The sequence below is a fragment of the Pseudoflavonifractor phocaeensis genome (genome assembly GCF_016901735.1).
Lineage (GTDB): Bacteria > Bacillota > Clostridia > Oscillospirales > Oscillospiraceae > Pseudoflavonifractor_A.
In genome coordinates, this window is record NZ_JACLZC010000014.1 from 1 (window position 1) to 53871 (window position 53871).

A 53871-nucleotide genomic window follows, 5' to 3' on the forward strand; every position below is an offset into this window, starting at 1 on the left:
GGGGAAGTGCAGAAGGGGGGTATCCCCCCTTCTGCCCCTTTTGGTCCAGGCCCTTTTCGGGAAAAGGGCCTGGCGCCGCCCGCGTAGGGCCGTTCCTATATGGAAAATCAAAAAACGATCCTGCGGCAATCTGCATTCTTCCCGCAGGATACTTTCATTTTGATAGGAGTCAACAGGCTTTTTCGACAAGCCGAGGAGCGTGGAAGGTTTTTCCTTCCACGCTCCTTTCTGTTTATCGCGGTTCCAGACGCCCTTCCGCACCGTCCGTTTTTCGGCGGACGAAACGGAGTTACAGCTCCAGGCCGTCGATCACGCTCTTGAGCGTGTGGGCCGACTGGGTCAGCGCCTGCCGCTCCTCCTCCGAGAGAGGCAGCTCCAGCGCCGTCTCGATCCCCTCCCGGCCCACCACCGCCGGAACGCTCATGCAAAGCCCCGAAAGGCCGTACTGGCCGTGCAGCAGATTGGACACCGGCAAAACCGCGTGCTCGTTCCGGACAATGGCCAGGGCAATGCTCCCCACCGCCATGGCTACGCCGTAATAGGTGGCGCCTTTGCGCTTAATGATCTCATAGGCGCTGTCCCGCACCTCCCGGTGGAGCCATTCGTCCGCCGCCTTGTGGTCGTAGTGGCCCCGCAGCTCGCAGAACTGGTCCAACGGCATCCCGGACACCGTGGCCCCGCTCCACACCGCCAGCTCGCTGTCCCCGTGCTCGCCGATGATCCACGCCTGAATGGAGCGGCTGTCCACGTCCAGATGCTCGCTGAGCATATACTTGAGCCGGGCGCTGTCCAGCACCGTGCCCGACCCCAGCACCCGATGGGCCGGATAACCAGACAGCTTCCAGGCCACATAGGTCAGCACATCCACCGGGTTGGACACCACCAGCAGCACCGCCTCTTGGTTGCGCTTGGCAATCTCCGGAATGATGCTCCGAAAAATGGCCACGTTCTTGTGGACCAGGTCCAGGCGGGTCTCCCCCGGCTTCTGCCCCGCTCCGGCGGTGATGATGATGAGGGCACAGTCGGCAATGTCGTCGTAATGCCCCGCCCGGATGGTCATGGGATGGGCAAAGGGCAGACCATGGGAGAGGTCCATGGCCTCTCCCTCCGCCCGGTCGGCGTTGGCGTCGATGAGCACCAGCTCGGAAAAGGCCTCGCTCTGCATCAGGGTGAAGGCGATGCTGGAGCCTACGAAGCCGCAGCCGATGATGGCCGCTTTTTGCATGTTTTTCACCGAAAAACCTCCTGTATCTGTGCGCTTCCCTGTTAGGATGCACGTGACATTCTGCTTTTTATACGCAGTTACCTATTGCTAATTTATTATATATCTTTTTACTAGGAATTGCAAGCACAAAAAAGCCGCCGCGCTCCTCAGAAGAACGCGGCGGCGCTGCTTAGTTCAGGAAATCCTTGAGCTTCTTGGAGCGGCTGGGATGGCGCAGCTTCCGCAGGGCCTTGGCCTCAATCTGGCGGATGCGCTCACGGGTGACGTTAAACTCCTTGCCCACTTCCTCCAGAGTACGGGTACGGCCGTCCTCAATGCCGAAGCGCAGCTTTAAGACCTTCTCCTCCCGGGGCGTCAGGGTGGACAGCACCTCCACCAGCTGCTCCTTGAGCAGGGTGAAGGAGGCGGCCTCGGAGGGCTCAGAGGCGTCCTCGTCGGGGATGAAGTCCCCCAGATGGCTGTCCTCCTCCTCGCCGATGGGGGTCTCCAGGCTCACCGGCTCCTGGGCGATTTTCAAAATCTCCCGCACCTTGTCCACCGGCATCCCCATTTCCTCGGCGATTTCCTCGGGGGTGGGATCGTGGCCCAGCTCCTGAAGCAGCTGACGGGACACCCGGATGACCTTGTTGATGGTCTCCACCATATGGACGGGGATGCGGATGGTGCGGGCCTGGTCGGCGATGGCGCGGGTGATGGCCTGCCGAATCCACCAGGTGGCATAGGTGGAGAACTTATAGCCCTTGGTGTAGTCGAACTTCTCCACGGCCTTGATGAGACCCAGGTTGCCCTCCTGGATCAGGTCCAGGAAGAGCATGCCGCGGCCCACATACCGCTTGGCGATGGACACCACCAGACGGAGGTTGGCCTCCGCCAGGCGCTGCTTGGCCGCCTTGCCCCGGCGAATGGCCCGCTTGATCTCCTTCATCTCCTCGTCGCTGAGGGTGACCTCCTCGCCGTTCTGCCGGGCCCGCTCAATCTCCGCCAGCTGCTCCTGGGCGGCGTCGCCAGCCCCCATGTCCTGGGCCAGCTGGACCTCCTCGTCGGGGGTCAGCAGATTTACCTTGCCGATCTCCTTGAGGTACATCCGCACCGGGTCGTCGATGTTAAAGGAGTCCACCAGCGTGTTGGGGTCCACGATCTCCTCTTCCGGGATCTCCTCCAGCTCCTCCGCCGGGGGTACGATGTCGTCGTTCAGGTCGGGCAGATAGTCCTCCCCCGCCGTGTCGATGCCCAGATTCTCCAGGGTATCGTAGATCTTGTCCATCTGGTCGCTCTCCAGGTCCATGCCCTCCAGCACGTCCATCAGCTCGCTGGCCGAGAGCTTGCCCTTCTTTTTGCCCCGCTCGATGAGCTCACTGAGCTTCTCCGCGCCGGGAACACCCTCCACGACCTTCATGATCTCCTGTCTGCCGGCCTCGATCTGCTCCTCGCTGGGCCGGATCGGCTTGGTTCCCTTGGCTCCCGCCATTTTCTTCTCACTCATGTGCTCATCCTCCGTAGGCTTTTTTTTCTCTGAACTTTTCCCGGGCGGCCAGCAGCGGGTCCTGCTCGGACCCCGCCTTCCGCTTGACCGCCTCGGTCTCAATGACCCCTATGTAATCACGCAGGGCCTGTTGGCTGTGGGCCAGATCCTCCGGTTCCTCCAGAATCTGGACCATGTGACTCATCTCTTCCGGCGTCAGCACCCCGGCCAGCGCCGCCAGTTGGGTGCTTCCGCCGCTCCGGAACCGCTGGTACAGTAGGCCGTACACCCGCCCCAGCAGCGGCGCGGAAAATTGCTCGGCCGTCAGTCCCATTCGTTCCGCTTCCCGGAAAAGGCCGGGCTCCAGCAGCATGAGCCGCAGGACGCCCTCCTCCGCCCGGGCGGAGCGGAAATTTTCATACCGTAAGCCCCGCTCCTTGGGCTGGAGCTGGAGCGTAGGGGTCAGATCCCGCCGCTCCTGCTGCTTTTTGGCCTTTTTGAACCGCCGGCTGTACGCCTGCTGGACCTCTCTGGCCATGGTGTCCGCCGACAGCCCGGTTTGCTGAGCCACCCGCACCCCATAGACCTCCCGTTCCACCGGACTGGGTAACGTGGAGAGCATCTCGGCCGCGCTGCGGAGATATTCCACCTTTTGCTGGTCGTCGCTCAGGTCATACTGGGCGGCGATCTGCCGCAATCGGTATTCAATGTGGTTTTCACTCTGGTTCAAAAGCCGCCCAAAGGCCTCCGGCCCATAGGTTTTGATGAACTCGTCCGGGTCCTTGGCCCCCGTGACGCGGAGCACCCGCACCTGGATGCCGGTCTGCTCCAAAATGGGGATGGCCCGCTGGGCCGCCTTCACCCCCGCGCCGTCGCCGTCGTAGGCAATGATGGCCTCCTTGGTGTAGCGGGACAGCAGCTGGGCGTGCTCCTGGGTCAGCGAGGTACCCAGAGAGGCTACCGCGCAGTCAAACCCCGCCTGGTGGAGGGAAATGGTGTCCATATACCCCTCGGTGAGGATAATACGGCCCTGCTTGGATTTGCGGGCAATATTCAGGGCGAACAAGTTGCGGCTTTTGTTATATACCGGCGTATCCGGCGAGTTGAGGTACTTGGGGGTGGAATCGTCCAGCACCCGGCCCCCAAAGCCGATCACTTCTCCCCGCAGGTCGATGATGGGAAAGATCACCCGGTTGCGGAACCGGTCATAGATCCGGCCCTTCTTGCTGTCCACCGCCAGGCCCGCGTCCAGCAGCTCCCGCTTGGAAAAGCCCTTGGCGCCCATGGCCTGGATCAGGTTGTCCCATCCATCGGGGGCCATTCCCAATCCGAACCGGGTGACGGTCCCCTTGGAGAGGCCGCGCCGGCCGAACAGGTATTCCGCCCCCGCCCCGCCGGAAGGGCTTTTCAGCGTCTCGTGGAAAAAACGGGCCGCTTCCTTGTTCAGCGCCAAAAGCCGCTCCCGCCTACGGCGATACCCCTCATTCTCCCCGGTTTCGGGCACCTCCATCCCTGCCCGCTGGGCCAGAAAACGGACCGCCTCCACAAAGGGAAGATTTTCGATCTCCATGATAAAAGAAATCACGCCGCCTCCCTTGCCGCAGCCAAAGCAGTGATAGATCTGCTTTTCCCGGGAAACCGAAAAGGAAGGGGTCTTTTCGTTGTGAAAGGGGCACAGGCCCCAGTCGTTGTTCCCCTTGCGGGTCAGCCGGACGTAAGAGGAAACCACCTCGGTGATCTCGCTCCGGGCCACCAGTTCGTCAATAAATTGCTCCGGTATGGCCATATGACGCCCCCTTTCTCCCCAAACGCTGTGCTATTTCACGCTCCAGGCCCGGGGAATGGCCAGAGCGGCGAATTGCTCCACGGCATATTTGTCCGTCATGCCGGCGATATAGTCGCACACTGCCCGCTCCACCCCCTCCGAAAGACGGATCTCCTGATACTCGGCGGGGAGCCGGTCCGGGTCCTTCCGGTAGTGCTCAAACAGGCGGCGGAGCATATCCTGTGCCTTCGCCTCCTCCCCTTTGGCCGCCGGATTGTAGTAAACCGTCTCGAACAAAAAGGAGCGCAGCGCCTGCATCGCGGCCCGGCAATCCTCCGACTGCCGCAGCTCCGTCCCCTCGCTGCTCTGGGATATGATATCCCCCACCAGCGTGTCGATGCGCTCCCCATGGGTGAAGCCCAGCACCTGGCAGGGCTCCAGTGGAATGTCCATGGGATAGAGAATGCCGCCGCGGATGGCATCGTCGATATCGTGGTTGATGTACGCGATCTGGTCGGCCAGATGGATGATCTGTCCTTCCAGGGTCTCCGCCCGGTCGGGGCCGGTGTGGCACAAAATGCCGCGCCGCACCTCCCAGGTAAGGTTCAAACCCGCTCCTTCCCGCTCCAGACGGTCCACCAGACGGAGCGACTGCTCATTGTGGGCAAAGCCCCCGGGCAAAATCTCGTTGAGCACCGCCTCCCCGGCGTGGCCGAAGGGCGTATGGCCCAGATCATGGCCCAGCGCCGCCGCCTCGGTCAGGTCCTCGTTGAGCCGCAGGCCACGGGCAATGGTCCTGGCCACCCGGGAGACCTCCAGGGTGTGGGTCATGCGGGTGCGGTAGTGGTCCCCCTCCGGGGAAAGAAATACCTGGGTCTTGTGCATGAGACGCCGGAAGGCCTTACAGTGGACGATCCGGTCCACATCCCGCTGAAAGCAGGTGCGCACCGGGTCCGGCTCCAACGGCCGGGCCCTTCCACGGCTTTTGGCGGAAAGGCAGGCCCGTTTGGACAGAATGCGGCGCTCCAGCGCCTCCCGCTCTTCCCGAATGGTCATGGTCTCACCTTCCCAGCCGCTTTTTCGCCAAAGCAAACGCTCCAATACTATATACGCTTTTCCCCTCGGAAATCCTTCTTTTTTTCAGAAAATTTTTTTCGCCCTTTTATCGCACCGGCACCGGCTGAAACCGCTGGCCGGATACCCGCGCCTGGGCGCTGCCGGCGGTGGCCTCGGCGATCCGGCGGCAGTAGTCCTCCACCGACGCCTCGGGAAGCAGCGCCCGGACGGTCACCTCCGCGCCGTATTCGTTCTCCCCCAGCACGCCGCCGGCCTTCTCGGTCTCCAGCTTCACCCGCTCAAAAAGCGCGTAAGAGCAGCACACCGACACCTCCACCCAGCGGCGCACCACCGACACCCCCGCCGCGTCCAAGGCATCCTTGGCCGAACGGGTATAAGCCCGCACCAGTCCGCCGGCCCCCAGCAGAATCCCACCGAAATACCGGGTCACCACACAGCAGAGGTCGGTGACGCCTTCCTTTTGAAAAACGCCCAGCATGGGCTGTCCCGCCGTGCCCTGGGGCTCTCCGTCGTCCGAATAGCGGACGATCCCCCCCTCCCGCAGGAGATAGCACCAGCAGTTGTGCCGGGCGTCGTGGTAGCGCTTTTTCATGTCCTCAATGCAGGAGCGGGCCTCTTCCTCGGTGCGCACCGGCCAGACATGGCCGATGAACCGGGAACGCTTCTCCACAAACTCCGTCTCCGACGGGGCGGTAGGGATATAATACTCCGTCATACCTGTCCCTCCCGGCGTTTCTGCCATTCTTCCCGGGTCATGGCGTAGCAGAGCGCCAGCCGGATGGCGTCGTGATAGGTGGGCACCTTCTGCATCCGTAAAAACCGGAAGGTAAACCCACTTTTGCGGATCACCCGCTTGGACTTCTGATTGCCGTCGTAGTGGTCGCACCAGATGACAGCCAGCTTCCGGTCCTCAAAGCCGTAGCGGAGGAGCTCCGCCACCGCCTCCGGAATGAGCCCCCGGCCCCAGTAGTCCGGGTGGAGGGAATAGCCGATCTCATCGTCCGGGTCGGGCAACTCCTTCCGGTGGCGGCCGGTGAACCCCGCCGAGCCGATCACCTTCCCGCTCTCCCTGTCCACCACGGCGAACACATCCGGCTCCGAAAACACCGTGCGGATGATCTCCCGGCTCTCTTCCTCGCTCCGGTGGGGCGTCCAGCCTGCCGCCGGACCCACCCGGGGATCTTTGGCGTAGTCGTATACGTCCTGTGCGTCCCCTTCGGTAAAGGGACGGAGGATCAAACGCTGGGTCTCCAGCTGCATGGCTGTCTTTCCTCCTTTGTGTTGGTAGGTAATGTAGGGGGACCCCTGCGGTCGCCCGCGGGCGGCCATAAAGGCCGCCCCTACGGTTTGGCTTTTCCCGCCCGGCCGAGATCACAAACAGGCCGCCCTATTTCTTATCTCTCTTTACTCTTCCCAGAACTCTTTTGGCGGCGTCCAGCCGTCCACGATATAATCCTTCATCCGGCCCAGCAGGATGGGGGGCAGCACCGCCGTGACCTCGATAGTCTCGCCGTACTCCACCCGCTCCACCTTGGCGTCCCGGTAGAGCACGTCCAGCTGTCCGCCCTGGTCGTAGGGCAGGTGGAGCACCACCCGGCAGCTGCCCGTATCCAGCCGCTGGCCGATCATCTCCAGCAGATGGTCCAGGCCCTCCCCCGTCTTGGCCGAAATGGACGCGATGTCCGCCCCGTGGGGCACGATGTCGCCGGTATACCGGTCGCATTTGTTAAAAACCTCGATGCGGGGGGTCTCGGCGGCCCCCAGCTCCTGGATGAGCCGGTCCACCACCTCCGCCTGCTCCCGCCACTCGGGGTTGGACACGTCGATCACATGGAGCAGCAGGTCCGCATAGGAGAGCTCCTCCAGGGTGGCCTTGAAGGCCTCCACCAGATGGTGGGGCAGCTTGCGGATAAATCCTACCGTGTCGCTGAGGAGCACCGTACAGGTGTCGGAGATCTCCAGCGTCCGGGTGGTGGTGTCCAGCGTATCGAAGAGCCGGTTATTGGCCGGAATTTCCGCCCCGGTCAGCTTGTTGAGCAGCGTCGATTTACCCGCGTTGGTGTAGCCCACGATGGCCACCACCGGCACCTCGTTCTTGATGCGCCGCTCCCGCTGCACCCCGCGCACCCGCCGGACTTCCTCCAGCTCCTCCTTGAGCTTGGAAATTTTCCGGCGGATGTGGCGGCGGTCGGTCTCCAGCTGGGTCTCGCCGGGGCCGCGGGTGCCGATGGCGCCCTCTTGCCGCTCCAGGTGGGTCCACATGCCCAGCAGCCGGGGCAGCAGATACTGATACTGGGCCAGCTCCACCTGGAGGCGGCCCTCCTTGGTGCGGGCCCGCTGGGCGAAGATGTCCAGAATGAGGGCCGAACGGTCCAGCACCTGCACCCCCAGCTCCTCGCTGAGCACCCGCTGCTGGGAGGGGGACAGGGCATTATCAAAAATCACCATGTCCGCCCCGCCGTTGGCCACCAGCTCCTTGACTTCCGCCACCTTGCCCTCGCCGATGAAGGTGCGGGGGTCAGGGGTGTCGCGGCTCTGGAGTACCGCGCCCACACAGCGTCCCCCCGCCGTCTCCAGCAGGTCCTCCAGCTCCTCCATGGTGGACTCGTCCGCGTTTTCCCGGGCGGTGAGGCAGTGGGCGCTCAGCCCCACCAGCACCGCCCGGTTGATTGCTTGCTTGTGTTCGGTCATACTTCCTCCGTTATACCCGCCGCAGGACCTCCACGATCTCACCAATGAACATCCGGTGGTAGTCCTTGCCGGGATAGTGCTTGGCGTCAATCTCCCCGCCGTCCAGGAAATGAGACGGGTCCAGATCCTGCCAGTACAGCTTGCGGCACACCAGCACCAGCCGGGCCTCCTCAAAATAAGGGGTCCCTTCCTCGCTGGCCACCACCGTAAAGCCGCATTCCTTGATCTTGTCCACGTCGCGGCCGCTCTTGGCGCCGCAGAACGCCAGGTCCTTCCGCCGGTCCTCGTCAAAAAAGGACAGGGTGAAGGTGTCCTGCTCCTCCACAAAGGGGAAGGTGTACCGCTGGGGGCGGATGACGCACATGGCCACGTTCTTGCCCCACAGTACGCCCAGGCCGCCCCAGGACGCCGTCATGGTGTTGCATTTCTCCTGATTGCCGGCGGTGATGAGCATCCACTGATCGCCGATGAGCGAAAATACATTCTCCGTCAGAGACTTCGGGTCCACCGTTTGGAACATTTTGCTACCTCCTTATTTTCCTGTCCCATTCTATGCCGCACAGCGCGGCAGGCATACAGAAAAACCCGTACCGAAACCGGTACGGGTTTTCACATTTGGAAACTTACTTCTTATCCAGACCGAACTTCTTGTTGAAGCGGCTGACACGTCCGCCAGTATCCACCATCTTCTGCTTGCCGGTGAAGAAGGGGTGACACTTGGAGCAAACTTCAACCTTGATGTCCCTCTTGGTAGACCCGGTTTCGATCACGTTACCACAGGCGCATCTAATGGTGGTCTGTTCGTACTTGGGATGGATGCCTTCCTTCATTTATGTTCACCTCTTTCTCCCAGGGGGATAAGTCGTCATAAACGCAACTAATATATTAGCATAAGCTCTTCCAAATTGCAACTATTTTTTCTCGCTTTTTGAGAAATTTTCTCTCACAGCTCCACCGCCTTGCCGGCCCGGAAAAACCACAGCGCCCGCCGGGTCACTTTCCTGCCTGTAACCTCCTCCATGGCCCGGCTGTAAACCTCCATCTGCGTCCGGTACGTCTCCGCCCGGTCCGCCGCCTGCGCCGCCGGCACCCGGTCGGTCTTGAAATCCACCAGCGTGATCCCATCCGCCGTCTCAAACCAGCAGTCCACCACGCCCTGAAGCAGTACCCGCTCCTCCGGGCCGGTGTTGGGCACGTAGTCCGCCGCCGGCACCAGCACGGAAAACTTGAACTCCCGGTGGAGCTCCGCCGCGCCGCATACCTCCCGGCCCAGGGGGCTTTGGAAAAAGGCCGCGATGGCCCCCGGGTCGGCCGCCGCCCCCTGCTCCGGCGTCAGATAGGCCTGCCGTACCAGGCGGTCGATCTCCCCCCGAATCGCCTCCGGCGTATCCGTCTTGTCAAAGTCCAGATACTCCATCACCGCATGGAGGGCGGTGCCCTTCTGCGCCGGGGTGAGGCCCAGCGCCTCCTGGGCAAACCGGGGCCGGCGGGGCTCCCTCTTCCGGGCCGCCATCGGGACCGCGTCCTCGGCCGTCTCCCGGTCCAGCTCCCGGCCCTTGTTGAGCTGGGTGGCCGTCAGCTTGGAGGGGGCCGCCACGTCTCCCAGGTGGGGATAAGTCCAGCGCAGCCGGGCCTCCAGCGCCGGGTCCGCCGCCCCTTCCGCCTGCGCCTCCTCTTTCGCCGGCAGGACCGGGCGGGCGTCAAAGGCCCCGCCGCTGAGCCACCGGATCTCCCAGGCCGGACCGGGCACCAGCGGCGGCGGCGGCGCGCTCCCCCCCGCCGCATCCCGCAGCGGGAAGGCCTCCTTCCGGGTCAGCACCGGCAGCAGCACCCATTGCCCCGGCGACTGGCAGGCCGAAAGCGCCTGGGGGTCCGCCGGCCAGAGGGCGTCGGGCAGCAGCTTTGCAATGTCCTTCCCGCCGCCGGTGAGGGCCACCGACAAAATGAGCTTTTCCCGCGCCCGGGTTACCGCCACATAGAGGAGCCGCAGCTCCTCGGCCATCATCTCCCGGTCCAGCTGCCGCTCCACCGCCCGGCGGGCCAGGGTGGGATACTCCACCCGACGCTCCACGTCCAGCCGCTTGGGGCCCACCCCCAGACCGGGATGGAAAAGCATGGGCTTTTTCATGTCCTCCCGGTTGAACTGCCGGGCCAGGCCGCACAGCAGCACCACCGGAAACTCCAGCCCCTTGGAGCGGTGGATGGACAAGATCCGCACGCCGCCCCCCGTCCGGCCGGCGGCCGGCGCCGAGATCCGTTTGCCGTCCTGCCGCAGCCGCTCCAAATAGCTCAAAAAGCCAAAGAGCCCCTTGTGCCCCGCCCCTTCAAACTGCCGGGCCAGCTCGGTGAGCAAAATGAGATTGCCCCGCCGCTCCTCGCCGTTGCTCATGGCCCCAAAGACGCCGGGCAGATTGGCCCGGTCGTAAAGATGCCACAGCAGTTCATAACAGCTCATGTCCCCCGCGCCAAAGCGCAGCTCGGCCAGCTCCGCCAGGAAGGAGGCGCAGTCCGCCTCCCCCCGTCCGGCGGCGGCGGTCAGGGCGTCATAGAAATCGCCGCCCCCGTTGCCCGCCCGGATGAGGGCCAGCCGGTCCGCCGAAAAGCCGTACACCGGGGAGCGGAGGGCCGCGATGAGGGGCACGTCCTGCCGGGGGTTGTCGATGACCTCCAGCAGCGCCAGCGCCACCCCGATCTCCACCGCCGCGAAAAAGTCGCCGCCGCCTTCCGCCTCCCAGGGGATGCCCCGCTCCCCCAGCGCCCGGGCATAGTGGTGGAGCACCGCACCCGGCGAACGGAGCAGGATCACAATGTCCCCCGTCCGCACCGGCCGCAGCCCTCCCTCCCCGTCGGAAACGGGGAAGCCGTCCTTCAGCAGCTTTTGGATGCGCCACGCCGCAAACCGGGCCTCCGACAGATCCCGGGGCGTTTTGGCCGCCTGCTCCTCCTCCGGGCGTACCTCCTGCCCCTCGTCAGGACCGGACAGGTCCAGCGCGTCCAGCTCCACCGCGTAGCGGGGGTCCTCCGCCGCCGGATAGGACGCCCCCGGGTAGAGGGCCTGGTCGTCGGTGTAGTCCAGCTCCCCCAGCTCCTCCGACATCAGGCCGCGGAACAGGAAGTTGGCCCCCTCCAGCACCTGGGCCCGGGAGCGGAAGTTCTTCGACAGGGTCAGACGCCGGTCCTCGCCCTCCGCCGCCTCCGCCGCCGGGCGGAAGGTGCGGTACTTTTCCAGAAAAATCGTGGGGTCCGCCTGGCGGAAGCGGTAGATGGACTGCTTTACGTCGCCCACCAGAAAGAGGTTCTTCCCTTCCCGCGAAATGGCGGTGAAAATGGCGTTCTGCACCTGGTTGGTGTCCTGGTACTCGTCCACCATGATCTCGTCATAGCGTTCCCCCACCATGGCCGCCAGCTCGGTGGGGCCGTCCTGTCCCACCAGCAGCCGCACCGCCAGATGCTCCAGGTCGGAGAAGTCCAGCACTCCCCGCCGCCGCTTTTCGGCGGTATACGCCGCCTCAAAATCGGCCTCCAGGGCAAAGAGGGCCCGCACCGCCGGGCCTACCGCCCGCATATCCTCCAAAAGGTCGGCGCTGCTGTCCAAAAACCGCTCCTCCAATTTCTCCATCCGCTTTTTGCAGCGGCTGCGCAGGTCCTTCACCTGCTCCGCCTCCGGAAGGCCCGCCGGCACCCGCTTGCGCCCCGGCGTCAGGAAGGGAATGGGCAGCGCCGCCCTGGCCGCATCCCACCCCTGGGCGCAGGCCGACCGGAAGGCCCGCAGACCCTCCAGCGTGGCCGACAGGGTGGGCAGATAGTTGGCCGAAAAGGTGTCGTCACAGCCGCACAGCTCCAGCGCCTTGGCCATCTGTCCCATCCAGTAGCCCGCCTGCCGGGCCGCGTCGGCCAGCAGCAGCCGGCCCCACACCGTCTCCCCCGCCTCCTTCACGCCGGGCATGGAAAAGGCCTGGGCCTGCTGCTCCAGCCAGGCGGACGGGTCGGGGTGGCTCTGCACCCGCCGGCGGATGTCCAGCACGATCTGCACCAGGCGGCTGTCGTCCCGCCCCGCCGACATGGTATCCACCAGCTGGGTGAAGTCGTCGCCCTCCCCGATGGTCTCATACCGGCGGTCCAGCACCTCGTCCAGCACGTCCAGCATGATGAGGTCCGCCTCGTTCTCGTCCAGCAGCCGGAAATCCGGCTCAATGTCCAGCAGATGCCCCTGCTCCCGCAGCAACTGCGCGCAGAAGGCGTGGATGGTGGAGATCTGGGCCTTGTAGATCAGGGTGGCCTGCCGCCGCAGCCGCCGGTCCTCCGGATGGAGGGCCATGCGCTGCCCCAGCTCCTCCACCACCCGGGCCCGCAGCTCCGCCGCCGCCGCCTTGGTGTAGGTGATGACCAGGAACCGGTCCACGTCCAGCCCTTCCCGCTCCACCCGGTCCAAAAGCCGCTCCACCAGTACCCGGGTCTTGCCGGAGCCCGCCGCCGCCGACACCAGCAGCCCGCCGCCCCGGTTGTCCACCACCAGCTGCTGCTGGCTCGTCAATGGAAATGGCATGGTTTTTACTCCTCCTTCTTCCGGTCCAGACCCTGCCAGAACGCCTCGCCCCGCACCGTGGGCAGATAGCGGCGGCGGTCAGTCCCCCGCCCCTCCTCAAACTGACAGGCGGCGGCATAGCGGCAGTAGAGACAGGCGTTCTTCTCCGCCCCCCGCCAGTACGGGTCGGCGTTGATGTTGCCCGCCGCCAGCTCCTGGCCGATGCTGTGCAGAATGCCGGCAATGTGCTTTTCCAGCCTGCCGAACCGCTCGGCGCTCACCAGGGCGTCGCCGCTGATGGTCCCCGTTTTGGACGACACCCGCACCGGCAAAAAGCGGATGCCCTCCGGCCCCGGGTGCTCCATGGCCGTGAGGACCTCCGGCTCGTCCAGAATGAGACCGCTGCGCTTGAGGGCCTGGTCCATGGCCCGGCGGCGCTCCCGCTCCCCCATGGCGCGGCTCCCCGCCACCACCGCGTCCCGGGCCGGAAAATATAGCACACCCGCCGGTACGATGGTCTCCGCCCCAAAGCGCTCCTTTCCCGCCTCCTTGAGGGTAAAGAGGTAGAGCAGCATCTGAAGCCCCAGGCCGTTCCATACGTCGGTCAGATCAAAGGATTTGCGGCCCGTCTTATAGTCCACCACCCGGAGATAGAGCCGGCCCTTGTCCGCCCAGCCGTCCACCCGGTCCACAAAGCCGGACACGCTCACCGTGACCCCGTCCACCTCCAGCTCCACCGGAGGCAGGTCCTTCCCCCGGCCAAAGCCCAGCTCAAAGGCCACCGGCTGGAAGTCCGACCGGTTCAGCTCCTCCACCGCGTTCTCCACCACCGCGTACACCGCCCTTAAAAGCCGCCGGAACAGATACCGGAACCGGGCGCTCTCCCCCTCCAGGCCCCCCAGCTCCTCTTTGACGTAGCGCTCCACCGCCTGGCGGGTCAGCTCCCGCAGGGCGGTCAGGTCCTCCCCCTGGGCGGGCACCGGCCGGGCGCCCTTTTCGGTGAGCGCGCCCAGCACATGCTCCAGCACATAGTGGACAAAGGTGCCGTACTCGGGGGCGTGGAAGCCCGCGCTCTCCCGGGGCCTCGCCCGGAGTCCGTACTCCATGAAATAGGAAAAATGACAGGAGCGGTATTTGTCCATCCGGGAGGCCGACATGGGTACCCGGCGGCCGTACAGCGCCGCCACCGCCGCCCGGGAGAGCTTCCCCCGCTCCAGCCTGGAGGCCCGCTCCATACGCTCCACCAGCGCCGCCCAGTCCGGCAGCGCCGCCAGCGCCCTGGCCGCCGCCGGATACTGCCCCGCCTGCTCCAGCGCCGGGCGGGGGGCGCTCAGCCGGAAGGCCCCGTCCAGGCTGTCCTCCCGCACCACCGGTAAGGTGGGGAAGAGGCTCCGCAGCCGCCCCACCAGAAAGGCCGGGCGGCGCTCCCCGCCGTCGGGCCCCGCCGCCGGCCAGCTCACCGTACACCGCTCCCGGGGCAGGGACAGGGTCTCATATACGGTGGTCATCTCGCGGCCCAGCTTGTCCCCCAGACCGGGGGCCACCTCCAGGCCAAAGGAGGCCAGCAGGCTGCGGTCGTCGTCGGTGAGCAGCCCCGGAGAGGGGGACGCCTGGGGAATGTGGTCGTCGTCCGCCCCCAGCAAAAAGAGCGCCTTGCAGTGCTGATGGGCCATGCGGGGCATCTCCCCCGCGTTCACCCGGTCCAGCGACACCGGAATGGAGCCCACGTCATACTGGGAGAGGACCAGCGTAAAGAGCCGGGCAAACTCCTCCCCCTCCATGGGCGCATCCCCCAGGGTCTGGGCGCACTGCTCCAGGGCCGTACACAGGATGTCCCAAAGCTGCCGGTATTCCTCCGCCAGCCCCTCCTGGCCCCGGGCCCGCAGGGCCTCCTCCCGCTCCTCCAGACGGCGGGGCAGGCCGATTTCCTCCAAAAACCGGTAGAGCGCCATGGCCCGGCCTTTTCCTGTCTCCTCCTCCGGATGGCGCAGGCCCTCCAGCGGCGTGGTCACCTTTACCCGCAGCCCGTTGAGCCGCTCCACCAGCGCCTTGTTTTCCTCGCTCCAGGGCAGGCCGTAGCCCTCGGGGTGCATGGTCCACCCCTTCTTCCCCGTCCACTGACTCCCCCGGATCTTCCACTTGAGGACATAGTTTTCCAACAGATCCCGCTCTTCGTCGCTCAGGTCGGTGAGCCCGGTTTTCAAATAGCGAAAGACGTCCTCATACCGGTACTCTCCCGCCACCGTGTCCAGCGCCGCCGTGATGAGGGCCAGCACCGGCTTTTGCAGCACGTCGCTCATCCGCCCCAAAAACACCGGCACCCCGTAGCGGCGGAACACCGTCTCCACCAGAGGGCCGTAGGTCTCCATGGTGCGGCTGGTCACCGTGATGTCCCGGAACCGGAAGCCCTCCTCCCGGACCAGACGTAAAATCTCCGACGCCGTCCACTCCACCTCGCTGTACGGACTGGCCGCCTGGAAGAGGCACAGCCCCGCCCAGTCCTGGGACGCGCCGCCCCGGCCGCTGAACAGAGACTGCTCCACCCGGTCCAGCGCCGCCGTCCGGCCCCCGGCTCTCCCGGTCCACGGGGTGACCTTGACCGGCACCCGGCGGTCCGACGCCAGGCGCAGCAGCTGCCGGGCGGTGCGTCGCGCCGTGTCAAAATGCTCCTCCCCCCGCTCCAGGCTGTCGCAGGTCAAAGCCGCCGTCACCGAATGGGCCTGGCCCAGCAGCACCGACAGAACCTCCCGCTCCTGGGGCGTAAAGTCGGTAAAACAATCCAGATAAATGTCCTTCCCCGCCGCCCACTTGTGCTCCCGCAGCGCCTGGGCCAGACGGGTCAGCTTGTCTCTGGGGTCCGCGCCCTGCCGGGCGGTCAGCGCCTGGTAAGCGCCGTACAAAAGAGAGATGTCCCGCAGCTTGTCCCCCTCGCCGCCGCCGGTCTCCGTGCCCGCGTCCCACAGCTGCTCCGGGGTGATGCGGCAGCTCTTCAGCTCGTCCACCGTGGAGATGAGCCCCGTGAGAAAGGACGGCTTGCGGGACGGACGGCGGTAGACCGTCAGCTGGTCCGACACCCCCTTCAGCGCCCGGTACATGAGCAGCACCCGTCCGCCGGCATCCAGCGTGGCCGCCGCGCCGCCGCCGCAGGACGAAAAGACCCGGCTGGCCAGGCGGCTGAAGGACAGCACCTCCGCCCACCGGCACACCCGGTTCCCGCCCCGCTCGCACAGCTGCCGCTCCGCATTGTGAGAATGCTGCTCCGGAACAATGAGGATCTGCGGACGCTCCGGCGTGCCGGCAATCCGCCGGAACACCTCCTCCGTCTTCCCGGTCCCCGACCGGCCCAGCAACAGCTCCAGCATGACGCCTCCTCCTTTCCCTCTTATCCGATCCCCTGAAATTCAAAGGCCAGCAGGATCTGCTGATTCACCAGCTTCTTGCCCAAAAGCTCCCGGAATTGGGCGCTCTTCTGCCTGCCCTGCCCCTTCAAAGCCTCCAGACGGTCGGAAAGCTCCTTCTGCTGGTCCAAAATGGAAAAATAGGCGTTTTCAAACTGGGCCAGGCGGGCAATGGCCACCTCCTGACTGGCTCCGTCCAGCGTCCAGCCCCGCGCTGTCTCTCGGGTATATCGCTCCATCTCTTCTTCCTCCCGGATTTGATGATCGTTTTTCATTTTACCATATCAACGGTCCGAAAAAAAGCCCCGGAACGACCAGGCGTTCCGGGGCGCAGCATCCCTTCGGATGGGATTATTGGGGATTGATGGTATAGTTGGGGGCTTCCTTGGTGATATAGATATCGTGGGGATGGGACTCCTTCAGGCCGGCGGCGGTGATCTGCATGAACTGAGACTTGCTCTGGAGCTCGGCGATGGTGGCGCAGCCGCAGTAGCCCATACCGGCACGCAGGCCGCCCATGAGCTGGTAAATGGTCTCGCCGGTCAGTCCCTTGTAGGGCACGCGGCCTTCCACGCCCTCGGGCACCAGCTTCTTGTTGTTCTGCTGGAAGTAACGGTCCTTGGAGCCGCAGGCCATGGCGCCCAGAGAGCCCATGCCCCGGTAGACCTTGAACTGACGGCCCTGATAGACCTCGGTGTCGCCGGGGGACTCCTCACAGCCGGCCAGCAGGGAGCCCAGCATCACCACGTTGGCGCCGGCGGCAATGGCCTTGGCGATGTCGCCCGAATACTTCACGCCGCCGTCGGCGATGATGGGCACGCCGTACTCCGCCGCCACACAGGCCGCGTCATAGACGGCGGTAATCTGAGGCACGCCGATACCGGCCACCACGCGGGTGGTACAGATGGAGCCGGGGCCGATACCGATTTTCACGCAGTCCGCGCCCGCCTCGATGAGGGCCCGGGTGCCTTCCGCGGTGGCCACGTTGCCGGCGATGAGCTGCACGTCCGGATAGAGGGCCTTGATGCGGCGCACGCACTCCAGGATGTTGTGGGAATGGCCGTGGGCGGAGTCCAGACACAGCACGTCCACCCCGGCGTCCACCAGCGCACCCACCCGGTCCAGCACGTCGGAGGTGACGCCGATGGCGGCGCCCACCAGCAGCCGGCCCTTCTCGTCGCGGGCGGAGTTGGGATACACGGTGGCCTTTTCGATGTCCTTAATGGTGATGAGGCCCTTCAGACGGAACTCGCTGTCCACGATGGGCAGCTTTTCGATCTTGTGCCGGCGGAGGATCTCCTTGGCCTCGTCCAGGGTGACGCCCTCCAGCGCGGTGACCAGATTCTCCTTGGTCATGACGTTGTCCACCAGCTGGGTCATATCGGTCTCAAACTTCATGTCCCGGTTGGTGATGATGCCGATGAGCTTGCCGTCCTTACAGATGGGCACGCCGGAGATGCGATACTTGGCCATCAGCTCGTCGGCCTCGGCCAGAGTGTGGCCGGGGGCCAGCCAGAAGGGATTGGTGATAACGCCGTTCTCACTGCGCTTGACCATGTCCACCTGCTCGGCCTGCTGGCCGATGGACATATTCTTATGGATGATGCCGATGCCGCCTTCCCGGGCGATGGCGATGGCCATACGGTACTCGGTAACAGTATCCATGGCGGCGCTCATCAGGGGGATATTCAGGCGGATCTTCTTGGTAAGCTGGGTGGTCAGATTGATGTCCGCGGGCAGTACGTCGCTCTCCGCCGGGATGAGGAGGACGTCATCAAAGGTGAGACCCTGCTTTGTGAACTTGTGGCTGGCATCGGTATTGACCATAAGTGCATCTCCTATCTTTCCCGCCGCCTCCGGAGGCAGCCGGAATAAATTTTTTCTATTGTATGCTCTGTTCCCTCATTTGTCAAGGGGGCGGCAGACTCCCTTAAAAGAGCTTCTCCCAGGGACGCTCCGGCAGGCCCTCGGGCAGGTCGGACAGGCTCAGCGAGGCGTCGAACCGGTTGTGCCCCTCCTGATCCGCGCCGCGGGCGTACCACACCCCGCCCTCGCTGGGCGCAATGTACAGATCCAGGGTCTCCCCCGCCTGGCACTCGGCCAGGAAATCCACCTGGAAGGAGGAGACAAACTTACCCTGACCCAGCTGCTCCAGACCGATGGCGTCGCAGGCAAAGTCGGCGTACCGGGTGTTGTTGACATGGTGGTTCATATCGGTATCGCTGTACCGCATCTTCCGGGGGCCGGCCAGCTCCATCTCCTTGGGCAGGCGCACCCGGGGCAGGGGGCGCTGCTGCCGCTCGGCCTCGGTGGCCACGCTGGCCGCCGCGGCAAACTCCGGGAAGGAGGACAGGCGCAGCAGCTTGTGCTCCACGATGTCGGCCAGCACCCAGGTGGACACCGCCTCGCCCACCTGCACCCCGTCGATATACAGCGCGAAGTCGCGGTGCATGGACGCGCCCTTGCCGAAGCGATACCAGGTGGTGATGGTCACTTCCTCCCCGCCCAGCAGGGGGCGGTCCAGACGGTACCAGATGCGGGCCAGCATCCAGAAGGCGTGGTGCCGCTCGATCATCTCCTCCCGGCTCACGTTGAGGGTGAGGGAGGAGCGGGTGGCCGCCTCCTGCAAAAAGCCCAACAGCGCCGAGGGACGGCACTGCTGGAACAGGTCGATGCTTCTGGAGTCTACGAGATAAGTATAGCTGAAATCATTGCTCATGACGGAGACCTTCCTCTCGCCGGATCTCAGCCCTTGGGCTTGATCCGGATGGTATTTTTGCAGCAGATGTCTGCGATATCGCTTTGGGTGGCCGCCGGGATGCGCATGGCGCCCCCGCAGTCGGCACAGATGAGGTCAATGGAGCTGTAATTCACCTGCAATTTCCAGCGCTTGGAGCCGCAGGCACAGGAGACGCCGCCCCGCTGGGCAATGTCCCGCAGTTCGCCCAATACCTCCTGCATGACCACCGGGTCGAGGAACTGGCCCGCTTCTCCCTGCTCCTCCAGCTTGTCCACCGCCTCTTCCAGACGGCGTACCGCAGGAAACACCGCGTCCTCGTCGCCCACATAGCAGCAGTCCAGCCCCGTTGTCTTGCAGGAAAAGGCCAGCGCGCGCCGGTGGAAAAAATCGTTGCTGGCACAGCTCACCGTGTGGCTGTGACCGCAGGCCACGCAGGGCACCTCCAGGCGCATATGGTCCCCCAGCATCTCCACCCGCAGGGCGGATTGGCCGCAGGGGCAGGGCAGCACGCTGGGCGCGGCGGCCAGCTGAAAAATGGTCCGCTCCACGATGACGCTCTGCCGGCAGGATGGGCAGATATAGGCTATGGTCCGTTTCTTTTCCGCCATATTGACCTCCAAAGCACAGAGAGCCTGGCAAAAATCCTTCCAACCGGCCCCCTGAGTTCTGACTCCATTATACCCCATGCTTCCATCCTTGACCAGTCATGCCGCCGACAAAATCCAGGGGCATATTTCCCGCTCTTTTTGTTCAAACTAGGGGTGTTACCCTTCCGTTGCGAGGTGAACCACCCGTTATGAACTGTAAAAAACGCGGACGGCAGACCGTGGCCCTGGCCTGTCCTCCGGTCCTTACCGGCTGGGCCAGCGTGGCAGGCAAAAAAGAGGCCCAGGGTCCGCTGGCCGATACCTTCACCCAGACCAGTCCCGACGATACCTTCGGTCAGTCCAGCTGGGAAAAGGCCGAGTCGGAAATGCAGCGTCTGGCCCTCTCCGCCGCCCTGGACCGGGCGGGCGTCGCCGCCTCCCGCCTGGACTTCGTACTGGCCGGCGACCTTTTGAACCAGTGCATCGGCACTGGCTTTGCCATGCGCAGCGTGGGCGCGCCCTTCTATGGCCTGTACGGCGCCTGCTCCACCATGGCCGAGTCCCTCTCCCTGGCCGCCCTCCTGCTAGACGGCGGCTTCGGAACTCTTGCTGCCGCCCTGACCTCCTCCCACTTCTGCTCCGCCGAGCGGCAGTACCGCACCCCCCTGGAGTACGGCGGACAGCGGACCCCCACCGCCCAGTGGACCGTCACCGGCTCCGGGGCCGTGGTCCTCTCCGCCCAGGGCGGCGGGCCCCGGGTCACCCACGTCACCACCGGGCGCATCGTGGACAAGGGCATCAAGGACCCGGCCAACATGGGCGCCGCCATGGCACCCGCCGCCTACGACACCATCCGGGCCCACCTCACCGACACCGGCCATAAGCCCTCCGACTACGACCTGATCGTCACCGGCGACCTGGGCAAGCTGGGCCGCGAGATTGTGTGGGACTTCTTCCACCGGGACGGCGTGGACCTCAACCACCTGGTGGACTGCGGGATGCTCATTTACGACCTGGAATCCCAGGACGTCCACTGCGGCGGCTCGGGCTGCGGCTGCTCGGCGGCGGTGCTCTGCGGCCACCTGCTGGACGGGCTCAACGCCGGACGGTGGAACAACATCCTCTTCTGCGGCACCGGCGCCCTCCTCTCCCCCACCTCCACCATGCAGGGAGAGAGCATCCCCTCCATCTGCCACGCCGTGTCCCTCGCATCCCCCAAGGGCGAAGGAGGTTTTTGATATGGATATTCTGTGGGAGTACGTCCGGGCCTTTCTCTGCGGCGGCGCACTGTGCCTCATCGGCCAGATCCTCATCGACAAAACCGGCCTCACCCCCGCCCGCATCCTGGTGACCTATGTGGTGGCTGGGGTGGTGCTGGGCGGCGTTGGGCTTTATGAACCGCTGGCCGACTGGGGCGGGGCCGGGGCGACGGTACCCCTCACCGGCTTCGGTTACCTGCTGGCCAAGGGCGTCAAACAGGCCGTGGAGGAACAGGGCTTGCTGGGGGTCCTCACCGGAGGCGTCACCGCCGCCGCCGCCGGCATCACCGCCGCCATCTTTTTCGGCTTGCTGGTGTCCCTCCTCTTCCGGCCCAAGTCCAAAGCCTGACCCTTGTCTTTCCGCCTCCCTTCCGATACAATGAGGGAAAGGAGGTGGCTACCTATGACCCCCGTGCTGCAACACCGCTGGAAACTGGAGGGCCGTACCCTGGTCTATTACGGCCTCCCCCAGCCGCCCCGGCTCTTCCGGCGGCATATTTCTCTCTCCCCCTCCGCCGCCCGGACGGTGGCCATGCTGGACGGCCTGCGCCCCCTGGAGGATTACCCCCATCCGTCCGCCCTGCGGCGGCTCATCCGCCTGGGCGCGGTGGTGGACGTCAAGGACAAAAAGACCTCCCCCGCCTCCCTGGACGAGGCCCGGTTCTGCCGCCGGTGCGCCGCCAACGACTATACCATCCCCGGGCTGGAATTTGACGAACACGGCCTGTGCCCCATCTGCAACACCGAAAAACGGTTCCGCAAATGCAAAAACGTCCTGCCCGTGCTGGACCGCATCCCAAACTCTCCGGGCAAACGATACGACGCCGCCGTCTTTTATACCGGCGGCAAGGACTCCTCCTACCTCCTGTGGCATTTGGCCAAAGTGCAGAAGCTGCGCCTGCTGGCCCTCACCTGGGAGACCCCTTTCATGTCCCCCTGGGCCAGAGAGAGCATCCAAAACGCAAAGGTCCATCTCCCCGAGGTGGACTTTCTGGTCGAACGCGCCCCCGAGGAAGCCTTGAAAACCATCTATCGGGAGGTCTACCGGCGGCAGAAAAACGTGTGCATCTGCCCCTCGGTGGCCTATGTGCTCTTTTTTCAGCGGCTGGTGGACTGGGAGGTCCCCTTCCTCATCCTGGGCAACGAGCCCGCCCAGTGCCGCAACCTCATCTACAACGGCATGGCGCCCCCCATCGCCTTCCGCCCCTCTGTCCAGCGCCTGGCCCGGTGGGGGGTCAACCTGGGGCGGCTCCTCACCCTCCGACGCCCTTTCAGAGCCGGACAGATGGAGCTTTTTTTCACCGTCCGCCAGCTGGCCTTCGGCCCGGCGGGCATCGTCAAGGCCATCGGGTGGCGCAACGAGCTGGTGGAAAACACCGCCGCCTCCCTTGCCATGGCCCCCGACTTTCTCGCCCCCTTTCAGGCCGCCGTGCGGCAGGCCGGACGCTCCGGAAAGCTGCCCGCTCTGGTCCATGTGGATCTGGATGACGCCGCCGGGGGGCTCTATGACTGGGCCGGCGTGAAAACCCTGCTGGCTAAGGAAATCGGCTGGGTGGACGCTCCCGCCAAAGACAAGGGCTTACACACCAGCTGCGCCATTGAAACCTGCAAGGAGTGGTCCCAGTTCTCCCGCTTCCGGGACATGGAAACCGCCATCCTCCCCTTCTCCGCCGTGGAACTGGCCCTGGCCTCCGGCTCCGGCTCGGTGGACCGGGAGACCGCCCTTTCCGAGCTGAAACAGCACTCCGGCTTTACCCGGGAGCCCCCCGCCCAGTGGGAGGTCATGCTGGAGGTCCTCCGGTAAAGCCCCTGAAAACTTGACACTTCTCCCCTTTTCTATTACAATATATGGGTATAAATTGGTGAAAAACGCCGGTTTTCGGTCCGTTTTCGCGGGCCGTACCCGAAAGAGGAAAGGAGCTTCGTTATGAAAATCCGCACGGATTTTGTCACCAACTCCAGCAGCTACAGCTCGGTCTGCATTACCATCGAGAGCAAGGAGCTGGCCCAGCTGCTCAAAAAGTACGAAATTCAGCACGACGTGCCGGAACTTTCTGTCCGCGGCAGCAAAACCTCTGTTTTCAACGATGAGTTTGCACTTGAATGGGGGAATGTCCCCACTTCGGTCAACCAGGTGCTGGACGCGCTGATGACTTCTTTGCGCGCCTACCGCTGCGCCCGGTACGATGCGTTCTGTGAGGAGGTCAGCACCCGTAAGAAGGAACTGACCGACTCGCTCCAGTCTGTACGGTGGGCATTTGAGGATGACAGCAGCGGAGACTTTGAAGTGGCCGCTGAGGATCGGGAAAAGCGCTTCACCTGGAGCCGGGCAGCTCTGGAAAAGCTCCAGGGCATTGAGGACCTCTTCACTCCTATTGAAAACCGCCAGATCGAGGGGCATATCTTCGTGCTGACGGGTACCTTCTCCCACTGCGGCGGGAAACGCTATCTGATCGATTCCTGTATTCGGAAGGCGGGGGGACGGTGTACCAGCGCTGTCAGCGGCAAAACCGACTATGTGGTGATAGGCGATGTGGGCGGCTACGCCGACAAGGTCCTGGCGCAGTTCAAGGAGCGGAAGGAACAGGGACAGAAGATCCAGCTCATTCGGGAGGCGGACCTCTTCCGCGCCCTGGGCGAGGACTGAGCGGAAAGGCGGAAAGGACATAGTTTGAGCAGACATACCATTGCAGACCGTACGTATCATTTTCTTACGGTATTTGACGACGAGACCGGCGCGTATCTCCGCACCGGCGTCATCGAAAACGGCAGGGACACCGGAGTGGACCCCTTTATGGCCTCCTTTCCCCACCTCATCGACGTGGGCGTCATGGGCCACTGCGCCCACGGCCGGTCCGGCCTATGCGCCAAGGCCGGCATCGGCTGCTATCAGAGCGGACGGGACATCAGCGCCCCCAATATGACCCTGGACGACTTTTACTGGATCGTCCGGCAGTGCCGGGGCCGGGTGAACCAGTTCGCCCTGGGCGGCCGGGGCGATCCGGATCTGCACGAGCACTTCGGCGACCTGCTGCGCCTGTGCCGGGAAAACGACATCGTCCCCAACTTTACCACCTCCGGCTTCGGGCTGACGGCGGAACACGCGGCCCTGTGCGCCCGATTCTGCGGCGCGGTGGCGGTGAGCTGGTACCGGAGCGACTACACCCTGAAAGCCATTCAGATGCTGCTGGACGCCGGCGTCAAAACCAACATCCATTATGTATTGGGCAACAACAGCATTGACGAGGCCGTCCGCCGCTTGCGGGACCAGGATTTTCCCAAGGGGATCAACGCCCTCATCTTCCTCCTCCACAAGCCGGCGGGACAGGGCACCCGGGAAAACGTGCTCACGGTGACCGACCCCCGGACCCAGGCGTTTTTCCGGGAGATCGACCGCCCCCACCCTTTCAAAGTGGGGCTGGACGCCTGCAGCGTCCCCGGCGCCCTGGGCTTTTGCAAAAAGATCCTGCCCGAGTCCCTGGACACCTGCGAGGGCGGGCGGTTCAGCTGCTACATCGGCCCCGACTTAACAATGGTGCCGTGCAGCTTTGACCAGAACCATCAATATGAGGTGCAGCTGGGCCATGATATGCCCATCGAGGACGCCTGGAACAGCGAACCCTTCCGGCGCTTCCGGGAGCACCTGCGCTCCGCCTGCCCGGACTGCCCCCAGCAGGCCTTCTGTCTGGGCGGCTGTCCCCTGATGCCGGAGATCGTGCTCTGTGACCGGCCGGAAAATACGCGGAATGGGAGGCAGCTATGAAAATCAGAACGGACTTTGTGACCAACTCCAGCAGCAGCTCCTTTGCGGTCATTCACGTGGAAAGCCCCGAAATTGCCCGGCTGCTGGAAAAATACCGGAACGCGGACATCCCCTGGACCACGGATTTTACCGTGGAGGGGGATTGGGTCCACATCGAAAACCATGACGACCTCTTTTCGCCCAAGGTCCCCAAAACCGTGGAGGACGTGCTGGACGCCCTGCTGGCCCTGCTGGCAGAGGTGGGGCTGGACGATACCGGGATGTCGGATTTTCCCGATGGTTATGTCTATAACGAGGACCAGGTCACGCTGTTGCGGGAGGCCGCCGCAGCGCGGCAAAAACTGACCGACTCCATCCAGGCCGTGGACTGGCTGACCGGCACAGCGGACTGGGGAGCCGAGGACGAGGACGACGAGGGGGAGACCTTCCAATACTGCTACGACCGCAAAAAAGGGATCAGCCAATACACCATGGACTGACACCCGTCAAACGCCGAAAAACGCGGCAAGGCCGGGTCCTCTCAGGAGGACCCGGCCTTGTTGTTCTACCGGTACGGAAGCGATCAGATGCGCTCCTTGATCTTGGCAGCCTTGCCCACGCGGCCACGCAGATAATAGAGCTTGGCGCGGCGGACCTTACCCTTGCGGACCAGCTCGATCTTCTCCACAGCGGGCGCGTGCAGGGGGAACACCTTCTCCACGCCGACGCCGTAGGACACGCGGCGGACAGTGATGCTCTCCTCGATGCCGCCATGCTTCTTGGCGATGACGGTACCCTCGAAAACCTGGATACGCTCACGGTTGCCTTCCTTGACGCGGACATGCACGCGGACGGTGTCGCCCACGTTGGCGCTGGGCGCCTCTTCCTTCATATACTTGTCGGTAAAAGCCTTCATCAGATCCATGGATATTTCCTCCTAAGTTTATAGGCGTTCGTACCGGCCATATCTGCCGCCCCGTTTGCGCATACAGGCGGCGGCCGCAGAGGACCACCCTTTATTGAGACTACGGTAGTTTATCATATCTTCCCTGAAATTGCAAGGCTTTTTTCCCGCCGCCAACAGCCACAGCGTAACCAGCAGCAAGGTGGGGTTCCTGCCCCGCACCAGCAGCCACAGCCCGCCCGCCAGCAGCAGCATCCCAAGTCCCAATCCCAGACCGCCGCTCAGCCGGGGACCGCCCAGCGCCTCCAGCGCCCGGCCGCCGTCCAGCGCCGGAAAGGGCAGCAGATTGAACAGCCCGTGGCCCAGACTCAGACCCGCCAGCAGATAGAGCGCCGCCCAGCGCTCCGCCAGCCTCGACGCCAAAAAAGCCGCCGACACACTGGCCAGCGGTCCCGCCAACGCCACCGCGGCTCTGGCCAACCGACTCCGCGGTCCGCCCGCCGCCTGCCGCAGCTCCACACCCACGCAGCTCAGACGCACCAGCGCCACCCGTCCGCCCCACAGCCGCAAGCATATAATGTGCCCCAGCTCATGGAGCGCCATGCTCACCGCCGCCCACACCAGCAGTCCATCCCGATCCAAATAGTACAAAAGCGACCACAGCAGCAAAAAGCCGCCCGTCACCTCCACACGGCCCACACGGAGCGCCGCTCCCATCCTCAGCCCCCCGTGGTCTCGATATAGTAGAGCGGGTTCAATAAGATCCCGTCTTTTTTCAGCTCAAAATGCAGGTGCGGTCCGGTGGCGTTGCCCGTGGCCCCGGAAAGCGCCACCGTCTCCCCCGCCGCCACCTGCTGCCCCTGCTGTACCAGCAGCTCCTGACAGTGGGCATAAAAGCTTTTTACTCCGTTCCCGTGGTCCAGCTGGAGATAGAGTCCATAGATGGGGCTGTCCCCGATGTAGTCCACCGTCCCCGCCGCAAAGGCCCCTACCGCCGTGCCGCTGTTCACCGCCAGGTCTACCCCGTTATGAAATTTCTCTCCCCCATCCACCGGATGCTCCCGCCAGCCGAAGGGAGACGACACCCACCCCAGCGCCGGCGTCACCGTCTCGGAAAGCCCCAGCGCATACCGGTCCATGGTGGCGTTGGCCGGCAGCGCCGGCCCGTCATAGTCCACAGCAACCACCGCCGTCTCCTCCTCTTCCACCGCCGCGGTCCGGTGGGCCGCAAAGGTCTGGACAAAAGGCGCCTCCGCCGCCGCCGGCTCTTCCTCCAGCCAGCCGAATATCCCGTTTTCCGGCAGCCCCGCCACGCTCCGGCTGCTCTCCCGCGCCAGCAGCATCCCCTCACAATTGACCGCGGCCGGCGTGCCGCTCACCCCAAACACCGCCGTCCAGGCCTCCGCCAGGCCCTCGCCCACCGGTCCGCCGTCCTCCATGCGCGCCCCCAGCTCGGAAAAAACCGCCTTAAAATCCGTATCCGCGTGCAGCAGCGTTAAGAGCCGGTCGCTCACCTCCGCCATCCGCTGGGGGAAGATCCCCTTCCCCACCAGCGTCACCGCAAAAAGCGCCACACAGACCGCCAGCTGAAGCAGCCGCCGCCGTTCCCGGACCCCCAGCGTCACCACACGGGCACTCTTTTTCCCCCTGCGGCGTTCCTCCCGCCGGCTCTGCCGCTTTTTGCTCCACTCCTGATAGGTCATCGTCTCCATAGGGGTCCCCCTTCTCCCGCGTGCGCGTCTATCCTCTTGTCCCAATCCTATGACATCCCGGCGGAAAATATGTAAACGAAAAGGGACCTGCCCCTCGTTCCGAAGCAGGTCCCCACAGCTGGACGCTTTTATAGATTGTTCCAGTCCATGACATCCTTGTTTTTGACGAAATACTCCACGCCGGAGTAGACCGTGGTCACCACGATCACCGCCACCACCAGATGGTCCACCACCGCCGGCACCGGCAGCAGCATCAGGCAAATGCCCACCATGGTGGAGAAGGTCTTTACCTTTCCGGACCAGCCGGCCGCGATCACCCGGCCATTGTCCACCGCCACCAGGCGCAGACCGCTGACGCCAAATTCCCGCACCACCACGATGAGCAGCGCCCAGGCCGGCATCCGACCTACCTCCACAAACCACAGCATGGCGGACATGACCAGCATCTTGTCCGCCAGGGGGTCCATGAATTTACCGAAATCCGTCACCTGATGGTCACGCCGGGCCAGATAACCGTCCACAAAGTCAGTGGCGCTGGCCAAAATGAACACCGCGAGGGCTACGTACTGGTGATAGGGAAAATCTATGTACAAAATCACCAGAAAGACCGGGATCAGCAAAATGCGCAGCAGTGTGAGTTTGTTGGGGGTATTCAAAGGGTCTCATCCTTTCCGGGGGAAGGTTCCCCCTTTACGCCTCAATCTCGCCGGTCAGGTCTCCGTCGGAGACGCCGGTGATGCGAACAGGGACAAACGTACCCGCCGGGATCACGCCCGCGGCGGTGAAAAACACCTTGCCGTCCACCTCCACCGAGTCGGCGTAGGTGCGTCCCACATAGCAGCCCGCCTCCCGGTCGAAGCCCTCGCACAGCACCTCCATCACCGTGCCCAGACGCTCCTCGTTGTAGCCGTCCATCACCCGGGACTGGAGATCCACCAGCAGCTCCACCCGCCGTTTGGCCGTCTCCTCATCCACCTGGTCCTCCATGGCCGCCGCCAGCGTCCCTTCCTCCCGGGAATATTGGAAAATACCGGCCCGCTGGAGCTTGACCTCCCGCAGAAAGTCGCACAGCTCCTCAAATTCCGCCTCCGTCTCACCGGGCAGGCCGCAGATGATGGAGGTGCGGATCACTACGTCGGGCATGGCGGCGCGCAGCTTGTCAAAGAGAGACAGCAGCTGCGCCTTGCTGGTCCGCCGGCGCATGGCCGACAGGATGCGGTCGTTGCAGTGCTGGATGGGAATGTCCAGATAGTGCAGGATCTTGGGCTCGCTGGCAATGGTCTCGATGAGGCTATCCGTCACGGCCTCGGGATAGAGATAGTGGAGACGAATCCAATGGAAGGGCAGCTTGCAAAGCTCCTTGAGCAGCCCCTCCAGATTGCTCCCGTCCTTCAGATCCTCGCCGTAACGGGTGATGTCCTGGGCAATGACCAGCAGCTCCCGCGCCCCCCGGTCGGCCAGGCCCTTGGCCTCGGCCAGCAGAGAGGCCATGGTGCGGCTGCGGTAACGGCCCCGCAGCTTGGGAATGATGCAGAACGCACAGCCGTTGCTGCACCCCTCAGCGATCTTCAGATAGGCGGTATAGGCGGGGCTGGTGACCACACGGGCCCCGTCCTCATCGGTGTGCTGGATGTCGCCAAAGTACCGGGGATGCGCCCCGGACGCCAGCGCCTCCAGGGCGGGCACCACGTCGGTATAGCTGCCGGTACCCAAAATGCCGTCTACCTCCGGCATCTCGGTCAAAATTTCATCCTGATAGCGCTGAGAGAGACAGCCCGCCACCAGCAGCTTCCCCAGGCGGCCCTCCCCCTTCAGCGCCCCCAGCGCCAGAATGTTGTCGATGGCCTCGCTCTTGGCCGAGTCGATGAAGCCGCAGGTGTTGAGCACCGCCACGTCCGCGCCGTCCGGCTCCGACGTGATGGTGTGGCCCGCCTGCTGTACCAGCGCCATCATCTGTTCGGTGTTGACCAGATTCTTGGCACACCCAAGGGAAATAAATGCAACCTTCAAAACAAATATGACTCCTTACCTTATACGATGGTGTAGCGGCCCTCCCGCCGCCGGGGCATGGGCGGGACCTTCGCCGGATAGCCCAGGGTCACCGCCGCCACAAATTCCCCCTTGTCAGGGGCAAACCGGGCGTTTAACTCCGGACCAAAGCCCATCCGCTGGGGCGCCGACATCCAGCAGGTGCCCAGCCCCCGGTCCCACGCCGCCAGCATCAGATTTTCCAGCGCCGCCGACACACTCTGCATGGCGCCGTCCCGGTCCGGATAGTCGTTTTTCAGGAAAAAGGCCAGGATGCATACCGGCGCGCCTCCCAGAGAGTTCAGGAAGGTCTCGGTGTCCCGCACCGTCTCCGGGTTCTTGGCAAAGCGGTCCTTCAGGATGGGATGGAATTTGTCCGACACCCGTCCCATGATCTCCTTGAAATCGGCCATGGCCTCCGGGCTGCGCACCACAACGAAATACCAGTGCTGTAGGTTGATGGCCGAGGGCGCCATACAGGCGCTCTCCAGAATGGCGGTCAGGTCCTCCTGGGATACGGGGTCTTTTCGGTACAGCCGGACGCTGCGGCGTCCCGCCAGCGCTTCTCTGGTCTCCATAAAAACTCCTTTCTCCGGTCCTTGTTTCTCTATTCCAGCTCCGCGCCGCAGCGGCGCAGACCTTCCTGGATCTCATCCCAGCGGTAGCCCCGCCGGGCCAGGGCGTCGGTGACCCGCTTGAGGGCCTTCCGGTTCTCCAGATCGCCGGGACGCAGCTTTTTGCGCAAAAAGGCGTCCACCCCGTTCTCCGCCGGCGCCGCTTCCGCCAGCGCCTCCTCCCAGTAGTCCCGGGGGACGCCGCGGCGGTACAGCTCCTCTTGCAGGCGCCGCCGGCCGTAGCCCTTGGCTGAGTAGTGGCGCACCACCGTCCGGGCATAGGCCCCGTCGTCCAGATAGCCCAGCTCCTCCAGCCGGTCGGCCACCGCCTCCGCCCCCGCCCGGTCGGTCAGAGGCTCCTTCTCCCGGTCCCGGGGCCGGGCGGTCAGCTTGTCCACCAGCTCCTTCCGGGACATGGGCCGGGCGCTCAGCAGTGACAGGGCTTTTTCCTTTACGGCTGTTTCCCGTCCGGCGGCCCGGATGGCTTCCACCTCTTCCCCCGTCAGCTCCTTTCCGCTGTACAGGGCGAAGGAAACCACCTCGTTTTCCCCCACCCGCAGCAGCGTGCCGTCCTCCAGCTGCACCAGCCAGCGGCCCGCCGCCCGTTGAGAGGGAGAAAGCTTACTCAAGCGCATCTTCGTCCGCCGCTCCGGCTGCCGCGTCGTCAAAGTCCTCCGCGCTCACGTCCACCGGACGCCCGGCGGCGCGGGCGGCGGCCTTGGACTGGTTGCTCATGAGCTTGTAGGCGTTTTTGCGGATCTCCGCCTCCAGGGCGTCGGCTTTTTCCGGGTTATCCCGCAGGTACTGCTTCACCGAGTCCTTGCCCTGGCCGATGCGCAGCTCGCCCATGGAGAACCAGGAGCCGGACTTCTGCACCAGATCCAGCTTGACGCCCAAATCCACCAACTCGCCCAGACGGGAGATGCCCTCGCCGTACATGATATCAAATTCCGCCTCGCGGAAGGGAGGCGCTACCTTGTTCTTGACCACCTTTACCCGGGTGCGGTTGCCGATGATCTCGCTGCCGTTTTTCAGCGCCTCCACCCGGCGCACCTCCATCCGCACCGAGGCGTAGAATTTCAGCGCCCGGCCGCCGGTGGTGACCTCCGGATTGCCGTATACCACACCCACCTTCTCGCGCAGCTGGTTAATGAAGATGACGATGCAGTTGGTCTTGGCGATGGAGCCGGCCAGCTTGCGCAGGGCCTGGCTCATCAGACGGGCCAGCAGGCCCACATGGGAGTCGCCCATGTCGCCCTCGATCTCCGCCCGGGGAGTCAGCGCCGCCACCGAGTCCACCACCACCACGTCGATGGCCCCCGAACGGACCAGCGCCTCGCAGATCTCAAGTCCCTGCTCGCCGGTGTCCGGCTGGGAGATGAGCATGGAGTCGATGTCCACCCCCAGCGCCCTGGCATAGGTGGGGTCCAGGGCGTGCTCGGCGTCGATGAAGGCCACCTCGCCCCCCCGCCGCTGGGCCTCCGCCACCACATGAAGGGCCAGGGTGGTCTTGCCCGAGGATTCCGGGCCGTAGATCTCGATGATGCGGCCCTTGGGCACGCCGCCGATGCCCAGGGCGATGTCCAGCGCCAGAGAGCCGGTGGGGATGGCCTCCACCACCACATGGCTGTTCTCCCCCAGACGCATGACGGTGCCCTTGCCGTAGGTCTTTTCGATATTGGCCAGACAGGTTTCCAGCGCCTTCTTTTTGTCCGAAGCAGGCGCCGCCGCCTCAATGGGTTTCTTCTTATCCGCCATTCTTGTTCCTTCCTTCCTTGTATCACTCCGGTTTTCCGCAGCCCCACACCACACGGGCAATGTCCTGGGTGTCCCGGCTGATTTTGGGGAAAAAACCGTTTTTCGCTAATATGCTGCCAACCGCTTCCGCCTGTCCGATGCCGACCTCATAAAAAATCCATCCGTCCGGCTTGAGGACGCCCTTCCAGCGCCGGGTGATGTCCCGGTAAAAATCCAGGCCGTCCGCCCCGCCGTCCAACGCCATGCGGGGCTCAAAGCCCCGGACCGTCTTGTCCAGGCCCCCGATGTCCGCCGCCGGGATGTAGGGCGGGTTGCACACCAGCAGGTCAAAGCCGCAAAGCGCCGCCGGCGGGTCTTGTCTGGCGTCGGCCCGCATACAGCGCACACGTCCCGCCAGACCGCAGCGGACGATATTCTCCTCCGCCACAGCCAGCGCCGCCGGGGAGAGATCGCACAGCACCGCCTCGCTCCCCGGCAGATGGGACGCCGCCGCCAGACCGATGCAGCCGCTGCCGGTACAAAGATCCAAGATCCGCACCGGCCCCGGCCTGCTCCGGCCCACCGTAATGGCCAGATCGGCCAGCACCTCGGTGTCGATGCGGGGAATGAGCACCGCCGGCGTGACCTTCAGCGTCAGACCATAAAACTCCCACTCCCCCGTCAGATAGGCCAGCGGGGTCCCGTCCAGCCGGCGCTTTTTCAGTTCCGCCAGCGCCGCCGCCGTCTCTTCCGGCGCCTCGGTCATCCGGTCCCGGAAAAAATCCTCCCGGCTCATCCGCGCCGCCGCGCAGAGCAGCTCCCGGGCCTCCAGGCGCTGGTTCTCAATGCCCGCCGCCGTCAGGTCCCGGCACAGCTCCTGATAAAGCTCCTGATACGTCATGGTCACCAGGCGTCCTTGCCCGCTTCGTCGGGCAGCACCAGCTCCAGGGAGCGGATGCCCACCTCGATCATGCCGTCCTCCGGCTCAAAGGTGGTCCAGTTCTGGAGCCACAGCCCCGGCGCCGTCAGCAGCCGGGTCAGGAGGTTGTCGTGTCCCCCCACCCAGCGGTTGAGCTCATAGGTGAGGCTCACCACCACCGGCAGCAGCACCACGTGCATGGCCATCCGGCCAAAGACGTTGGTGATGGGCAGGAAGGAAAAAACCACGCTGGATACCAGCACCGACGCCACAATCACCACGAACAAAAAGCTGGTGCCGCAGCGGGGATGATGCCGGGGCTGCTTACGTACGTTCTCCACCGTCAGCGGCAGGCCCTTTTCATAGCAAAAAATGGTCTTGTGCTCCGCGCCGTGGTACTGAAACACCCGGCGCATGTCCTTGGTCCTGGAGCAGAGCATCAGATAGGCCGTAAAAATCACCACTCTGGCCACGCCCTCCAGCAGATTGCGCACCCACATGGGCATGGCCGGAAAGGGAATGGCCAGTCCGCCCACCAGCGCCGTGGGCAGCAGCACAAAAAGCGCCACCGAAAACGCTACCCCCAGCACCATGGCCAGCGCCACGATCACCGACGTCATCTTCTCGCTGCCCAGATGGCGTTCCAGCCAGGCCTCGAATTTGGAGGGCTCCGCCTCCTCCTCTCCCTCCTCGGGATAAAATTCCGCGGAAAACATCAGCGCTCTGATTCCGTTGCCCAGAGACGCGCCAAAGTTGAACACGCCCCGCAGCAGCGGCAGCCCTAAAATGGGGTACTTGTCCTTGATGAGCACCCGGTCCTCCACCTTTTCCTCCAGACCGCCGTCGCTCCGCCGCACAACCACGGCCTTTTTCTCCGGACCCAGCATCATGATCCCCTCGATCAGGGCCTGTCCGCCAATCATGGTGCGGAAAGAGGGACACCCCTTCCCGCTGCTTTGTCTGTCTGCCATATAATCGGATAGTCTCCTTTTCTTTTTCGTGCCGGGGAGATCCCCTCCCGCGGCAACTCCTATACTACCAGATGCCGTTTGAAATTGCAACTGATTTTCGAACGTCAGTTCGTTTTTACGGACTGCCGAGGGGCAGGTAAATCTTTACAATGCAGCCGCCCCCCTCGGCGTTGCCGATTTCCAGCCGTCCCATATGGCGGCTGATGATCTCGTCGCACACCGCAAGGCCGATGCCGCTGCCCCGGGCCTTGGAGCTTCCTTTATAAAATTTCGTCTTGACGTGGGGCAGCTCCTCCGGCGGGATGCCGGGGCCGTAGTCCCGGATGGTGATGACCGCCTCGTCCCCCTCCCGGTGGATGGCGGTATCAATCCGCTTGCCCGCGCCGCCGTGCTTGGCCGCATTGTCCAGCACGTTGCAGAATACCTGGCGCAGCCGTTCCGGGTCGGCGTTCATCAGCGGGAATTCCTCCTCACAGTCGGTATGGGTCAGCTCGATGCCCTCTCGCCGGAAAAATTCCCGGTAGGTGTACACCGCGTCCTCCACCTCCGCCTTGATGTCCACCGGCTCCACCGACAAGGTGAACCGCCCGTCCTGGATGCGGGAAAACTCCAGCAGCTCCTCCACCATGTTGGTCAGCCGCCGGGCCTCGCTGACGATGATGCTCATGCCCTTCTTTACGTCCTGGGCGTCCCGCACCTCGCCGTTCATGATGGTCTCCGCCCAGCCGTTGATGGCGGTCAGCGGCGTGCGCAGCTCATGGGACACCGAGGAGATGAAGCCGTTTTTCATCTGCTCTGCCTGCTTGATTTTTTCCGACATATCGTTGATGGCGTCGATGAGATTGCCCACCTCGTCGTCAAATTTCTTCTCCATCTGGATGCCGTAGCTCCCTGCCGCGATGCGCTTGGCCGTCTCGGTGACGTCGGCCACCGGCTCCACGATGGAGCGGACAAAATACAAGTTGGAAAAATACACCAACAGCAAAATCAGCGCGCCGATCAGCAGGGAAAGACCCACCACCATAAAGATCTGGCGGTCCACCCGCTCCAGCGAGGTCACCAGACGCACCACCGCCACCACATTCCCTCCGATCTCCACCGGGCAGGAGGCGGTCATAATGTGCTCGTTGGTACTGGGGTCGTTTCCGGTCCAGATGCCGAAGCTGGGCTTGCCGCTCTCCCCCTGTCCCAGGGCCTCGGCCACGTCGGGCGTGGCGGCCACATAGCCGGAGGCTTGCAGCAGGCTGGAAAACTGGACCACGCCGGCGGTATCCACCAGCTGGAAGTCCAGCTGCTCCTTTTCATCCTGAAATTTGTCGTTGACAAAGGTCAGGGCGTTTTGGTAGCAGGCCTCCCTACTCTGGAAGGAGCCGAAATAACTCACGGGGATCTTGATCTTCTCCTCCAGCTCGGTGCTCATATTGGAATAGTAATAGCTGGCCATAGCCACCGAAAAGGCGGTCACCGCCAAAAGCACGATGAGCAGGGCCGCGCTGATGGAATTCATCATCCAGCGCTTGCGGATGCTCTTCATTTTTTTCATGGGTCCATCTCCTGCTCGGCGTCCCGGCGGGGACGCGGGATCGGGGTTACGCTTCGCCAGCGCCCCACTTGTAGCCGTAGCCCCAGACGGTGTTGATATAGACCGGGTTGGTGGCGTCGTCCTCCAGCTTGATGCGCAGACGGCGGATGTTCACATCCACGATCTTCAGCTCCCCAAAGTAGTCCCGTCCCCACACCGTATCCAAAATTTCCTCCCGGGACAGGGCCTTGCCCGGATTTTCCATAAACAGCTTGACAATGGAGTATTCCACCTGGGTCAGCTTGACCCGCTGCCCGTTCTTCTCCAGCGTCCGGTTGCGGATGTTCAGCAGGAAGGGGGGCTGGCTGATCTCCCCGCTCTCCTCCGCCGCGCCGCCGCCCGCCCGCCGGTAGAGGGCGTCCACCCGGGCGGTGAGCTCCGCCGGCGAAAAGGGCTTGGTCACATAGTCGTCCGCGCCGGTCATCAGTCCGGTGACCTTGTCCATCTCCTGGGTGCGGGCGGTGAGCATAATAATGCCGATCTGGCTGTTGCCCGCCCGGATGCGGCGGCAGACCTCAAAGCCGTCCATCCCGGGCAGCATGATGTCCAACAGGGCCACCTTGACGTCCGGATTCAGCTTGAGCTGCTGCAGCGCCTCCTCGCCGGTCTCCGCTTCCACCGTCACATAGCCGGCCCGCTTCAAATTGATGACCACAAAACTGCGGATATTGGCCTCGTCTTCCAATACAAGGACCTTTTTCAATGCCGTTTCCTCCTTATAATCAATACCAGTCCGACTCAATGAGGTGGAACCGCGCCGCCACGTCCTCCTCGTCCAGGCCGCAGTCCCAGCCGCCGTCGGTGAACTGGGCCACGTAGACGGTGGAGGGATTGCTGCCCCCGCTGTCCGCCAGGCGGAAGCGGTCGTTGATCTCCGCCCGGCTCTGGCGGCTGGAACCGGTCAGGCGGCAGATGGTCAAAAAGGGCACCGGCTCCACGTCGTTGTCCCCCTCCCAGTAGGAGAAGATCACCGCCCGCTCGCCGCCGCCGGCGGTGTCGCTCCGGGACAGGGTGATCTTGCCCACCCACCGCTCGGGCAGCTCCAGATACCAGCCGTCCCGATCGTTATAATAGGTCGTGTACAGCAGATGGGACGCCCCGTCCAGATCGAATTTCCGCCACCGGATCAGCCAGAAGTTGGAGGCGGTGCTGGTCTGCTTGTACTCCTTCACCTCCACCATCTGGGGCAGCTCCATAATGCCGTCCCGGTCGATGTCGGTGGGGCCCACGCTGGTGTTGAAAAGCACCGTGTCGCTGCTGCTGGACATCTGCTCGTTGAGGGTGACGTTGCGCACGCCCCCCTCCTTCCAGGCAAAAATGTCGGTGATGCTCACGTTGCCGTCGGTGCCGTAATCATAGGTCACAAAAACCGCCGGCACATCCTCCAGCAGCCTGCTGTTCTGGATGCCGCCGCTGGAAATGCTCTTGATCCCGGCAGAGGTGGGCGCTTTGGACTGGAGGGCCATGATGCCGTCCTGAAAATCATAAAAATCCGCCGAGCCGTTGCCCTCCGGTTCCAGCCGGAACACCAGAATCTCCTGGGCGTCGTCCTCGTCCAGGTCGCAGATGGTAAAATCCGTATAATCCGTCACGCTCATCAGCTCGATGGCCTGCCGCTGGTGTACCGTATAGGCCGCCAGCTCATGGACCTGGGTGCTGATCTGCCAGCTGACCACCAGCTCCCGGCTCCCGTCCCCGTTGAGGTCCTGGTAGGCCACGTAGTTGATGGCGGTCCCGGTGCCCTCTATCACCGTCTGCACCTGGTATTCCTCGTCGTTCTGACTGTAAATATAAATTTTAAGGGGTTTTTCATCCCCATTCATCCGGAAAAAAGCAATGGCTTCCTTCACGCCGTCTCCGTCCAGGTCCTGGAGCTGGACGTTCTGGATGTTCTCACCGGACAGCGGCGCGGTCTGTTCCCCGCCCTGGCCGGTGACCTCCCGGATCTTGCTCATCAAATTGTTGAGATCCTCCGGCGTTCTGGGCAGCTGGAAGAGACTGCTCTCTCCGTTGGAAAGGCAGCCCGGCAAAAAAAGCAGCGCGCCCGCCAGAAGCACCGGCGCCAAACAGGTTCGTTTCATCCCTTTGACCTCACAAAACAAATGCCGCCGGCCGCCGCGTCCCCGCGGCCAGGCCAGTTTCGTCTAAAATATATTGTATCATAAATATCCTGCAAATGGTATGCCTATTTTGGACCGTCAAAAGGCCGCCGGATCACCCGGCGGCCTCTGTCTCCTCACTCATACCGTTTGCGTCCGGTGGTGCTGGGAATCCCCAGCTCTTCCCGGTATTTGGCCACCGTGCGCCGGGAGATGGGACAGCCCTCCTCCGCCAAACGCCCACAGAGCTTTTGGTCGGAAAGGGGTGCGCAGGGGTCCTCCTCCGCGATCAGCCGCCGCAGCAGCGCCTTGGCCTCGTCCGGCGAAGGGCCGTCTCCCTCCCCTAAGCGGCGGGAAAAGAATGCGCCCATGGGATACACCCCCTGCCGGCATTGGAGATACTTCTCCCGTATCGCCCGGCTCACCGTGGACTCGTGGACACCCACCCGCTGGGCCACGTCCGCCAGCGACATGGGGACCAGATGCCCCGGCCCTTTCCGGAAAAACGCCTCTTGCAGCTCCACGATGCACCGGGCGCACTCCAGCAAAGTGCTCCTCCGCTGCTCGATGCTCCGGATTACCCACTTGGCCTGCCGGATCTTGTCACTCAGATAGTCCTGCACCTCCGCCTCCCGGCACTCCCGGAGCATACGGCTGTAATAGCCGCTCAGACTCAGGGACGGCAGGCTCTGATCGTCGGTATGTACCTCAAAGTGGTCGTGCTCCCAGACCACCACCACGTCCGGCCGAATGTACGCCGGCGCTTCCCGACCGGCAAAGCCCGCGCCCGGCCTGGGGTTCAGCGCCCGGATGCGTCCGCAGGCACGGCGCACCTCCCCCAGGTCCGCCCCCAGCTTCTTGGCAATGAGTCCGTATTGACTGCGGGCCAGCGCTTCCAGGTGCGACTGGGCAATCTGTACCGCCAGCCGGTCCTCCGGGTCGCGGCGCAGCAGCTGGAGACACAGACACTCCGAAAGGCTCCTGGCCCCCACGCCCGGGGGTTCCAGCCCTTGCAGCACCGTCAGGGCCGACAGCAGCGCTTCCTCATCGCAGCCCGCCGCCTGGGCCAGACCGGCCAGCGGCTCGTCCAGCCACCCGCTGCCATTCAGGCTCTCCGCCAGAAACACCACCAGTCGCTTCTGCTCCTCCGGCAGCTCCATCCCCTCCAGCTGGGCGGACAGATAGCCGTACAAGGTCTCTTCCCAGTTTTCCGACACCCCATATTCCGCCAGCGGGCCGTCCTCGCCGTCCTGCCGGTAATAAAAGCCGTTCTGCCGGTCGGTGCTCTCCAGCCACTCCAGCTTACGGCTCAGCTCCCGAAACTCCTCCCCGCCGCCGGTCCGTTCCTCCGCCTCCAGCACCGGGTTCTCCTGTACCGCTTTTTCCACGTATTCCCGCAGCTCCTGAGTTCCCATTTGCAGGATCTCCATGGACTGCATCATCAGCGGAGAAAGGGTCTGCACCTGCTTTTGCACCATGCCCAGTTCCATCGTTGCCTCGCTCCCCTTTCTCTCTTTCGCGCCGTACAAACGGAAAAGTGGCCACTTTTTCCAGTTCGCCTCCCCGTTTCACTGTGCATTTTGCTCAATTATAGCATAGCCCTTCCCGCTTTTCAAGCGCTGCCCGGGACCGGACCGGACCTTCCGCCCTCTCGTCCACGCAAAAGGTCCGCCGCACCCGATGGGTACGGCGGACCAGGAACCGGCTCGGCCGGCTCGGACGCTTAGTAGTTTTCGGCCTTGAGCTCGAAATAGGCCTGGGGATGGGCGCACACCGGGCACACCTTGGGAGCCTCCGTGCCGTACTCCAGATGACCGCAGTTCCGGCAGTACCACACCTTCACCTGAGCGCGCTGGAAAACCTCGCTGTTGGACAGGTTTTCGGCCAGCTTCACATAGCGCTCCTCGTGGCTCTTCTCGATCTTGCCCACCGCGTCAAAGGCGTCGGCCAGCGCGTAAAAACCCTCCTCGCGGGCCGTCTCCGCCATTTCGCGGTACATCTCGGTCCACTCCTCGTGCTCACCCTCGGCCGCGGCCAGCAGGTTGGCGGCGGTGTCGCCGATGCCGCTGAGGGCCTTGAACCACAGCTTGGCGTGCTCCTTCTCGTTGCCGGCAGTCTCCTCGAAAATAGCGGCGATCTGCTCATAGCCGTCCTTGCGGGCGCGGCTGGCAAAGTAGGTGTACTTATTGCGGGCCATGCTCTCGCCCGCAAAGGCCTTCCACAGATTGGCTTCGGTCTTGCTTCCCTTAAGTTCCATGTGTCAGTTCCTCCTTATAATACTTATAATATGATCGATCGACTTGCTTTTTCTTCCGGCCGGCGGGCGTTAATGCTCAGCCCTCGCCCTTCCAGAAGCCGTGCAGATTGCAGATTTCATAGGCCTCCACCTTGTCGGACCGGGTGAAGAACTTCATCTCGGGTGCGTCGCCCGGCTTGGGGAACCGGAAGGTAACGGTATCGCCGGCCACCGCCGCGATGAGGGGGATATAGTGCTCCTCCAGCATGGGATGGGTCACGGAGCCCACCTTCACGGTGACGGAGCTGCCGTCGCCATGGGCGGCCTTCTCCACCACGGGCACGTGCTTCTCCAGAGCGCCGTCGGTGGTGTTGGGGACCATCTCTTCCATCTTCTGGCCGCAGCACATGACGGGCACGCCCTTATCCACGACCTTGTAGACGATATTGCCGCAGTGGGCACACTTATAAAGCTTGAATTCCATTTTGATTTCCTCCCAATTTTTTCTTTCGGCAGGTTCCGGCTGCCGGCGTTTTTATGATGTCTTTTTCATACAGGTTCTGCACTGGCTGCACAGACCATGGAAAATAACCTCGTGGTTCTCCACCAGATGAGGCGAAACTTCCAGCGCCTGCTGATCCAGTGTCTCGTTGTAGGGCAGAGCCATGTCATAGACCGAGCCGCACTTGTCGCAGCGGAAATGGTGGTGCGGATGAAGATCCGCGTCGTACCGCTCCACCGGAAATGCCATACGGCGGATTCTGCCCTCATCGGCCAATACGTTCAGGTTGCGATAGACCGTCCCCAGGCTCAGACTGGGATTTTCCGGCTTGAGCTGCTGGTAGACCATCTCGGCGGTGGGGTGTTCTTTGGTGTGCATGAGCGCCTCATAAATGAGTTCGCGCTGCCGGGAATAGCGTTTTCCGTTCATGACATACCTCGCTGTTTCTCTTTCTAACTAGTAATCATTCTCGCTATCAATACTATAACAGATCCCTCTCCCTTTTGCAAGCCCTTTTTCAAAAAATTTTTTCCTGCGCTAACACGCGCCCCGCCGGGCATACTGAGCCAGTACCGCGGCGAGAAATCCCACCTCACCGCGGCGCGTTTACCATGGAGGAGGATGAAATATGAAAACAGTTTGCTCTCTCTGGGCCGCGGCGCTGGCCCTGGCGCTGGCGCTGACCGGATGCAGTACCCATACGCAGCCACAGGCCACCCCTACCCCTTCCCCCGTTTACTCTGCCGCGCCCACAGCCACCCCTGATCTGAACGGCGGCGCGGGCGCCGGCGTGGACGGGGAGGACAACACGGTCCGGGAGGATCTGGACCAGATGGGCGACGACCTGAAAAACGGCGTGGAGGATGTGGGCGACGGGCTCAAGGATGCCGGCGAGCAGGCGGTACAGGATGCCCGGCAAGCGGCGGACGACGTGGGACGTGCCCTGCGCTGACAGAAAAACGCCCCGCTGTCTCTATGGCAGCGGGGCGTCAGATATGGATTTTCTCCGTTCAGCAGGGTCTGTCCTCACCCATCAGCAGGTAGAGCACCGCCTTCTGGGCGTGGAGACGGTTCTCCGCCTCGTCAAAGATCTCGTCGGCATGGGCCTCGAACACCTCCGCGGTGATCTCCTCGCCCCGGTGGGCCGGCAGACAGTGCTGCACCATGCAGCCCTTGTTGGTCAGCGCCATCAGCGCGTCGTTCACCTGATACACGCCCTCAAAGGCCGCCCGGCGCTTCTGAGCCTCGCCCTCCTGGCCCATGGAGGCCCACACGTCGGTAAAGACCACGTCGGCCCCCGCCGCCGCCTCCTTGGGGTCGCGGACCAGAGAGAATTTGGAGCCGGTCACCGTTTTGGCAAAGGCCAGCACCTTGGGGTCGGGGTCGTAGCCCTCCGGACAGGCCACCGATACGTCCATGCCCACCTTCAGGCCGCCCACAATCAGGGAGTTGACCATGTTGTTGCCGTCGCCGATGAAGCACATCTTCAGGCCCTCCAGGCGGCTCTGGCGCTCCCGCACCGTCATCAGGTCGGCCAGCACCTGGCAGGGATGGGCAAAGTCGGTCAGACCGTTGATGACAGGAATGGTGGCGTACTTGGCCAGCTTCTCCACCTCTTCCTGAGAGTAGGTCCGGATCATGATGCCGTCGCAGTAGCGGGACAGCACCCGGGCGGTATCCTCGGTGGGCTCGCCGCGGCCAATCTGGCTCTCCTTTCCGGAGAGGAACAGGGCATGACCGCCCAGCTGATACATACCGGTCTCAAAGGAAACTCTGGTACGGGTGGAGTTCTTCTCGAAAATCATGGCCAGGGTCTTGCCTTGCAGATGATTGTGGGTAAGGCCGTGCTTCTGGTTGTACTTCATCTGGTCGGCGGTGTTGAGAATGTGCAGGATGTCCTCCTTGGACAGGTCCAGCAGCTTCAGCAGGTCCTTTTTCATTTCTTCATACCTCTCTTCCCGTTATACCAGGGTCTTTTCCATGATGGCCAGGCCCGCGTCCATCTCCTCCTTGGTGATGGTCAGCGGCGGCAGCAGCCGCAGCGCCGGTCCGGCGGTCAGCACCAGCAGGCCCGCGTCCATCAGCGACGCCGCCAGCGCCTTGTTGGTGTAGCCGTCCTGTACCGCCACGCCGATCATGAGACCCATGCCGCGGCTCTTACCGATGCTCTTTTTGTCCATGGCGTCAATCCGCGCCCGGAGATAGGCCCCCTTCTCCTTCACCGCTTCCAGGGTGGGCTCATCCAGAATGTCCAGCACGGTGAGGGCCGCCGCCGAACAGATGGGATTGCCGCCGAAGGTGGAGGCGTGGGTGCCCGGTCCCAGCACATCGCGGCATTTCTCGTTGACCAGGAAACCGCCCATGGGCAGTCCGCCGGCGATGCCCTTGGCAAAGGACGCCGCGTCCGGGGTAATGCCGTATTGCTGGAAAGCAAAGAGGCTGCCCGTCCGGCCGATGCCGGTCTGCACCTCGTCCACCAGCAGCAGCCAGTCCTTTTCGGCGCACAGCGCGGCCAGCGCCGTCACAAACGCTTGCTCCATAGGCAGCACGCCGCCCTCGCCCTGGACCAGCTCCAGCAGCACCGCGCACACGTCGCCCTGATCCTGGGCCTTCACGCTCTCCAGATCGTTGGCGTCGGCATAGCGGAACCCCTCCATAAAGGGGAAGAAATACTGGTGGAACACCTCCTGGCCGGTGGCGGTCAGGGTGGTGATGGTACGGCCGTGGAAGGAATTGTTCAGGGTAATGATGGTGCTGCGCCCCTGGCCGTATTTATCAAAAGAATACTTCCGGGCCAGCTTGATGATGCCCTCGTTGGCCTCCGCCCCCGAGTTGCCGAAAAAGGCCGCCGCCATACCGGAGCGGACGCACAGAGCGTCGGCCAGCTCGGCGTAGGGCTGGGAATAAAAAAGGTTGGAGATGTGCCCCAGCTTCATGGCTTGGTCATAGATGGCCTGGGCCCAGCGGGGATTGCCGTACCCCACCGAGCAGACCCCGATGCCGGAGGTAAAGTCGATATACTTGCGCCCGGACAGGTCCCACAGCGTCGCCCCCTGGCCGTGGTCGATATCTACATCAAACCGGCCGTAGGTCTGGAGGGTATGGGCCTGGTCCAGCGCTTTGAGTTGTTCATGGTCCATTGTGATCTCCTCCCTGCGTCAAAACAGCATGGTGCCCACGCCCTCGTCGCTCAAAAGCTCGATGAGGATGGAGTGGGGGATACGGCCGTCCAGAATGACCGCGTTGTGTACGCCGGAGCGCACCGCCTCCACGCAGCATTCCACCTTGGGGATCATGCCCCCCTGGATGACCCCGTCCTTCACCAGGCCAGGCACGTCGGACAGGCCCACCGTGGGGATGAGGGTGCTGCCGTCCTTGGGGTCCCGCAGGAGGCCCCGCACGTCGGTGAGGAGGAGCAGCTTTTCCGCTCCCAGCGCCACCGCCAGCTTGGCCGCCGCCGTATCGGCGTTGATGTTATAGGAGTTGGCCCCGTCGGTCCCCTGGGCCACGGTGGACACCACCGGAATATAGCCGTTGCTCAGGCTGTCCACCACCACCTCCGGGTCCACCCGGGTGATCTCCCCCACCAGGCCGTACTTCTTGTCCAGCTGTCTGGCCTGGAAGAGGCCGGCGTCCATGCCGCACAGGCCCACCGCCCGGCCGCCCTGCCGGTTCAGAATGGCCACCAGGTCCTTGTTCACCTTGCCGCACAGCACCTGCTGCACGATCTCCATGGTCTCCTGGTCGGTATAGCGCAGACCGTCCACAAAGCGGGACTCCTTGCCGATCTTCTTGAGCATGTCGGTGATCTCCGGACCGCCGCCGTGGACCACCACCACCCGGATGCCCACCAGATGGAGCAAAATGATGTCGCTGATGACCGCTTGCCGCAGCTCCTGGGAGATCATGGCGTTGCCGCCGTACTTCACCACGATGGTCTTTCCGTTGTACTTCTGAATATAGGGCAGGGCCTCGGCCAGTACCGTGGCCCGCTCCACATGGGAATATGACATATCCTCTCGCCTCCGGATCAGGTGCGGTAATCGCCGTTGATCTTCACATAGTCGTAGGTCAGGTCGCAGCCCCAGCAGCTGGCCTCCCACTCGCCTTCGTGGAGACACACGTCGATGGTCACCTCATCCTGTGTGAGGATGCTCTTGGCGCTCTCCTCGTCAAAGTCCAGGCCCATGCCGTCCTTGCAGACCAGCACCTCGCCCACCGCCGAGACGAACTTCACGTCCACGTACTCCGGGCGGAAGGGGGCCTTGGAATAGCCCATGGCGCACAGCACCCGGCCCCAGTTGGCGTCGGCGCCGAACATGGCCGCCTTCACCAGCGGAGAGCCCACCACCGCCTTGGCCAAACGCTCGGCGCTCTCCTCGCTGCGGGCCTGCCACACCCGGCAGGTCACCAGACGGCTGGCGCCCTCGCCGTCCCCGGCGATACGCCGGGCCAGATGCTCGCACAGCTGCCGCAGCGCCTTGACAAACACGGTGTAGTTGTCATCCTTCCACTCCACCAGCGGGTTCTCCGCCATGCCGTTGGCCAGCACCACGCACATGTCGTTGGTGGAGGTGTCCCCGTCCACCGTCACCCGGTTGAAGGTGCGGGGCACCACCTCATGGAGGGCGTCGGACAGCATCTCATGGGTGATGGCGCAGTCGGTGGTGATGAAGCAGAGCATGGTGCCCATGTTGGGGTGGATCATGCCGGAGCCCTTGGCAATGGCCCCCAGCGTCACCGTCTTGCCGCCGATGGAACAGGTCAGCGCGATCTCCTTCTTCTCGGTGTCGGTGGTCATAATGGCGTGAGCGGCGGCGTCGGAACCGGCGGCATCGTCGGTCAGCGCGGCCACGGCTTCCGGAAGGCCGGCCTCAATGGCGCCGATGTTCAGCGTCTGGCCGATGACGCCGGTGGACGCCACCACAAAATCCGACGCCTGACGGCCGGTAACTTTGGCGGCGGCCTGGCACATCTGCTCGGCGTATTCGTGGCTCATGGGGGCGCAGGCGTTGGCGTTGCCGCTGTTGGCCACCACGCCCCAGGCCGTGCCGTCCTCCAGATGGTCCATGGTCACATAGATGGGGGCCGCCTTTACCCGGTTCATGGTGTAAGTAGCCGCCACGCTGCACTCCTGCTCCGACAGGATGAGCGCCAGGTCCTTTTTCGTGGTGTTATGGGTCTTGACCCCGCAGTGAACGCCCGCAGCCTTGAAGCCCTTGGGGGCGGTGATGCCGCCGCTGATCTGTTTCATGGTATGCAACTCCTTGGTTTTGATGCGCTGGTCCCGGTTACAGGTTCAGGCCCGTGATCTCGTCCAGGCCCAGCATCAGATTCATATTTTGTACCGCCGCTCCCGAGGCGCCCTTGCCCAGGTTGTCAAAGAGAGCGGTGACGATGGTCTGGTCCTCATGGCCGCAGACCACCAGCTCCAGCCGGTCGGTCCCCGCCAGACGGTTGGCCGACAGCATGGGGTTTTCCCGGCCGTAGGTCACCGAAATGAGCTTTTGTCCGGCATAGTAGGCCGACAGAATGAGGGCAATCTCCTCCGCCGTGGGCTGGCCCCGGAGATATTTGTTGTAAAACATGATGGTGGTGGCCATACCGCAGTAGTAGTCGTCCACAATGGGGCAGAAAATGGGCGGCATATCCAGTCCCGCGTATTTGGTCATCTCAGCCAAGTGCTTGTGGTGCAGGTCGGTGCCGTAGATCCGGGGGGCATACAGCTCCTTCCCCTTCTCTTCCCCCTCATACTCCGCGATCATCTTCCGTCCGCCGCCGGAATAGCCCGTCAGCGAATAGCAGGTCAGCGGATAGTCGGGGGGCAGAATGTGCAGCGACACCAGCGGCGCCGCCGCAGCCAGAAAGCCGGTGGCATGGCAGCCGGGATTGGCCACCCGCATGGCCTTGCCGATGACCTCGACCGGATAGCGGCACAGCTCCGGCAGACCGTACGCCCAGCCGTTCACCGTCCGGTGGGCGGTGGAGGCGTCGATTACCCGGGTGTGGTCGTTTTCAATGAGGCGCACCGCCTCTCGCGCCGCCTTGTCCGGCAGACACAGAAATACAATGTCCGCCTCGTTCAAAAGTGCCTTTCTGGCCTCCGTATCCTTCCGTTTCTCCTCGTCGATGGTCAGAAGCTCAATGTCATACCGGCTGCTCAGCCGCTGCCGGATCTGGAGACCGGTCGTCCCCTCCTGACCGTCAATGTAGATCTTCGGTTTGCTCATAGTGAAACACCCCATTTTTCTTTGTTCTGGTGGATGTCTCCATTGTGCCCCATTTTCCTCCAAATTGCAACCTACTTTCTTTCGAGAAAGAAAGTAGGCAAAGAAAGCTTCCATAGGGCGCTTGTCTGTCAACTGCCTGCTGACAAGGGAGCTTCTCGCATCCATTCGGATAAAAATGGGGGAAAACACCGTAGGGGCGGCAGATCTGCCGCCCGCACGATGCGTATGGGAAAAGAATGGGTTATTTCCGCTCCTCCAGGAACTCCTTGATGCTCGCGATCTGCTGGAGCACGCTCTCCTTGGCCGGACCGCCGTAGACCTTACGGCCGTTGACACAGGTACCCAGCTCCAGCGCCTGGTAGACGTCGGCGTCAAAGATGGCGGACACCGCCTTAAAGTCTTTGAGCGGCAGAGTGTCCAGCGTCTCGCCGGACTTGATGCAGAAGTTGACCAGCTTGCCCACGATCATATAGGCCTCGCGGAAGGGCATCCCCTTCTTGACCAGATAGTCGGCGCAGTCGGTGGCGTTGATGAAGCCGCCGGAGGCCGCCGCCCGCATATTGCCCGTCTTGATGGTCAGGGTGTCCAGCATGGCGGAAAACACGGGAACGCACAGCTCCACCGTATCGATGGCGTCGAACACCGGCTCCTTGTCCTCCTGCATGTCTTTGTTGTAGGCCAGGGGCAGGCCCTTCATCAGGGTCAGCAGGGTGATGAGGGAGCCGTAGACCCGGCCGGTCTTGCCCCGTACCAGCTCGGCCACGTCGGGGTTCTTCTTCTGGGGCATGATGGAAGAGCCGGTGGAATAGGCGTCGTCCAGATCCACATATTTGAACTCCCAGGAGCACCAGAGAATGATTTCCTCGGAAAAACGGGACAGGTGCATCATGAGAATGGAACAGGCCGACAGAAATTCAATGGCAAAATCCCGGTCGGACACCGAGTCCATGGAGTTGTCAGTGGGTTTTTTGAAGCCCAGCGCCTGGGCGGTCTGGAAGCGGTCCACCGGATAGGTGGAGGTGGCCAGCGCGCCGGCGCCCAGAGGACATTCGTCCATCCGCTCCAGGCAGTCCTCCAGACGGGTGATATCCCGCCGGAACATATTGGCATAGGCCATCATGTAGTGGGCAAATGTGGTGGGCTGGGCCCGCTGAAGATGGGTATAGCCCGGCATGACCGTGTCCAGATTGGCCTCCGCCTTCTTGATGAGCACCTCTTCCAGCCCCATCACCTGCTTGATGATGACCGGGATCTCCTTCTTGACGAACAGACGGAAGTCCACCGCCACCTGGTCGTTCCGGCTACGGGCGGTGTGGAGCCGCTTGCCCGTGTCGCCGATGCGCTGGGTGAGCATGGTCTCAATGTTCATGTGGATGTCTTCGTTTTCCAGGGAAAACTCCACCTGTCCCGCCTTGATGTCCGCCAGAATGGCCTGGAGCCCTTCGATGATCTTTTCCGCCTCGTGCTCCTCAATGATCCCCGTCTTGCCCAGCATGGCCGCGTGGGCAATAGAGCCGGCAATATCCTCCTTATACATCCGGGCGTCAAAGCCGATGGAGGAGTTAAAGTCGTTCACCAGCGTATCTGTCTCTTTTTGGAACCGTCCGGCCCAGAGCTTCATAATAATTACCTCGCTTAAGAATAGAGTGAAGAGTGAAGAGTAGAGAGTGAAGATATGGGGGTATCTCCACTCTCCACTCTCCTATCTCCACTCTTTTATTTCAGTTTTCCCTGCTCCCGCAGCGCCTGGACCTTGTCGGGCAGGCCCCACAGGTTGATGAAGCCCTTGGAGTCGGTCTGGTCGTAGTCGCTCTCCTCGAAGGTCACCAGGTCCTCCGAATACAGCGTCTCGGGAGAGGTGACGCCGGCGGTGATGATGTTGCCCTTATAAAGCTTGAGCTTCACGGTGCCGGTTACGTGCTTCTGGGTCTCGGTGGCGAACGCGCTCAGCGCCTCCCGCAGGGGGGTGAACCACTTGCCGTTATACACCAGGTCGGCGAAGTCCACCGCCAGCTTGCTCTTCATGTGGGCGGTGTCCTTGTCAATGGTAATCATCTCCAGCACCTCGTGGGCCCGGTAGAGGATGGTGCCGCCCGGCGTCTCATACACGCCCCGGTCCTTCATGCCCACCAGCCGGTTTTCCACGATGTCCAGCAGACCGATGCCGTTGGCGCCGCCCAGCTCGTTGAGCTTGCGCACGATGTCGGACGCCTTCATCTTTACGCCGTCCACCGCAACGGGCCAGCCCTTCTCAAAGTCGATGGTCACATAAGTGGGCGCGTCGGGCGCCATGACCGGAGAGACGCCCATCTCCAAAAAGCCGGGCTTGTCGTACTGGGGCTCGTTGGCCGGGTCCTCCAGGTCCAGGCCCTCGTGGGACAGGTGCCACAGGTTCTTGTCCTTGGAGTAGTTGGTCTCACGGCTGATCTTCAGGGGTACGTTGTGAGCCTCGGCGTAGTCAATCTCCTCGTCTCTGCCCTTGATGGACCACTCGCGCCAGGGGGCGATGATCTTCATCTCGGGAGCAAAGCGCTTGATGGCCAGCTCGAACCGGACCTGGTCGTTGCCCTTGCCGGTGCAGCCGTGGCAGATGGCGTCGGCGCCCTCGGCCTTGGCGATCTCTACCAGACGCTTGGCAATGATGGGGCGGGCAAAGGCGGTGCCCAGCAGGTAGTCCTCATATTTGGCCCCCATCTGCATGGAGGGAATGATGACGGTGTCCACCATCTCGTCGGTCAGGTCCTCCACATACAGCTTGGAAGCGCCCGTCTTGATGGCCTTCTCCTCCAGGCCGTCCAGCTCGGTGCCCTGGCCCACGTCGCCCGATACGGCGATGACTTCGGGGTTACCATAGTTCTCTTTCAGCCAGGGGATGATGATGGATGTATCCAGACCGCCGGAATAGGCGAGTACGACTTTCTTGACTTCGGACATGTTGTTTGACCTCCTGAAAACGGCCCTGCCGTCTTGTGATGTTGGTGATAGTATAGCACCCCCTCTTCTCAATTGCAAGCATCATTTTGAATAAAAAACCACAGCGCTTTGAAATATTCCTGTTATTATCCACAAAAAACCATTAAATATTCAGTTTTTAATGAATATTTAACAGGCACCATTTTTACTGTATTTTTCTGTTTATCTCTATTTTTCCTCTCAAAACAATTGCGAAAACCGGCAATGATACCAGTTTCCGCAATTCAAAACGCCTGTTTTTACATTTTTATAAAATGCCGGCCAGCATCGCTTTTGTGAGAGCTGCTATGGTCAGCGAATCCTGGATGGTCCCGTCCACAATGGCGCGGCGGCACTCCTCCGCGGTGAACAGCTCCACGCCGGTGATGCACTCCTCCTCCTGCAACGGCCCCACCGATGCAATATGGCAGGCAAAGAGATGCAGCGCTCCATATACCTTGGAGGTGTCGTTGATGACGGTCCCCAGGGGGATGAGCTCCGTCGTTTTAGTCCCCATCTCCTCCCACAGCTCTTTTACCGCGTCCTCCGCCGGCGACAGGCCCAGCTCCGCCCCGCCCCGGGGCAGCTCCAGCTCCCAGCGCCGGGGACCGTGACGGTAGTTCTTCAGCAGCACCGCCTTGCCCTCCAGAATAGGCAGGATCACCACCCCGTCATAATCCGTTTCCTTCAAAATGCGATAATAGAGATACAGCTCCCCCTTCTCCGGGCGGATCAGGTCCGCCGCCAGCAAAAACCATGGGCTGCGGAACAGCAGACCCACCTCTTTCCCCGTTTCGGCTTCATAGGCCCGCAGCTTCTCCTCCTCCAATACGATGGGCATAATGGGGTCCTGTACGAATTGCTCCGGATGCCGTTGGACGAAGGCCAGATATTCCCGGATACGGTCCATCCTTTTTTCTCCTTCCTATCTTTACCTTACAATATGCGGTTTCAAATCCATCGTAGGGGCGACCCTTGTGGTCGCCCGCCGTCAACACGAAAGAGGAATGTGGGCGGCCATAAAGACCGCCTCTACATGTGGAAGCGGCGGCGGACTTCTTCCCGGAGGTAGGGTACCCGGCGTACCACGATCAGCGGGATAATGAGGGCCACACAGATGGCCAAAACCACCAACGACCAGGCCGGCTGCCACTGATGATTCAAAAACTGGTCTATAAAATACTCTACCCCCACCGAAAAGATGCCGCCTGTACCGATTATCAGCGTCACGCTGCTCAAAATCGAGCGGCGTCCCTCATCCAGCAGAATCGACAAGACCAATACGCACGCGCCGCCCAGCAAAATCACCGGCAGCGCAAGGCCCCAATACCAATCCATGCCGTTCAGATCCAGCGCAATCAGATAGATATACACGGCAATGGCCGTCACATCCAGCAGCAGCCGGACCAGAAGCGACAGCTGCCGGGCCAGCAGCGGCGGCACCACCCACACCCAAAGCATGGCCGCCGCTCCGATCACATAGAGCGACCAGGCGTGCTCGGTACGCAGAAAGAGGTTGAGCAGTCCGCACACCAGCGCCACCGACAAAAACATGGAGCTGAGCAGCAGCGCCACCGCCACCCGGGACACCGGCGGCACCTCGCTGCGCTCCACCGGAAACGGCTTGGGACTTTCCAGATCCACCGGGCAGGACGGATTGCACACCGGCGTCTGACACAGCGGACATACCGCCGCCGTGTCGTCCAGCTCTACCCCGCAATTGACGCAATACGACATACTATCCTCCTTCCACCGGCTTGCCCTGCCGGTTGCTGGTTACTTTGACATGCAGGCCATCCTTCACCAAAAAGCGGAAAAATGCCCGCTCGGTGTCGGTCTCCTTCAGCGTGCCGGCAAAGGTGATTTCCATGGTGTTTCCGAAGCTGATGGACGCGCAATGGACCCGGGGCACCGTGGCCTGCCCCAGAATGACCTCCATATGCTCGATGTGGGACGCCATCTCCGGCGGCACCTGAAAAGCGCCAGGATTGGTGTACGTCCCGGAATAGGGCCGTACACCCGCCATCCGGTAGCCCAGCGCCATCACCGGATTCTTGAGCACCAGCGGAATCACTTGCAGAAGGGGATTGGTCTGGAATTTCACGTTGCCGGTCAGCATGGCCCGCATCTCCAGCCGGTTGATGTGAAGGCGCATGTAGTGGCGCACCTGGGACAAGATCTCCTCAAAGGTATACTCCCCCAGGGATGGGTCAATGCTTGGACGCACTGTTAAAATAAAATTGCGCAGCGTTTCCGACGGAAACCAGGGCCGCAGATTGATGGGCACCGCCAGCGCCACCGGCCGGGGATGGGCCGGATGCTTTTGGGCCTGGTTGTCCGCGATTACCTTCAAAAGCACCCCCGTCAGATACTCCGTAATGGATACGCCGTAGCGTTTGGCCTTGTCCTTCAGCTGGTCCAGCGGCACAAAGCCCATGGTGATGTTAAAGGTATAAAAAGGCTCGGCGGTGCCGGTATTGGGAAACGCGGTGGGCGCGGGTCCAGACCGCAGCACCTTCTTCCCCGCCCAGCGGGCGTAGCCGTCCTCCAGCTCCTCCCGCCGGGGCGGCTCATCCACATTCAGAATCCCCTCTCCTTGGGGAATCTCATAGCCCAGCTCCCGCAGGTAGACCGCCAGCAGCGTGCGTAAAAAAACCAGCGCCCCGGCGCCGTCCGACAGCGCGTGGAATACCTCCAGCGAAATGCGCCGTTCATAGTAATAAAACCGCACCAGCCAACCGTTATCCTCCCGGAACCGCACCGGCTGGCAGGGATTGGCGATGTCCCGCTTGACAAAGGGACCGGGCGCGTCGTTGGGCTCCAGATAGTACCAGAACATGCCGCGGCGTACCCGCACCCCAAAGCCGGGAAACCGGGGCATGGTACGGTCCACCGCCCGCTGGAGGGCCTCCGGGTCCACCTTTTGGTCCATCACCGCGGAGAACCGGTAAATGGAAGAGTATTCCTCCTTTTGCAGCGCGGTATAGAGTACGCCCGCATTGTCCAGCCGGTACCATACCCCTTTTTTCTTCTCCCGCTTCACCGGTCCGCCCCCTTTGCCTTCTGATCGTTCCTTTTTTGTTTTTTATTATACCATCCCTTCCAACGCGAAACAAGCAGAATCAGGCCCTTGCGTCCCCCCTCCAAAGCAGGTATCATATCTATAAAAAGGTCAATCTGTAACGGGAGGTGTCCCCCATGCTCTACTGCACCGCCGATATTCACGGCGACTACGACCGTTTTCAGGAACTGCTCCGCCGCATTTCCTTTTCCCCCCAAGATACCCTCTATATCCTGGGCGACGTCATCGACCGGGGCAAGGACGGCGTCGCCCTGCTGCGCGCCATCATGGACTGTCCCAATATGGTCCTGCTCCTGGGCAATCACGAGCAAATGTGCCTGGATACCCTGGGACCCAACCACCGTTGGGGCAGCAAGGCCCTGTGGACCCAAAACGGCGGCAGCCGGACCTATCGGGATCTGGTCTACCGCACCCCGCCCAAGGAGCGGCACGCCCTTATTTCCTTTCTCCTCTCCCTCCCCGTCCACCTGGAACTCACTGTGGGCGAACGGCGCTTTTTCCTGGTCCACGGCTTCCCCCACGCCGACCCGGCACAGCAGCTCTGGTCCCGCCCCGAACCGGATACGCCGGCCCCCTTCCCCGACAAGATCACCCTGGTGGGGCACACCCCCACCGCTTTCCTGACCGGACAGTTCCGCCAGCCCCTCTCCATCTTCCACGGCGACGGCTGGATGGACCTGGACTGCGGCTGCGGCAACGCCTCCCCCTTCTGCCGTCTGGCCTGCCTCCGGCTGGACGACCTGGCGGAATTTTATGTCTGAAATTCCCTGTTTCTCCCCGCGTACCCATTCCATTCTCTCCCAAAGCGTGGTATGATACGGATATGTTCGATACTCTCTGTGAAAGGAGCCATCATCCATGCGTATTCCGGAGGACCGCCGCCCCACCCTGGCCTCATGGCCCAAGCGGATCTTTGAGTGGGACGAGCTCCAGCCCCCCTTCCATCCCGCCCTCTCCCAGTGGCGCGCCTTGGGGATGCCGCCGGGCAACGTAACCTACATCCCGCGCATCCACCAGTACAGCGGCGCGCCCGAATACGCCGTCGCCTGGTTCTGCCAGCAGGTATGTATTCAGCGTCTCCAGGAAGGAACGCTGAATGTGTGGAACATTCTCCCCGGACAGGTCACCCAGCTCTACTACCAGATCCAGCTCCTCAAATGCACCGTCACCCTCTGCCTCTCCGACGGCCAAATCATCACCTTTTCCTACAACAAGACCAAGGAAGAGCAGATCTACCCCGTCATCAGCCTCCTGCTGGGCCAGCCCGGCGACTATGTCCCGCCCGTCCAGCACCCAGACTCCCCCGCCATGGACGCGCTCCAGCAGGAAAGCTACGCCATGCACTACACCGCCCTGCTGGCCTACCGCTTCGGACACGCCATCTCCCACCAGCTCTTCCTGCGGGGCAAAAATCGCAGCCTCCTTTATCTGCTCCAGCGCCGTCCCGATCCGGAATGCTTCTGTGCCCTTACTGACGCCGGACCGGTACTCATCCTCAATGACTATTACGGCACCCGCGCCCTCTACCTGCCCGCCGGCTACCCCAGCAGCTTCCAGGTCAAGCCCGTCCCCCACAGCAAGGACCACGGCCTTTATCTCCGCACCCTGGCGGAGGAGGAATTCCTTTATTTCCGCCTCCTGCCCGGCCAGGAGGCCCAGGCCAGCGCCTTCGCCGCCCGCTGGCCCTCTCATCTCTGAGCACCAAAAAAGCGAGGTCAGCCTCTGAACTGCACCCCATTTGTTAGACAGTATGGTATACTGAATAACAAGTGGGGTGCTTTATTATGCCAAAAGGGATACCAAACAAACGATACACACCAGAATTTAAAAAG

At 62.9% G+C, this 53871-nt stretch carries 51 protein-coding genes; 9 read left to right on the plus strand and 42 right to left on the minus strand.

All coding sequences use genetic code 11. The features are described 5' to 3' along the window. Positions 1-289: 289 nt before the first annotated feature. The 15 genes from H7U37_RS04770 to H7U37_RS04840 all read right to left on the minus strand — a co-directional run bounded on the left by H7U37_RS04770 (position 290) and on the right by H7U37_RS04840 (position 19491). The gene (locus H7U37_RS04770) at positions 290-1225 is read right to left on the minus strand and encodes an L-lactate dehydrogenase (protein ID WP_207751944.1); all 936 of its coding nucleotides are present in this window, start codon (positions 1223-1225) and stop codon (positions 290-292) included. Positions 1226-1394: 169 nt separating this feature from the next. Continuing rightward, positions 1395-2708 (minus strand): RNA polymerase sigma factor RpoD, encoded by a 1314-nt coding sequence (rpoD, locus tag H7U37_RS04775; RefSeq protein WP_204874031.1) that lies wholly within the window; start codon positions 2706-2708, stop codon positions 1395-1397. A 4-nt stretch (positions 2709-2712) separates the two neighbouring features. Continuing rightward, the gene (gene dnaG, locus H7U37_RS04780) at positions 2713-4473 is read right to left on the minus strand and encodes a DNA primase (protein ID WP_204874033.1); all 1761 of its coding nucleotides are present in this window, start codon (positions 4471-4473) and stop codon (positions 2713-2715) included. A gap of 30 nt (positions 4474-4503) precedes the next feature. After that, positions 4504-5508, minus strand: coding sequence for a deoxyguanosinetriphosphate triphosphohydrolase (locus H7U37_RS04785; RefSeq protein WP_204874034.1), 1005 nt, complete (start codon positions 5506-5508; stop codon positions 4504-4506). Between the two features lie 106 nt (positions 5509-5614). Beyond that, on the minus strand, positions 5615-6244 hold the full coding sequence (locus tag H7U37_RS04790; protein ID WP_204874036.1) for a YigZ family protein: 630 nt from the start codon (positions 6242-6244) through the stop codon (positions 5615-5617). Next, a complete protein-coding gene (locus H7U37_RS04795; RefSeq protein ID WP_204874038.1) occupies positions 6241-6789 on the minus strand; it encodes a GNAT family N-acetyltransferase in 549 nt (182 codons plus the stop codon). Before H7U37_RS04795 ends, H7U37_RS04790 begins: the two co-directional genes overlap by 4 nt. 144 nt (positions 6790-6933) lie before the next feature. Next, positions 6934-8220 (minus strand): GTPase HflX, encoded by a 1287-nt coding sequence (hflX, locus tag H7U37_RS04800; RefSeq protein ID WP_204874040.1) that lies wholly within the window; start codon positions 8218-8220, stop codon positions 6934-6936. Between the two features lie 10 nt (positions 8221-8230). Further along, a complete protein-coding gene (locus H7U37_RS04805; RefSeq protein ID WP_204874042.1) occupies positions 8231-8740 on the minus strand; it encodes a flavin reductase family protein in 510 nt (169 codons plus the stop codon). Between the two features lie 103 nt (positions 8741-8843). Continuing rightward, on the minus strand, positions 8844-9050 hold the full coding sequence (gene rpmE, locus H7U37_RS04810; RefSeq protein WP_204874043.1) for a 50S ribosomal protein L31: 207 nt from the start codon (positions 9048-9050) through the stop codon (positions 8844-8846). Between the two features lie 113 nt (positions 9051-9163). Further along, positions 9164-12766 carry a helicase-exonuclease AddAB subunit AddA gene (addA, locus tag H7U37_RS04815; protein ID WP_204874044.1) on the minus strand — a complete coding sequence of 1201 codons (3603 nt, stop codon included), beginning with the start codon at positions 12764-12766 and terminating at the stop codon, positions 9164-9166. A gap of 5 nt (positions 12767-12771) precedes the next feature. Continuing rightward, positions 12772-16107, minus strand: a complete 3336-nt coding sequence (locus H7U37_RS16030) for a PD-(D/E)XK nuclease family protein (protein ID WP_204874045.1) — start codon at positions 16105-16107, stop codon at positions 12772-12774. 20 nt (positions 16108-16127) lie between these two features. Next, positions 16128-16382 carry a hypothetical protein gene (locus H7U37_RS04825; RefSeq protein ID WP_204874046.1) on the minus strand — a complete coding sequence of 85 codons (255 nt, stop codon included), beginning with the start codon at positions 16380-16382 and terminating at the stop codon, positions 16128-16130. Between the two features lie 112 nt (positions 16383-16494). After that, positions 16495-17970: an IMP dehydrogenase gene (gene guaB / locus H7U37_RS04830; protein WP_204874047.1), complete on the minus strand. Its 1476-nt coding sequence runs from the start codon at positions 17968-17970 to the stop codon at positions 16495-16497. Positions 17971-18073: 103 nt separating this feature from the next. Continuing rightward, positions 18074-18862 (minus strand): acyl-[acyl-carrier-protein] thioesterase, encoded by a 789-nt coding sequence (locus H7U37_RS04835; RefSeq protein ID WP_204874048.1) that lies wholly within the window; start codon positions 18860-18862, stop codon positions 18074-18076. A gap of 26 nt (positions 18863-18888) precedes the next feature. Beyond that, the gene (locus H7U37_RS04840) at positions 18889-19491 is read right to left on the minus strand and encodes a hypothetical protein (RefSeq protein ID WP_204874049.1); all 603 of its coding nucleotides are present in this window, start codon (positions 19489-19491) and stop codon (positions 18889-18891) included. A 188-nt stretch (positions 19492-19679) separates the two neighbouring features. Between H7U37_RS04840 and spoVAD the strand changes: the two genes are divergently transcribed. From spoVAD to H7U37_RS04870, 6 genes are all read left to right on the plus strand, one after another. Next, positions 19680-20708: a stage V sporulation protein AD gene (spoVAD, locus tag H7U37_RS04845; protein WP_204874050.1), complete on the plus strand. Its 1029-nt coding sequence runs from the start codon at positions 19680-19682 to the stop codon at positions 20706-20708. A 1-nt stretch (position 20709) separates the two neighbouring features. Beyond that, positions 20710-21078 carry a stage V sporulation protein AE gene (spoVAE, locus tag H7U37_RS04850; RefSeq protein WP_204874052.1) on the plus strand — a complete coding sequence of 123 codons (369 nt, stop codon included), beginning with the start codon at positions 20710-20712 and terminating at the stop codon, positions 21076-21078. A 54-nt stretch (positions 21079-21132) separates the two neighbouring features. Next, on the plus strand, positions 21133-22533 hold the full coding sequence (locus H7U37_RS04855) for an adenine nucleotide alpha hydrolase family protein (RefSeq protein ID WP_204874053.1): 1401 nt from the start codon (positions 21133-21135) through the stop codon (positions 22531-22533). 123 nt (positions 22534-22656) lie between these two features. Continuing rightward, positions 22657-23376: a BRCT domain-containing protein gene (locus tag H7U37_RS04860; RefSeq protein ID WP_204874054.1), complete on the plus strand. Its 720-nt coding sequence runs from the start codon at positions 22657-22659 to the stop codon at positions 23374-23376. Between the two features lie 24 nt (positions 23377-23400). Beyond that, positions 23401-24492, plus strand: a complete 1092-nt coding sequence (locus H7U37_RS04865) for an SPASM domain-containing protein (protein WP_243414237.1) — start codon at positions 23401-23403, stop codon at positions 24490-24492. Next, positions 24489-24971 (plus strand): hypothetical protein, encoded by a 483-nt coding sequence (locus H7U37_RS04870; RefSeq protein ID WP_204874055.1) that lies wholly within the window; start codon positions 24489-24491, stop codon positions 24969-24971. The genes H7U37_RS04865 and H7U37_RS04870 overlap by 4 nt, the downstream gene beginning before the upstream one ends. 83 nt (positions 24972-25054) lie before the next feature. Here H7U37_RS04870 and rplS read toward each other — a convergent pair whose 3' ends face one another. The 17 genes from rplS to H7U37_RS04955 all read right to left on the minus strand — a co-directional run bounded on the left by rplS (position 25055) and on the right by H7U37_RS04955 (position 40204). Further along, on the minus strand, positions 25055-25396 hold the full coding sequence (gene rplS / locus H7U37_RS04875) for a 50S ribosomal protein L19 (protein WP_204874056.1): 342 nt from the start codon (positions 25394-25396) through the stop codon (positions 25055-25057). A gap of 18 nt (positions 25397-25414) precedes the next feature. After that, positions 25415-26092, minus strand: a complete 678-nt coding sequence (locus H7U37_RS04880) for a peptidase M50 (protein WP_204874057.1) — start codon at positions 26090-26092, stop codon at positions 25415-25417. A 2-nt stretch (positions 26093-26094) separates the two neighbouring features. Then, entirely contained in the window at positions 26095-27087 is a 993-nt protein-coding gene (locus tag H7U37_RS04885) for a M23 family metallopeptidase (RefSeq protein ID WP_204874058.1), read from the minus strand. A gap of 128 nt (positions 27088-27215) precedes the next feature. After that, complete coding sequence (pgsA, locus tag H7U37_RS04890) at positions 27216-27743, minus strand: CDP-diacylglycerol--glycerol-3-phosphate 3-phosphatidyltransferase (protein WP_204874059.1); 528 nt, start codon at positions 27741-27743, stop codon at positions 27216-27218. Positions 27744-27777: 34 nt separating this feature from the next. Next, entirely contained in the window at positions 27778-29097 is a 1320-nt protein-coding gene (gene rimO / locus H7U37_RS04895) for a 30S ribosomal protein S12 methylthiotransferase RimO (protein WP_204874061.1), read from the minus strand. Between the two features lie 20 nt (positions 29098-29117). Then, positions 29118-29693, minus strand: coding sequence for a nitroreductase family protein (locus H7U37_RS04900; protein WP_204874062.1), 576 nt, complete (start codon positions 29691-29693; stop codon positions 29118-29120). A gap of 29 nt (positions 29694-29722) precedes the next feature. Continuing rightward, complete coding sequence (locus H7U37_RS04905; RefSeq protein ID WP_204874064.1) at positions 29723-30364, minus strand: regulatory protein RecX; 642 nt, start codon at positions 30362-30364, stop codon at positions 29723-29725. Then, positions 30351-31487: a recombinase RecA gene (gene recA, locus H7U37_RS04910; protein WP_204874066.1), complete on the minus strand. Its 1137-nt coding sequence runs from the start codon at positions 31485-31487 to the stop codon at positions 30351-30353. Before recA ends, H7U37_RS04905 begins: the two co-directional genes overlap by 14 nt. 22 nt (positions 31488-31509) lie before the next feature. Then, a complete protein-coding gene (prmC, locus tag H7U37_RS04915) occupies positions 31510-32367 on the minus strand; it encodes a peptide chain release factor N(5)-glutamine methyltransferase (RefSeq protein ID WP_204874068.1) in 858 nt (285 codons plus the stop codon). A gap of 2 nt (positions 32368-32369) precedes the next feature. Then, complete coding sequence (locus H7U37_RS04920; protein ID WP_243413692.1) at positions 32370-33356, minus strand: DUF1385 domain-containing protein; 987 nt, start codon at positions 33354-33356, stop codon at positions 32370-32372. 115 nt (positions 33357-33471) lie between these two features. Then, on the minus strand, positions 33472-34899 hold the full coding sequence (locus tag H7U37_RS04925; protein ID WP_204874070.1) for a sensor histidine kinase: 1428 nt from the start codon (positions 34897-34899) through the stop codon (positions 33472-33474). Between the two features lie 46 nt (positions 34900-34945). Continuing rightward, positions 34946-35641, minus strand: coding sequence for a response regulator transcription factor (locus tag H7U37_RS04930; protein WP_204874072.1), 696 nt, complete (start codon positions 35639-35641; stop codon positions 34946-34948). 19 nt (positions 35642-35660) lie between these two features. Beyond that, positions 35661-37019: an FG-GAP repeat domain-containing protein gene (locus H7U37_RS04935; protein ID WP_204874074.1), complete on the minus strand. Its 1359-nt coding sequence runs from the start codon at positions 37017-37019 to the stop codon at positions 35661-35663. Between the two features lie 155 nt (positions 37020-37174). Continuing rightward, positions 37175-38527: an RNA polymerase factor sigma-54 gene (gene rpoN, locus H7U37_RS04940; protein WP_204874076.1), complete on the minus strand. Its 1353-nt coding sequence runs from the start codon at positions 38525-38527 to the stop codon at positions 37175-37177. A 233-nt stretch (positions 38528-38760) separates the two neighbouring features. Beyond that, positions 38761-39294, minus strand: coding sequence for a rubrerythrin (gene rbr / locus H7U37_RS04945; RefSeq protein ID WP_204874077.1), 534 nt, complete (start codon positions 39292-39294; stop codon positions 38761-38763). A 76-nt stretch (positions 39295-39370) separates the two neighbouring features. Beyond that, a complete protein-coding gene (locus H7U37_RS04950; RefSeq protein WP_204874079.1) occupies positions 39371-39757 on the minus strand; it encodes a desulfoferrodoxin family protein in 387 nt (128 codons plus the stop codon). A gap of 51 nt (positions 39758-39808) precedes the next feature. Further along, positions 39809-40204, minus strand: a complete 396-nt coding sequence (locus tag H7U37_RS04955) for a Fur family transcriptional regulator (protein ID WP_204874081.1) — start codon at positions 40202-40204, stop codon at positions 39809-39811. 199 nt (positions 40205-40403) lie between these two features. Here H7U37_RS04955 and H7U37_RS04960 point away from each other — a divergent pair, with 199 nt between their 5' ends. Continuing rightward, entirely contained in the window at positions 40404-40727 is a 324-nt protein-coding gene (locus tag H7U37_RS04960) for a YtxH domain-containing protein (RefSeq protein WP_204874082.1), read from the plus strand. A gap of 58 nt (positions 40728-40785) precedes the next feature. Here the strand turns inward: H7U37_RS04960 and argF are convergent, their stop codons facing one another. The 10 genes from argF to H7U37_RS05010 all read right to left on the minus strand — a co-directional run bounded on the left by argF (position 40786) and on the right by H7U37_RS05010 (position 52000). Beyond that, entirely contained in the window at positions 40786-41715 is a 930-nt protein-coding gene (gene argF, locus H7U37_RS04965) for an ornithine carbamoyltransferase (protein WP_204874084.1), read from the minus strand. Positions 41716-41736: 21 nt separating this feature from the next. Then, positions 41737-42915 carry an aspartate aminotransferase family protein gene (locus tag H7U37_RS04970; RefSeq protein WP_204874086.1) on the minus strand — a complete coding sequence of 393 codons (1179 nt, stop codon included), beginning with the start codon at positions 42913-42915 and terminating at the stop codon, positions 41737-41739. Positions 42916-42933: 18 nt separating this feature from the next. Beyond that, positions 42934-43788, minus strand: a complete 855-nt coding sequence (gene argB / locus H7U37_RS04975; protein ID WP_204874087.1) for an acetylglutamate kinase — start codon at positions 43786-43788, stop codon at positions 42934-42936. A gap of 17 nt (positions 43789-43805) precedes the next feature. Beyond that, positions 43806-45029 (minus strand): bifunctional glutamate N-acetyltransferase/amino-acid acetyltransferase ArgJ, encoded by a 1224-nt coding sequence (gene argJ / locus H7U37_RS04980; RefSeq protein WP_204874088.1) that lies wholly within the window; start codon positions 45027-45029, stop codon positions 43806-43808. A gap of 37 nt (positions 45030-45066) precedes the next feature. Further along, positions 45067-46005, minus strand: a complete 939-nt coding sequence (argC, locus tag H7U37_RS04985) for an N-acetyl-gamma-glutamyl-phosphate reductase (protein WP_204874089.1) — start codon at positions 46003-46005, stop codon at positions 45067-45069. Positions 46006-46246: 241 nt separating this feature from the next. Next, entirely contained in the window at positions 46247-47626 is a 1380-nt protein-coding gene (gene argH, locus H7U37_RS04990) for an argininosuccinate lyase (protein ID WP_204874090.1), read from the minus strand. A 95-nt stretch (positions 47627-47721) separates the two neighbouring features. Next, a complete protein-coding gene (locus H7U37_RS04995) occupies positions 47722-48939 on the minus strand; it encodes an argininosuccinate synthase (protein ID WP_204874091.1) in 1218 nt (405 codons plus the stop codon). 286 nt (positions 48940-49225) lie between these two features. Next, the gene (locus H7U37_RS05000) at positions 49226-49867 is read right to left on the minus strand and encodes an NUDIX hydrolase (RefSeq protein WP_204874092.1); all 642 of its coding nucleotides are present in this window, start codon (positions 49865-49867) and stop codon (positions 49226-49228) included. 122 nt (positions 49868-49989) lie between these two features. Next, a complete protein-coding gene (locus H7U37_RS05005; protein ID WP_204874093.1) occupies positions 49990-50694 on the minus strand; it encodes a DUF6320 domain-containing protein in 705 nt (234 codons plus the stop codon). A gap of 1 nt (position 50695) precedes the next feature. Continuing rightward, positions 50696-52000: a hypothetical protein gene (locus tag H7U37_RS05010; protein WP_204874095.1), complete on the minus strand. Its 1305-nt coding sequence runs from the start codon at positions 51998-52000 to the stop codon at positions 50696-50698. A 155-nt stretch (positions 52001-52155) separates the two neighbouring features. Here H7U37_RS05010 and H7U37_RS05015 point away from each other — a divergent pair, with 155 nt between their 5' ends. Both H7U37_RS05015 and H7U37_RS05020 read left to right on the plus strand, forming a co-directional pair. Further along, positions 52156-52800 (plus strand): metallophosphoesterase, encoded by a 645-nt coding sequence (locus tag H7U37_RS05015; protein WP_204874097.1) that lies wholly within the window; start codon positions 52156-52158, stop codon positions 52798-52800. A 97-nt stretch (positions 52801-52897) separates the two neighbouring features. Further along, complete coding sequence (locus H7U37_RS05020; protein WP_204874099.1) at positions 52898-53737, plus strand: hypothetical protein; 840 nt, start codon at positions 52898-52900, stop codon at positions 53735-53737. The last annotated feature ends 134 nt before the right edge of the window (positions 53738-53871 follow it).

Excerpts from the sequence above, each read along its gene's own strand:
- H7U37_RS04770 (WP_207751944.1), bottom strand. The coding sequence starts at position 1,225 with ATGCAAAAAGCGGCCATCATCGGCTGCGGCTTCGTAGGCTCCAGCATC.
- rpoD (WP_204874031.1), bottom strand. The coding sequence starts at position 2,708 with ATGAGTGAGAAGAAAATGGCGGGAGCCAAGGGAACCAAGCCGATCCGG.
- dnaG (WP_204874033.1), bottom strand. The coding sequence starts at position 4,473 with ATGGCCATACCGGAGCAATTTATTGACGAACTGGTGGCCCGGAGCGAG.
- H7U37_RS04785 (WP_204874034.1), bottom strand. The coding sequence starts at position 5,508 with ATGACCATTCGGGAAGAGCGGGAGGCGCTGGAGCGCCGCATTCTGTCC.
- H7U37_RS04790 (WP_204874036.1), bottom strand. The coding sequence starts at position 6,244 with ATGACGGAGTATTATATCCCTACCGCCCCGTCGGAGACGGAGTTTGTG.
- H7U37_RS04795 (WP_204874038.1), bottom strand. The coding sequence starts at position 6,789 with ATGCAGCTGGAGACCCAGCGTTTGATCCTCCGTCCCTTTACCGAAGGG.
- hflX (WP_204874040.1), bottom strand. The coding sequence starts at position 8,220 with ATGACCGAACACAAGCAAGCAATCAACCGGGCGGTGCTGGTGGGGCTG.
- H7U37_RS04805 (WP_204874042.1), bottom strand. The coding sequence starts at position 8,740 with ATGTTCCAAACGGTGGACCCGAAGTCTCTGACGGAGAATGTATTTTCG.
- rpmE (WP_204874043.1), bottom strand. The coding sequence starts at position 9,050 with ATGAAGGAAGGCATCCATCCCAAGTACGAACAGACCACCATTAGATGC.
- addA (WP_204874044.1), bottom strand. The coding sequence starts at position 12,766 with ATGCCATTTCCATTGACGAGCCAGCAGCAGCTGGTGGTGGACAACCGG.
- H7U37_RS16030 (WP_204874045.1), bottom strand. The coding sequence starts at position 16,107 with ATGCTGGAGCTGTTGCTGGGCCGGTCGGGGACCGGGAAGACGGAGGAG.
- H7U37_RS04825 (WP_204874046.1), bottom strand. The coding sequence starts at position 16,382 with ATGGAGCGATATACCCGAGAGACAGCGCGGGGCTGGACGCTGGACGGA.
- guaB (WP_204874047.1), bottom strand. The coding sequence starts at position 17,970 with ATGGTCAATACCGATGCCAGCCACAAGTTCACAAAGCAGGGTCTCACC.
- H7U37_RS04835 (WP_204874048.1), bottom strand. The coding sequence starts at position 18,862 with ATGAGCAATGATTTCAGCTATACTTATCTCGTAGACTCCAGAAGCATC.
- H7U37_RS04840 (WP_204874049.1), bottom strand. The coding sequence starts at position 19,491 with ATGGCGGAAAAGAAACGGACCATAGCCTATATCTGCCCATCCTGCCGG.
- spoVAD (WP_204874050.1), top strand. The coding sequence starts at position 19,680 with ATGAACTGTAAAAAACGCGGACGGCAGACCGTGGCCCTGGCCTGTCCT.
- spoVAE (WP_204874052.1), top strand. The coding sequence starts at position 20,710 with ATGGATATTCTGTGGGAGTACGTCCGGGCCTTTCTCTGCGGCGGCGCA.
- H7U37_RS04855 (WP_204874053.1), top strand. The coding sequence starts at position 21,133 with ATGACCCCCGTGCTGCAACACCGCTGGAAACTGGAGGGCCGTACCCTG.
- H7U37_RS04860 (WP_204874054.1), top strand. The coding sequence starts at position 22,657 with ATGAAAATCCGCACGGATTTTGTCACCAACTCCAGCAGCTACAGCTCG.
- H7U37_RS04870 (WP_204874055.1), top strand. The coding sequence starts at position 24,489 with ATGAAAATCAGAACGGACTTTGTGACCAACTCCAGCAGCAGCTCCTTT.
- rplS (WP_204874056.1), bottom strand. The coding sequence starts at position 25,396 with ATGGATCTGATGAAGGCTTTTACCGACAAGTATATGAAGGAAGAGGCG.
- H7U37_RS04880 (WP_204874057.1), bottom strand. The coding sequence starts at position 26,092 with ATGGGAGCGGCGCTCCGTGTGGGCCGTGTGGAGGTGACGGGCGGCTTT.
- H7U37_RS04885 (WP_204874058.1), bottom strand. The coding sequence starts at position 27,087 with ATGGAGACGATGACCTATCAGGAGTGGAGCAAAAAGCGGCAGAGCCGG.
- H7U37_RS04900 (WP_204874062.1), bottom strand. The coding sequence starts at position 29,693 with ATGGAGACCAGAGAAGCGCTGGCGGGACGCCGCAGCGTCCGGCTGTAC.
- H7U37_RS04905 (WP_204874064.1), bottom strand. The coding sequence starts at position 30,364 with ATGCGCTTGAGTAAGCTTTCTCCCTCTCAACGGGCGGCGGGCCGCTGG.
- recA (WP_204874066.1), bottom strand. The coding sequence starts at position 31,487 with ATGGCGGATAAGAAGAAACCCATTGAGGCGGCGGCGCCTGCTTCGGAC.
- prmC (WP_204874068.1), bottom strand. The coding sequence starts at position 32,367 with ATGACGTATCAGGAGCTTTATCAGGAGCTGTGCCGGGACCTGACGGCG.
- H7U37_RS04920 (WP_243413692.1), bottom strand. The coding sequence starts at position 33,356 with ATGGCAGACAGACAAAGCAGCGGGAAGGGGTGTCCCTCTTTCCGCACC.
- H7U37_RS04925 (WP_204874070.1), bottom strand. The coding sequence starts at position 34,899 with ATGAAAAAAATGAAGAGCATCCGCAAGCGCTGGATGATGAATTCCATC.
- H7U37_RS04935 (WP_204874074.1), bottom strand. The coding sequence starts at position 37,019 with ATGAAACGAACCTGTTTGGCGCCGGTGCTTCTGGCGGGCGCGCTGCTT.
- rpoN (WP_204874076.1), bottom strand. The coding sequence starts at position 38,527 with ATGGAACTGGGCATGGTGCAAAAGCAGGTGCAGACCCTTTCTCCGCTG.
- rbr (WP_204874077.1), bottom strand. The coding sequence starts at position 39,294 with ATGGAACTTAAGGGAAGCAAGACCGAAGCCAATCTGTGGAAGGCCTTT.
- H7U37_RS04950 (WP_204874079.1), bottom strand. The coding sequence starts at position 39,757 with ATGGAATTCAAGCTTTATAAGTGTGCCCACTGCGGCAATATCGTCTAC.
- H7U37_RS04955 (WP_204874081.1), bottom strand. The coding sequence starts at position 40,204 with ATGAACGGAAAACGCTATTCCCGGCAGCGCGAACTCATTTATGAGGCG.
- H7U37_RS04960 (WP_204874082.1), top strand. The coding sequence starts at position 40,404 with ATGAAAACAGTTTGCTCTCTCTGGGCCGCGGCGCTGGCCCTGGCGCTG.
- argF (WP_204874084.1), bottom strand. The coding sequence starts at position 41,715 with ATGAAAAAGGACCTGCTGAAGCTGCTGGACCTGTCCAAGGAGGACATC.
- H7U37_RS04970 (WP_204874086.1), bottom strand. The coding sequence starts at position 42,915 with ATGGACCATGAACAACTCAAAGCGCTGGACCAGGCCCATACCCTCCAG.
- argB (WP_204874087.1), bottom strand. The coding sequence starts at position 43,788 with ATGTCATATTCCCATGTGGAGCGGGCCACGGTACTGGCCGAGGCCCTG.
- argJ (WP_204874088.1), bottom strand. The coding sequence starts at position 45,029 with ATGAAACAGATCAGCGGCGGCATCACCGCCCCCAAGGGCTTCAAGGCT.
- argC (WP_204874089.1), bottom strand. The coding sequence starts at position 46,005 with ATGAGCAAACCGAAGATCTACATTGACGGTCAGGAGGGGACGACCGGT.
- argH (WP_204874090.1), bottom strand. The coding sequence starts at position 47,626 with ATGAAGCTCTGGGCCGGACGGTTCCAAAAAGAGACAGATACGCTGGTG.
- H7U37_RS04995 (WP_204874091.1), bottom strand. The coding sequence starts at position 48,939 with ATGTCCGAAGTCAAGAAAGTCGTACTCGCCTATTCCGGCGGTCTGGAT.
- H7U37_RS05000 (WP_204874092.1), bottom strand. The coding sequence starts at position 49,867 with ATGGACCGTATCCGGGAATATCTGGCCTTCGTCCAACGGCATCCGGAG.
- H7U37_RS05005 (WP_204874093.1), bottom strand. The coding sequence starts at position 50,694 with ATGTCGTATTGCGTCAATTGCGGGGTAGAGCTGGACGACACGGCGGCG.
- H7U37_RS05015 (WP_204874097.1), top strand. The coding sequence starts at position 52,156 with ATGCTCTACTGCACCGCCGATATTCACGGCGACTACGACCGTTTTCAG.
- H7U37_RS05020 (WP_204874099.1), top strand. The coding sequence starts at position 52,898 with ATGCGTATTCCGGAGGACCGCCGCCCCACCCTGGCCTCATGGCCCAAG.